The organism is Streptomyces sp. AF1A (assembly GCF_047340315.1).
In the GTDB taxonomy this organism is placed as follows: domain Bacteria; phylum Actinomycetota; class Actinomycetes; order Streptomycetales; family Streptomycetaceae; genus Streptomyces.
Window position 1 is genome coordinate 1 of the sequence record NZ_JBLEBI010000044.1, and the last position, 43,285, is coordinate 43,285.

37 protein-coding genes and 2 pseudogenes are annotated in these 43,285 nt (G+C 68.8%); 25 read left to right on the forward strand and 14 right to left on the reverse strand.

Annotated elements, in window-relative coordinates; genetic code table 11:
- Positions 1-201 precede the first annotated feature (201 nt).
- From ACLU3S_RS15425 to ACLU3S_RS15440, 4 genes are all read left to right on the forward strand, one after another.
- Positions 202-849, forward strand: coding sequence for an HD domain-containing protein (locus ACLU3S_RS15425; protein ID WP_413952407.1), 648 nt, complete (start codon positions 202-204; stop codon positions 847-849).
- Between the two features lie 152 nt (positions 850-1,001).
- The gene (locus tag ACLU3S_RS15430; protein WP_413952408.1) at positions 1,002-1,982 is read left to right on the forward strand and encodes a GlxA family transcriptional regulator; all 981 of its coding nucleotides are present in this window, start codon (positions 1,002-1,004) and stop codon (positions 1,980-1,982) included.
- A gap of 284 nt (positions 1,983-2,266) precedes the next feature.
- Positions 2,267-2,656: a hypothetical protein gene (locus tag ACLU3S_RS15435; RefSeq protein ID WP_413952409.1), complete on the forward strand. Its 390-nt coding sequence runs from the start codon at positions 2,267-2,269 to the stop codon at positions 2,654-2,656.
- A 281-nt stretch (positions 2,657-2,937) separates the two neighbouring features.
- Positions 2,938-3,705 carry a hypothetical protein gene (locus tag ACLU3S_RS15440; RefSeq protein ID WP_413952410.1) on the forward strand — a complete coding sequence of 256 codons (768 nt, stop codon included), beginning with the start codon at positions 2,938-2,940 and terminating at the stop codon, positions 3,703-3,705.
- Between the two features lie 84 nt (positions 3,706-3,789).
- Here the strand turns inward: ACLU3S_RS15440 and ACLU3S_RS15445 are convergent, their stop codons facing one another.
- Positions 3,790-3,951 (reverse strand): hypothetical protein, encoded by a 162-nt coding sequence (locus ACLU3S_RS15445; RefSeq protein WP_413952411.1) that lies wholly within the window; start codon positions 3,949-3,951, stop codon positions 3,790-3,792.
- A 225-nt stretch (positions 3,952-4,176) separates the two neighbouring features.
- Between ACLU3S_RS15445 and ACLU3S_RS15450 the strand changes: the two genes are divergently transcribed.
- The 5 genes from ACLU3S_RS15450 to ACLU3S_RS15470 all read left to right on the forward strand — a co-directional run bounded on the left by ACLU3S_RS15450 (position 4,177) and on the right by ACLU3S_RS15470 (position 11,197).
- Positions 4,177-4,692 (forward strand): N-acetyltransferase family protein, encoded by a 516-nt coding sequence (locus ACLU3S_RS15450; RefSeq protein ID WP_413952412.1) that lies wholly within the window; start codon positions 4,177-4,179, stop codon positions 4,690-4,692.
- Positions 4,693-4,921: 229 nt separating this feature from the next.
- Positions 4,922-5,497, forward strand: a complete 576-nt coding sequence (locus ACLU3S_RS15455) for a hypothetical protein (protein WP_413952413.1) — start codon at positions 4,922-4,924, stop codon at positions 5,495-5,497.
- Positions 5,498-5,769: 272 nt separating this feature from the next.
- Positions 5,770-6,420 (forward strand): DUF7019 family protein, encoded by a 651-nt coding sequence (locus tag ACLU3S_RS15460; protein WP_413952414.1) that lies wholly within the window; start codon positions 5,770-5,772, stop codon positions 6,418-6,420.
- Positions 6,421-6,429: 9 nt separating this feature from the next.
- Positions 6,430-9,927, forward strand: coding sequence for a protein kinase domain-containing protein (locus ACLU3S_RS15465; protein WP_413952440.1), 3,498 nt, complete (start codon positions 6,430-6,432; stop codon positions 9,925-9,927).
- 1 nt (position 9,928) lies between these two features.
- The gene (locus tag ACLU3S_RS15470) at positions 9,929-11,197 is read left to right on the forward strand and encodes a protein kinase domain-containing protein (protein WP_413952415.1); all 1,269 of its coding nucleotides are present in this window, start codon (positions 9,929-9,931) and stop codon (positions 11,195-11,197) included.
- 147 nt (positions 11,198-11,344) lie between these two features.
- Here ACLU3S_RS15470 and ACLU3S_RS15475 read toward each other — a convergent pair whose 3' ends face one another.
- From ACLU3S_RS15475 to ACLU3S_RS15495, 5 genes are all read right to left on the reverse strand, one after another.
- Entirely contained in the window at positions 11,345-11,539 is a 195-nt protein-coding gene (locus tag ACLU3S_RS15475; protein ID WP_413952441.1) for a DUF3761 domain-containing protein, read from the reverse strand.
- A gap of 948 nt (positions 11,540-12,487) precedes the next feature.
- Positions 12,488-14,824, reverse strand: a complete 2,337-nt coding sequence (locus ACLU3S_RS15480; protein ID WP_413952416.1) for a SpoIIE family protein phosphatase — start codon at positions 14,822-14,824, stop codon at positions 12,488-12,490.
- Positions 14,825-15,041: 217 nt separating this feature from the next.
- Positions 15,042-15,527 (reverse strand): MarR family winged helix-turn-helix transcriptional regulator, encoded by a 486-nt coding sequence (locus ACLU3S_RS15485; protein WP_413952417.1) that lies wholly within the window; start codon positions 15,525-15,527, stop codon positions 15,042-15,044.
- A 468-nt stretch (positions 15,528-15,995) separates the two neighbouring features.
- Positions 15,996-17,432, reverse strand: a complete 1,437-nt coding sequence (locus ACLU3S_RS15490) for a dihydrolipoyl dehydrogenase family protein (RefSeq protein WP_413952418.1) — start codon at positions 17,430-17,432, stop codon at positions 15,996-15,998.
- Between the two features lie 464 nt (positions 17,433-17,896).
- Positions 17,897-18,370 carry a VOC family protein gene (locus ACLU3S_RS15495; RefSeq protein WP_413952419.1) on the reverse strand — a complete coding sequence of 158 codons (474 nt, stop codon included), beginning with the start codon at positions 18,368-18,370 and terminating at the stop codon, positions 17,897-17,899.
- Between the two features lie 561 nt (positions 18,371-18,931).
- Here ACLU3S_RS15495 and ACLU3S_RS15500 point away from each other — a divergent pair.
- The gene (locus ACLU3S_RS15500; protein WP_413952420.1) at positions 18,932-19,201 is read left to right on the forward strand and encodes a hypothetical protein; all 270 of its coding nucleotides are present in this window, start codon (positions 18,932-18,934) and stop codon (positions 19,199-19,201) included.
- Between the two features lie 178 nt (positions 19,202-19,379).
- On the opposite strand, the gene ACLU3S_RS15505 is transcribed toward ACLU3S_RS15500, so the two are convergent.
- Entirely contained in the window at positions 19,380-20,735 is a 1,356-nt protein-coding gene (locus tag ACLU3S_RS15505; RefSeq protein ID WP_413952421.1) for a mycothione reductase, read from the reverse strand.
- Positions 20,736-21,118: 383 nt separating this feature from the next.
- Here ACLU3S_RS15505 and ACLU3S_RS15510 point away from each other — a divergent pair, with 383 nt between their 5' ends.
- Positions 21,119-21,499, forward strand: a complete 381-nt coding sequence (locus ACLU3S_RS15510) for an epoxide hydrolase N-terminal domain-containing protein (RefSeq protein ID WP_413952422.1) — start codon at positions 21,119-21,121, stop codon at positions 21,497-21,499.
- 60 nt (positions 21,500-21,559) lie between these two features.
- Here the strand turns inward: ACLU3S_RS15510 and ACLU3S_RS15515 are convergent.
- The 3 genes and pseudogenes from ACLU3S_RS15515 to ACLU3S_RS15525 form a co-directional block, all read right to left on the reverse strand.
- Positions 21,560-21,748: pseudogene (locus ACLU3S_RS15515) on the reverse strand (transposase); the annotation flags it as partial.
- A 194-nt stretch (positions 21,749-21,942) separates the two neighbouring features.
- The gene (locus tag ACLU3S_RS15520; protein ID WP_413952423.1) at positions 21,943-22,305 is read right to left on the reverse strand and encodes a DUF5335 family protein; all 363 of its coding nucleotides are present in this window, start codon (positions 22,303-22,305) and stop codon (positions 21,943-21,945) included.
- 217 nt (positions 22,306-22,522) lie between these two features.
- Positions 22,523-23,317, reverse strand: a complete 795-nt coding sequence (locus ACLU3S_RS15525; protein WP_413952442.1) for a VOC family protein — start codon at positions 23,315-23,317, stop codon at positions 22,523-22,525.
- 357 nt (positions 23,318-23,674) lie between these two features.
- Between ACLU3S_RS15525 and ACLU3S_RS15530 the strand changes: the two are divergent.
- From ACLU3S_RS15530 to ACLU3S_RS15555, 6 genes and pseudogenes are all read left to right on the forward strand, one after another.
- A pseudogene (locus ACLU3S_RS15530) lies at positions 23,675-24,042 on the forward strand (IS701 family transposase); the annotation flags it as partial.
- A gap of 655 nt (positions 24,043-24,697) precedes the next feature.
- The gene (gene msrA, locus ACLU3S_RS15535; protein WP_413952424.1) at positions 24,698-25,198 is read left to right on the forward strand and encodes a peptide-methionine (S)-S-oxide reductase MsrA; all 501 of its coding nucleotides are present in this window, start codon (positions 24,698-24,700) and stop codon (positions 25,196-25,198) included.
- 718 nt (positions 25,199-25,916) lie between these two features.
- Entirely contained in the window at positions 25,917-27,917 is a 2,001-nt protein-coding gene (locus ACLU3S_RS15540) for a BTAD domain-containing putative transcriptional regulator (protein WP_413952425.1), read from the forward strand.
- A 412-nt stretch (positions 27,918-28,329) separates the two neighbouring features.
- Entirely contained in the window at positions 28,330-29,103 is a 774-nt protein-coding gene (locus tag ACLU3S_RS15545; RefSeq protein WP_413952426.1) for an SDR family NAD(P)-dependent oxidoreductase, read from the forward strand.
- Between the two features lie 422 nt (positions 29,104-29,525).
- Entirely contained in the window at positions 29,526-29,987 is a 462-nt protein-coding gene (locus ACLU3S_RS15550) for a DUF5709 domain-containing protein (RefSeq protein ID WP_413952427.1), read from the forward strand.
- Between the two features lie 376 nt (positions 29,988-30,363).
- Positions 30,364-30,963, forward strand: a complete 600-nt coding sequence (locus ACLU3S_RS15555) for a molybdopterin-dependent oxidoreductase (RefSeq protein WP_413952428.1) — start codon at positions 30,364-30,366, stop codon at positions 30,961-30,963.
- 119 nt (positions 30,964-31,082) lie between these two features.
- Here the strand turns inward: ACLU3S_RS15555 and ACLU3S_RS15560 are convergent, their stop codons facing one another.
- On the reverse strand, positions 31,083-31,547 hold the full coding sequence (locus ACLU3S_RS15560; RefSeq protein WP_413952429.1) for a YkgB family protein: 465 nt from the start codon (positions 31,545-31,547) through the stop codon (positions 31,083-31,085).
- Positions 31,548-32,108: 561 nt separating this feature from the next.
- Here ACLU3S_RS15560 and ACLU3S_RS15565 point away from each other — a divergent pair.
- The 3 genes from ACLU3S_RS15565 (at position 32,109) to ACLU3S_RS15575 (ending at position 33,748) form a co-directional block, all read left to right on the forward strand.
- On the forward strand, positions 32,109-32,753 hold the full coding sequence (locus tag ACLU3S_RS15565; protein WP_413952430.1) for an RraA family protein: 645 nt from the start codon (positions 32,109-32,111) through the stop codon (positions 32,751-32,753).
- A 180-nt stretch (positions 32,754-32,933) separates the two neighbouring features.
- Positions 32,934-33,422, forward strand: coding sequence for a peptide-methionine (R)-S-oxide reductase MsrB (gene msrB / locus ACLU3S_RS15570; RefSeq protein ID WP_413952431.1), 489 nt, complete (start codon positions 32,934-32,936; stop codon positions 33,420-33,422).
- On the forward strand, positions 33,419-33,748 hold the full coding sequence (locus tag ACLU3S_RS15575; RefSeq protein ID WP_413952432.1) for a hypothetical protein: 330 nt from the start codon (positions 33,419-33,421) through the stop codon (positions 33,746-33,748). The genes msrB (ACLU3S_RS15570) and ACLU3S_RS15575 overlap by 4 nt, the downstream gene beginning before the upstream one ends.
- 127 nt (positions 33,749-33,875) lie before the next feature.
- Here the strand turns inward: ACLU3S_RS15575 and ACLU3S_RS15580 are convergent, their stop codons facing one another.
- Genes ACLU3S_RS15580 through ACLU3S_RS15590 form a run of 3 tightly spaced genes read right to left on the reverse strand, consistent with a single transcriptional unit; the run spans position 33,876 to position 35,513 of the window.
- Positions 33,876-34,187 (reverse strand): DUF6510 family protein, encoded by a 312-nt coding sequence (locus tag ACLU3S_RS15580; protein ID WP_413952433.1) that lies wholly within the window; start codon positions 34,185-34,187, stop codon positions 33,876-33,878.
- Positions 34,188-34,200: 13 nt separating this feature from the next.
- Positions 34,201-34,944: a ferredoxin reductase gene (locus ACLU3S_RS15585; protein ID WP_413952434.1), complete on the reverse strand. Its 744-nt coding sequence runs from the start codon at positions 34,942-34,944 to the stop codon at positions 34,201-34,203.
- On the reverse strand, positions 34,914-35,513 hold the full coding sequence (locus tag ACLU3S_RS15590; RefSeq protein ID WP_413952435.1) for a sulfite oxidase-like oxidoreductase: 600 nt from the start codon (positions 35,511-35,513) through the stop codon (positions 34,914-34,916). Before ACLU3S_RS15590 ends, ACLU3S_RS15585 begins: the two co-directional genes overlap by 31 nt.
- Before the next feature lie 273 nt (positions 35,514-35,786).
- On the opposite strand from ACLU3S_RS15590, the gene ACLU3S_RS15595 reads away from it, so the two are divergent.
- The 5 genes from ACLU3S_RS15595 (at position 35,787) to ACLU3S_RS15615 (ending at position 42,555) form a co-directional block, all read left to right on the forward strand.
- The gene (locus tag ACLU3S_RS15595; protein WP_413952443.1) at positions 35,787-38,234 is read left to right on the forward strand and encodes a SpoIIE family protein phosphatase; all 2,448 of its coding nucleotides are present in this window, start codon (positions 35,787-35,789) and stop codon (positions 38,232-38,234) included.
- Positions 38,235-38,495: 261 nt separating this feature from the next.
- Positions 38,496-38,897, forward strand: a complete 402-nt coding sequence (msrB, locus tag ACLU3S_RS15600; RefSeq protein WP_413952436.1) for a peptide-methionine (R)-S-oxide reductase MsrB — start codon at positions 38,496-38,498, stop codon at positions 38,895-38,897.
- A gap of 99 nt (positions 38,898-38,996) precedes the next feature.
- On the forward strand, positions 38,997-39,545 hold the full coding sequence (locus ACLU3S_RS15605) for a pyridoxamine 5'-phosphate oxidase family protein (protein ID WP_413952437.1): 549 nt from the start codon (positions 38,997-38,999) through the stop codon (positions 39,543-39,545).
- Positions 39,546-39,919: 374 nt separating this feature from the next.
- Entirely contained in the window at positions 39,920-41,383 is a 1,464-nt protein-coding gene (locus ACLU3S_RS15610) for a dihydrolipoyl dehydrogenase family protein (RefSeq protein WP_413952438.1), read from the forward strand.
- Between the two features lie 593 nt (positions 41,384-41,976).
- Positions 41,977-42,555 carry a GNAT family N-acetyltransferase gene (locus ACLU3S_RS15615; protein ID WP_413952439.1) on the forward strand — a complete coding sequence of 193 codons (579 nt, stop codon included), beginning with the start codon at positions 41,977-41,979 and terminating at the stop codon, positions 42,553-42,555.
- Positions 42,556-43,285: the final 730 nt, after the last annotated feature.

The following is a 43,285-nucleotide window of genomic DNA, read 5'->3' on the forward strand; positions in this document are numbered from 1 at the left end:
CGCCCTGTCCGCCCTGGCCGCACTCGCCCAGCGTGAACGTCCTGCCACCGTGGCGGTCGCCGCGCCCGAGGCCGTCCAGCCGGCCGTGCACAAGTGACGGCCGCATCGATGTCGGTGTGGTTCTGACCGACCCTGTCCTACCCGTGGCCTGGGTGCCGCCGGATCACCGGCGGCACCCAGGCCCACCTTTCCGGAGTCCTGATGACCACCGAAACGTCCACCGCTGCCGGCGTCACCGTGCCCGGCAGCAGGCTGGTGCGCGAGGCAACCGAACTGGTACGGGACACAGCTTCCGACACCGTCTACCACCACTGCCGCCGCGTCTTCTTCCTCGGCACCCTGCGCGGCCTCTCCCACGGCCTGTACGCCGACCCCGAACTCCTCTACGTCGGGGCGATGTTCCACGACCTGGGACTGACCCACCGACACCGCCACAGCCAACAGCGCTTCGAACTCGACGGCGCCGATGACGCCCGCAGCTTCCTCCAGCGCCACGGCGTCGCCGCTCAGGACGCCCAGCTGGTGTGGGAGGGTATCGCCCTGCACACCACCCCGCACATTCCCTGGCGTATGGCACCCGAGGTCGCCTTGGTCACGGCCGGTGTGGAGGCGGACGTTCTCGGCATGGGCCTGGACGAAGTCCCCCCCGACGCCCTCGCCGAGATCGTGGCACTGCATCCCCGTTGCGGGTTCAAGCAGGGCATGCTGAAGGAGTTCGCGGACGGGACAGCGCATCGCCCGCACACCGCCTTCGGCAACGTCACCGCAGACGTCCTGGAGCGTTACGCGCCAGGCTGGGTGCGCCCGAACTTCGTCGACACCGTCCTGAATTCCCACTGGTCCGAGTAACCCTGCCCGTCAGTGTCCGAGGTAGCCCCATGTCACCCTCTCCCACTCCCGCCACACCCGGCAGTCTTCCGCGTACGGCCGCACACCTTGGCGTCCCAGGCGCCGGCACCCCCGCGCACGGACGCTGCGCACAGCCGCGCACAGGCCATCCGGTGGTGGTCCTGCTCTACGACGGAGTGCAACTGCTCGATGTCGCCGGCCCGGTGGACGCCTTCACCACCGCCAACGAGCATGCAGGGCGCTATGTTCTGAGGACGGCCTCGCTCACGGGCGGCCCCGTCCACACCTGCGCGGGCGTCGTACTGGAGCCCGACTGCGCCGTCGCCGAACTGCCCGCGGACATCGGCACCCTGATCGTGCCCGGGGCGCCTGACTGGCGGCCGGCGGTCTTGGACCGTGACCTGCAGCAGGCTCTCACCGGACTCGCCGCCGGCGCCCGGCGCACCGCGGCCGTCTGCGCGGGGGCGTTCCCGCTCGCGGCGACCGGCCTGCTCGACGGCCGCAGGGCCGCAACCCATTGGGAACTGGCCCCGTACCTGGCCCGTCGCTTCCCGAAAGTCGACGTCGACGCGGAATCGATCTTTGTGCGCGATGGTGCCTTCTACACCTCCGCCGGTGTCACCTCCGGCATCGATCTGGCCCTGGCGCTGATCGAGGAGGACCTCGGCGCCGACGCGGCCCGTGCGGTGGCCCGGCAACTGGTGGTCTTCCTCGCCCGGCCGGGGGGACAGTCCCAGTTCAGTGTCCGCGCCCAGGTCCGCCAGCCGCGCACCCCGGCCCTGCGGGCCCTGCTCGACCATGTGACCGCCAACCCGGCAGCCGATCACACCCTGGACTGCCTGGCCCGGTATGCTGGGATCAGCCCGCGGCACCTCACCCGCATCTTCCGTGCGGAGACCGGCACTTCACCGGCCCGGTTCGTGGAACAGGTACGGCTGGAGGCCGCCTGCACCCTGCTCGTTTCGGGTACGGACTCGCTCGACACCGTCGCGCGGCACGCCGGATTCGGCAGCCCGGAGACCATGCGCCGGCTCTTCCAGCGCGAGCTGGGTGTCACGCCCGGCGTCTACCGGGCCCGCTTCAGCACCACGGCGCCCGCACCCCACCGGCGTTCGGCAGGCACCACACCATGACCGCCTGCTCGCTCAGGCAGCAACGCCCCCGGACCACCCGCCTTGCCCCACGCGATACGGCCGCCGCCATCGCTTGCGACCAACGGGTCTTGCTCAGCCGGCAGCAGTCTGCTCGGTGCGGGCTCGGGTGGTGGCGAGACGGTAGGAGTCGGTTCAGCATGCCGTCGTTCGCCGCCTGGAGTGCTGTCGCGAGGGCGACCATGTCGTACGCCGTCATACGATCGTGGACACCCTCGCTCTCGTCTGCGCAGGCTGTCCTCGGACCACGCCACCAGGAGGAACCGGTGTCATACCCGCAACCGCGCACCCCCGAGGAGCAACTCGCTGGCGCGAAGAGGCTGTTGAGCCTCCCGCGTATCGTCGTGATCTGCGGCTCCACCCGCTTCATGACCGAGATGAACGAGGCCGATGTGCGGGAGACCAAAGCCGGAAAGATTGTCGTCAAACCGGGCTGTGACATGAAGTCGCCGCACGAACTGTGGTCCGATCCTGTAGAGGCCGAGGCACTGAAGGTTCGACTCGACGATCTGCACCGGGCGAAGATCCGGCTCGCTGATGAGGTGCTCGTGGTCGGCGACTACATCGGAGACAGCACCCGAGCCGAAATCGCCTACGCCCGGTCGCTCGGCAAGCCCGTGCGGTTCACGCACCCCGAAGTCGCCCGCGACGCCTGACCGCCCACCCCCCCCGCAGGCATACCTTGGATTGATCATCTCTAGGCCCTGGGGAGGCCGTGCGCGGGCTGCCCGTGTCGGGCCACGCGTGGGACATGGTCCGGCCGGTGGTCGGCGAGCCGGTGGCCAGCGACCGCAAGGACGACTCCGGGCCCCTGCCCACTGACGCCGGAGGTCGGTGAGGGTGCCCTCGCTGTGGGGAGACCCGCATCTCGAGGAGGGCTCGATGCAGGGCGTGCGCCGAGCGTTCCGGCTGCAGGCGTCGGGTGTCGGGTGGCCCGGTGGCGCGCGGCATGATGATGGGCATGACTTCGATAGCGCAGACTCCGATCACCGGCCTGGACCTCACCGGGTTCACCGAGCGCGAGCCCGGTGTGTGGACCGACGTGGTGGGGATGGTCCTGTCCGTTCACTTCTTCCCCCTCGTCCCGGATCTGCCGGCGCCCCTGCATGAGGTGGAGCGGCTGCGGTTCGAACGGGCTCATGGCGTGGCGAGGGCGGGGGGTGGTCTCATCGAGGCGGTGGTGGGAACGGTGGACGGGGTCACAGCGCTGCGCCAACTGGTCAAGATGCCGCTGGGAAGCAGACCGGGGCAGGCCTTCCTCGGCAGTTGGACGCTGCCGAAGGACCGTTGCAGCGTCGTGATCAAGGTGCAGGCCGCGGAGGGCGGGATGACCGGTGTGCGGGAGGCTGTGGTGGCGGATCGCGTTGGCTTGGCCGACTACTTCCAGCCACACCCGTACGCCGGTGGCGGGCAGTTGGGCGGACTGCCGTACCACGTGGCAGACCTGGAGCAGTGGGATGCACACTTCCCCGACCACCCTCTCACCCTGGTACGGGCCGCGCTGCACCGGATCACATCGACCGTCACATTGCATGAGCAGTTCAAGGTGCTGCCGCCGTTCCCCGGCGCTGTGGCGGCGTACCAGCCCCAGCCCGGTGGAGCGCCGTCGCCCTACGGTGGCCAGGTCCCGCCTTCACCGCCGCACTCCGGGCCGGCCGCTCCGGCCGCGCCCCGGCGCGGTTGGTTCCGTCGCAAGGGCATCTGATGCGACGTCAGTAGGTCTGACTGTCTTGGTGTGACTCTGGTGGGCGAGGTTGCCGGCAGCTCGTTCAGCTGCCGGTCCAGTTGTTCAGCAGGTGTGGGCATCGCCCTCGAAGTGTTGCGGCTGCCTGAGCGCCGTCAACGGCTCAACGTAGCCGGTGATGCGGTCGGCAGCCGACTTCGAGATGCCGAACAGCTTGGCAAGCCGGCGCAGAGTCAACGGTTCCGACCCCGTGGTCACACCGCCCAAGCGAAGAGATCGTTCTGCACGTGTGGACGGTTGGCTTTCCGGGGCTCAGCGAACGCACCTCCCCAGTGGCGGGTGACCGTCGGTCGTGGCGCGCGCCCACGGACGTTTCCGATCCCTCCGGTGGCCGACCGGCACCGCAGGCGTCCCTGACAAAACGTCTTGCCGACCTGGGTGTGGCGACCTATCGTCGGTCGGCCCGCACCGCTTCCGACCCGAAGGACGTTGATGTCTGTCCGCCCCGCCGTCGCCGGCGACGCCGACTTCCTCTGGCGCATCCTGCTCGAGGCATACAACTGGAACGGCGATCAGCGGTTCACCGCCGAGCAGCTCGCCGCTGAGCCGCACGCCGCGCGCTACGTCGTCGGATGGCCGCGCAGGGACGACTTCGGGGTCGTCGCAGAGACCGACGCCGGCGAATCGATCGGTGCGGCCTGGGCGCGACACCTTCCCGAGAGTGAGCCCGGATACGGCTTCGTCGCTCCGGACGTTCCCGAGCTGACCATTGGCCTGTTGCCCGAACACCGCCATCGCGGGCACGGCCGAGCCCTGATGGAGGCGCTGATCCGGGCCGCCGGCGAGAGACCGGTCCCGGTCGCTCGACTCAGCCTGAGCGTCGAGGACGGCAACCCGGCCGTGCACCTCTACACCGCCCTCGGCTTCACCCGGGTCGGGCGCAGCGGCAATTCGGACACGATGGTTCTCGACGTCCGGATGTGCCGTACGCCACCGAGGGATCGTTGATTTCCGCCCCCTGACCAGGCTCGCGCGTCCGTGACGCGTTCCGGAACGCGGACGTTCACCTCACCGGACCCATGGGAGCGCCGACAGCACCCGCAGGTGACAACGTGCGGCCAGACGGTCAGCGGACTCTCGTCGCGCGTCACACGCGGCGGCGCCCGCGATCAGTGACCGAAAAAGCGGAGACCTGAAACAGACACGTACGGCGTCCAGGTACGGGACAATGACGGCCGTGAACGACACGGTCGCGGTCGCCCTGGTCACTTCCTTCTCAACGCTGACTGCCGCAGCTCTCGCGGGCTCGGTCGCGGCTTGGACGACCAGCAGGCAGCTGCGGCATCAGGCTCTACTGGCAGCGCAGGAACGCGCCGAGCAACGCGAGAACGCCTACAGGGAGATGCGTCGCGAGTCCTACGAGCGATTCCTGTCCCAGGCCGATGCTGCCTACCGGGTGCTGGACAGCGGGTGGATGGCAAGGCCGTTCACCGAGTCACCGCAGTGGGAGGCCGGATTCGCCGCACGCAGGGCACTGGACGAGACGTTCATCCGAGTTCGCCTCGTGGGGCCGGAGAACGTCGCAGAGGCGGGAGCCGCCGTAGTGCGTGCCATAGGCGAGGAATTCCAACTGCATGCACGTGTCGTGGGCTCTCATCCCGATACGACGGACTGTGCCGCCGAACTGGACCCGTCCGCCCGCGCGCACGTGCTCCAGGTTCGGTATGCGACGAGCGGAGAGTTCGTCGCCGCAGCGCGCGGTGCACTCGGTGCCGGGCTCGCGCGGATGCCCGCGGCGGTCAGCACCGGGTAGAGCAAGTCCGGGAGTCGGACGGCCTGTTGCCACGCCCGAAGATCGATCCGCCCGTTCTGCGGGTGGGACCCTGCGCGCAGGTGCAGGCGGCCGAACGAGGTGAGGCGCATCGGATGCCCGGAGGATGCCCCTGGCGACGGAACGGCAAAGCGCCGCGTCCCGCCGGAGTCGAGATCATCTGATGCAGCACCAGAACTCATCGACGAAGGAACTGCTTCCGAGCCTCATGGGCGAGTAACGGGACCGGGAAGGCGACAGCGCGATAACCTTTGATGGTGACGGTGCGGTACTACCTGTACATCAGCGACGCCAAGGTCGACATGCTGCTCTCCCAGATCGACCCCGATTTCGGCCGCAGGAGTACCACCGAAGCCGGCCTGAGCATGAAGCTGTTCAGCGTCAGACGCAGCGTAGAAGCACCCGCGCCGGCCCGGACGGACAAGCTGGAGCGCGTCCTGCGCCATCTGGAGGAGACTGGGCAGACGGGATCGGTGGACGCCCCGGGGCCGTACTTCCGCGGCAGTCTGCCCCTGCAGTGGGGTCCCCTTCAGGGTGAGAACGGCGGGTCGCTCGTGTACTTCGGCGGCCGGACCGAGCGGACGATCCTTGGCCTCGGCGGTGCCGGCAGCCATGTTCTCGGCGCGAGCGCGCCGCAAGCCCCGGAGTTCGCGGCCTCCTCGGTACCGACGCTTCTGGCCGGTCTGGCTGCGGCGTTCGCCGCCGACAGCGGCGAGGTGCCCGCCGAGGAGTCGTCCCTGGCCTGGGTGCACACGGCCGGACGGCTCCTGCGTGGCCCCCGGCAGCACGTGGAGTTCGTGGCCAGGCGCCTGTTGACGGGCCCCAGCCCCTACCCGGAAATCGACGGCCGTCCCGGCATGCGGGTGCTGCTCGGCAGTCCCCTGTACGTGGCCCTGTCCGACTGAGACGTGACGATGGCCCCGGGACCCTGGCAGCCCGGCGAGGTGGTCCTCGATCTGTACGAGGTGCTCGACGACGTGCGCAGTGGCGGCATGGGGGTGGTTCAGAGGGTCCGGCACCGCGGCTGGAACGTGGATCTCGCGGTCAAGACGCCTCGCCCGGAACTGGTCGCCTCCGAGGCGGGCAAACGCCGGTTCGAAGCCGAGGCGGGCACCTGGGTGGGCTTGGGCCTGCACCCGCACACCGTGAACTGCGCCTACGTCCGAACGGTCGACGGCCTGCCCCGTGTGTTCGCCGAGTGGGTCGACGGCGGCAGCCTCGCCGAAGCGATCACCAGCGGCCGCCTCTACGAGGGCGGCCCGACTGCCGCGCTGGCTCGCTTGCTCGACGTCTCCGTCCAGACCGCGTGGGGCCTTCAGCACGCACACGACACCGGCCTGGTCCACCAGGACGTCAAGCCCGCCAACGTCATGCTCGAACCCGACGGGACTGCCAAGGTCACCGACTTCGGGCTGGCAGGGGCGCGTTCGGCGAACACCGACGGGGCGCCCGCCGCCGCATCCGCAGTCACCTTTGGCGGGATGACGCCGGCGTACTGTTCCCCGGAGCAGGCGCTCGCCGCCGCCGGACGCCGCGATGTCCGGCTGACGCCCGCAACCGACGTGTGGTCGTGGGCGTTGTCCGTCCTGGAGATGTTCACCGGCCACCGTCCGACCCGGCACGGCCAAGCCGCCGCGGAAGTACTCGAGGCGCTGCTCGCCACCGGCCCGCCCGACCCCCGTGTGCCCCCGATGCCTCCGGTGGTCGTGGAGGTGCTGCGCCAGTGCTTCATGACGGACGTGGCAACGCGGCCGGCGCGGCTGGAAGAAGTCGCCGGCGTCCTGAGCGATGTGTACCACGACCTCCTGGGCACGCCGTTGCCTCGGTCGGCTCCCAAGGCGGCCGCCCTGCTGGCGGACGGGCTCTCCAATCAGGCGCTGTCCCTCCTCGACCTCGGGCGCACCGAGGAGGCCGAGCAGCGGTGGCGGGAGGCGATGAGGACCGAACCCCACAACCTGATCGCGACCTTCAACTTCGGCCTGCACCGGTGGCGCGCTGCCCAGAAGACCGACTGGGACCTCATCGCCGAGTTGGAGTCCGCCCGGCAGATCGGTGGGGACGAGATGCTGGGCGCGCGGCTGATCGGTTTGGTGCACCTTGAGCGCGACGACCGCGAGCGCGCCGCCGGACTGTTGCGCCCGACGACCCCGGGGGAACCGGAATCCGCCGAGGTCGCGGACGCATCGGCGGAGTTGACACGCGATCCGGGGACGCGCCCGGTGGTCCTCACCGGCCACGAGGCCGGCGTGAGCGCTCTGGCGGTGTCGGCCGACGGGGGCCTGGTCCTGTCCGGCGACCGTCAAGGTGGCCTGCGGTTGTGGGACACGGCAAGCGGCCGCTGTCTGCGGGAGTTGACGTCCGAGGGCCCGGGCGTCGCGGCGGCCGCCATGGACGCCGAGGGGCGGATCGGCCTGGTCGGCCGCGAGCAGGGTCCACCCGAGGCATGGGACCTCGCCGACGGCACACGGCTCACCGTTGCGGCGGGCCCGGTTTCCGGAGGTGTCACGGCCGTCGCACTCGGCGCCGACGGCTCGATCGGCGCCACCGGAGATCCGGACGGCGTCATCTGGTTCCAGCACGTCGGCACAGAAACGCTCTCCGGAGCGGTCCACAGCCAGGTGACGCGGCTGACCGTGCTCGAACTCAGCGACGACGGCACCATCGCCCTGACCGCAGGCGACCTGAGCGACGACAAGATCCGGGTGTGGGACGTCGCCACAGGAGCGTGCCGGTCAGTCCTCACCGAGCCCCGCACCAATCCCCTGCACTCGGCCTGGGGCGCCTTCGTGACAAGAGCCGCCGTGGCCCCGGGCGCGCACTACGCCCTGCAGGTCTGGGGCGGGCCCATGGTGCTGTGGGACGTGCGGACGGGCGAGATCGCCGCCCAAGTGCCGCACAACCTGACCGATGTCACGGCGCTCGGTCTCACCCCCGACGGTTCCCTGGCCGTTGTCGGCGGCGGCAACCATCTCCAGGTGGTGCAGACGGTGACCGGCCGCTGCCTGCGCACGTTCGATGACGGGGACGCACGGTACGTGGGCCACCTGGTGGTGAGCGCCGACGGCCGCTACGCCGTGCTGGCGATGAGCGACGGGCGGATCCGGGTGCAACCTCTTCCGCTCCCGGGCTACCGGGCGCCCTGGGCCTACGCCCGGCCCCGGCCCGCCGGGGAACTGTCCGATCACGCCGGGAAGTTCCGGGTGGCAATGCGCGAGGGCGAACGGCATTTCGAGGAAGGCCGCTACGTGCAGGCCGCGGCCTGCCTGCGCACCGCACGCGCGGTGTCCGGCCACGCACAGCATCCCGACCTCCTGCACGCCTGGAGCGTGCTGGGCCGGCACGGACGCCGCACGGGCCTGCTGGGTGCCTGGCAGACGTTCGAATACACCGGGCGTGTGGCCCACCCCTCGGCGATGGCGTTCGTCGGAGACACGAGCCTGTTCCTCGCCGCACTGCCTGGAGACAACTTCCTGCTCTGCGACGCCGCCGACGCACGGCAGCACCGCCTCGTCCCCTCAACCGTCACAGCCCAAAGGGCCCTTCTGGTGAGCAGCGACGGCACCAGAGCCGTCGCCGAGGGCGGGGGAGAGGCTGCCCTGCTCGATCTGCGAAACGACACGTCCGTCACCGTGGTGCACGACGGGTGCCGGGCGGCCGCATTGGCCGATGACAGCGCCCTTGTGCTGACCGGCGACGACGACGGAACGCTGTGCTGCTGGGACATCCAGGACGTGACGAGCTACGAGCGGCACCCGCAACCCTCCCTCGCATGGCACGCCCACCGGGGGCCAGTGGGTTCGGCCGCCATCAGCCCGGATGGCCGGTACGCGGCGTCGAACGCCGCCGTCGGCCCCGAAGAGGACCGGCGGCGACGCGTCGACCAGGACGAACTCTGCGGATGGGACCTGGTGACGGGAGAGCGGCTGTGGCGGCACACCGGCCGTCCGGGCGGGGCCGGCCTCCGCTTCGCCCCCGACGGCCGGACGCTGCTGGAGTACGGCTTGAAGCTGCACGCCTACGATGCGGCGAGCGGTCGGCGGATCTATACGGTGGACGGCCCGTACAGCCTCAACGCGCTGGCGGTCTCCGCAGACGGCAGGCGAGTGGTGATCGCTGGATTCGATACCCTGGTCGTCCTGGACCTGGTCACAGGCCGCGTGCTGCAGAATCTGCCCGACCCCGGACTGATCTTTTCCCTCACGCTCACCGCCGACGGCCGCTTCGCCCTCACCGGCCTGGCGCACCAAGAGGTCCACGTGTGGGACCTGGACGAGGGGCGGCGACTGCGCGTCCTGGCAGGACACCACGGCCAAGTGCACGGCCTGGCCCTCAGCGCCGACGCACACCTCCTGCTGGCAGCCGGGGTCGACTCCGTGCGCTGCTGGGAACTCGACTGGGACTACAGCTGGTGACATGCCGTCCTCCATCACCGTGACCCCTCGCGGCGCGGCCGCGGACCACGTCTTCGCCGGCCGCACCACCTGCCTGATCGGCCGGGCAAACGAGTGCGGCATCCGCCTGGCCCCCACCGAAACGAAAGCCTCCCGCCACCACTGTCTGCTCGACATCAATCCCCCGCATCTGCGAGTGCAGGACATCGGCAGTCGCAACGGCACCTACGTCAACGGTGAGAGGCTGACGCCAGGGCCGCCCGGGCTCGAACTGGCCGACGGCGACGAGATCCGCGTCGGCGACGCGGTACTGCGCGTCGCCGTCCAGACGGAGGAGCCCTCAACCACACCCGCCGACGCCCGAGACCCCATCGACGCGCTGCACACGCTGCTCGCCGCGGCCGAGGCCGGAGACCCGGAACTCACCGGCATCCGCGGCTACCGACTGCTCCAGGAACTCGGCCGCGGCGGACAAGGCGTCGTCTACCTGGCCCGGAAAGAGGAGACCGGAGAACTCCTGGCACTGAAAACCCTGTTGGCCCACCGCACCGTCGACCCCTCCGCCCGCGACGGCTTCCTGCGCGAGTTTTCCTGTACGCGCGCCCTCCGCCATCCCAACATCGTCGCCTTCCACAGCGGTGGCGCGCACGGCAGCACCTTCTACTTCGCCGGCGAGTTCTGCCGTCTGGGCAGCGTCGCGGACCACGTGGCGCGGGTCGGCAGACTGAGCGTCGAACAAGCGGTGGGCGTCACGCTCCAGGCACTCCGCGGACTGCGGTACGCGCATGCGGCTGAGGTACCGGTCCGGCTTGCCGACGGGACCTCGGTGACGCACCGCGGACTGGTGCACCGCGACATCAAACCGCAGAACCTCCTGCTCACCGGGGCCAAAGACCACACGACCGTGAAAATCGCCGACTTCGGCCTGTCGAAGGCCTTCGACAGCGCCGGCCTCTCCGGCCACACCCTCACGGGCGCGATGGGCGGCAGCCTGGCCTTCATGCCACGCGGCCAGGTAATCGACTTCAAATACGCCCTGCCGGAAGTCGACCTATGGGCTACGACGGCCTGCTTGTACTGGATGCTCACCGGTTCGCCCCCGCGGGACTTCCCCACGGACGCGGACCCGGTCGCCGTCGTCCTGCGCGAACCAGCCGTGCCCATCCGCGACCGGCTACCTACGGTGCCCCGCCAGTTCGCCGCGGTCATCGACGCCGCCCTCGTCGACACACCGGGAATCGCCCTGACAACCGCCGCCGACTTGGCCAACGCCATTCGTCGGGCCGTCTGAGCGAGGCCGCCCCGCGAACGTCGCTGCCGTGGCGCTGTCGACGGCACGCCTTGAGGAGGCGGGGCCAGATCTCGCTGACCATGGGAACGACCCCCGGCACCGACGGGCGAGACGGCGGCCTGGTCCGGAATGTGACCGCGCACGTGTCTACCGGTAGAAGACGGCCGCTCCGCCATGATGCGAACAGGCGCCCTGGTGGTGGGCGGCGTAGGAGTAGGTGCCGTCGTTGCACCGCGCGGTGGCACCGTTCCCTGCGCCGGTGGAGCCCCCCGACGAACTGGAACCGCCGCTCGCGGACGACCCGCCCGACGTACCGCTGCCGCCGCTCCCCGAGCCCGGCAGCCGCCGCGTGCAAGGTGACGGTCACCTTCACCTTGACCGTCTTCGTCGTGGTCACCGTAGGAGCCGGTCGACCGGTCAGGCGCGAGCTGCCGGGGCCGGAGCCGCTCGCGCCGGCCGTCCTCCCGATCCGGCGGGTCAGCGCGGGGCATGTAGGTGCTGGGTCATCCCCGGCCGATCAACGACGAAGCGGCAAGGGCGCGTTACGACTCGGGGAAGGCCAGAGACCCGCTCGACGCGATGCCGGCGGGCCTCTGGCGGGGTGTGGATCAGTGGTGTTCGATCCACCAGGCGATGACACTCATCCCGCTCGCTCCGACGCCGTAGCAGACACCGCGGAGGACGTGGAAGGTGATCGTCTTGCGCCGCCGCCTGAACCAGTGAAGGACGCACTGGGTCCGGGAGGGCCGACTGGAGGTTGGCGTGGTTCCAGTCTTGGTGAGGTCAGGCTTATCCTGCATGACATGCTCCGTGTTCGTGACGGGGCTTGGAAGGGAGCCCTTCCGACGGAGGCCTCGGAACCGGCGTCGGAGTTGCAAGGGCTCCCTTCCCACGAGCGCAGGGTGTTGGTGGCAGAGGCTGGATGCCGCGGCTCTCTCTGCTCCTCGCTCATCCATATTCCCTAGATGCTCGTTTGATGCCGCCTGGCACTAGGTTCCTCGGTTCGTGCCACTTCTTTGTAAGGAAGCCACAGTTGTGCAGGTGCCTGATGCAACCGGAAGGGCAACTTCCTGCGATGGGCCCAGATTTTTTGAACTTCTGCCGCCGCCAGCCTTGTTGAGGAGGGGTGCTGCTTGCCGGCGAGTCGAGGATGGCTGCCCGCCCGGTCCCGGATGTCGCCCGGGGTTGCCGACGACCCCCCCTGCACGGTGACCTCCCCCCGGACAACAGTTGCGGCGAGGCCGGAGGCGACCACGCGGCACAGCCGGTGGTGCCTGTGGTGCAGGCCCATCACTCCGGCGACGGTGTTGTCGACCCTTCCTGGAGGCGCGGGCCGGTCATCGCCTGCTCTGCCCAGACGGTCTTGCCCTGTGCCTGGAAGCGGGCGCCCCACTGAGCCGCGAGTGCTGAGATGATGAACAGCCCGCGGCCGGTCTCGTCGACGGTGCGGGCGTGTTTGACGTGCGGGACGCTCGTCGCGGCGTCGCTGATCTCGCAGGTCAGTTTCTGCTCCAGGATCAGGCGCAGTCGTAGAGGAGCAGTGCCGTAGCGGATCGCGTTGCCGACGAACTCGCTGACGATGAGCTCGGTGGTGGACGCTGTTTCCTCGTCCACACCCCACAGTTCCAGTTGCCGGCGGGTCGCTGAACGGGCCATCGATGCTGCTTGCGGGTGGTCCGGCAGTGAGCGGGTCAGTACACGGTCCACGGGCAGTGCCTTGGTACGGGCGAGCAGCAGCAGGGTCTCGTCGCTCGGGGAACGGTGGAATGCGGAGGCGATGGTGTCGCGCAGCTCGGGCAGGGCTGTGGTGCCGGCACAGTCCAGGAGCGGATGCAAAGGGCCGGATGGCGCCAGTACCTCGTGCGCGAGTGCGGCCGTCCCCATTGCCAGAGTGCTCCCTTCGGGGAGGTCGACGGTGGTGGCGGGGAATGGGGCGTTGTCCGTTTCGGTGAGCAGGGGGCCTGGTGGGGCGGGCAGGATGGCCCAGGTGCCGTCGGGGAAGGCTGCCACTGGCTCCGGCAGTCCGGCCCGGGCGATGGTGCAGGTGAGCTCGACCGGGTCATAGACGGCGATGGCGCATCTGGCGGTGAGCGGCTCGCGGTCGAGGGGGTCCATGGCAGGCATCGCGGCCCGCGCGGTCAGCAGACGGGCCGCGGTGTCGCTGAGACGGGCCAGGAGCTCGTCGGGCGGCAGGTCCATGGCCGCAAGGGTGTGCACGGCGGTCCGGAGCAGGCCCACGGTGATGGCCGCGGCGATGCCTTGTCCTGCGACGTCGCCGACGATCAGCGCGGTCCGCGCGCCGGGCAGCGGGATGGCGTCGTACCACGCACCGCCGCCCTGGGGGCCGGGAAGGTGCAGTGGGGAGATTTCCACGGTGGTCCGTGTCGCCGGCGGCCTGGGGAGAAGCCTGCGCTGGGCCGTGGATGCGATGATCCATTCACGCATGTACTGATGGGCGTTGTTGAGGCACAGTGCGGCATGAGCGCACATCGCGGACGCCAGCGTGAGGTCGTCCTCCTCGAAGGGGGCTTCGTGCTGGTGGCGGTAGAAGCTGACGACGCCCAGGGCCTGGCCGTGCAAGGTCAGCGGCGCCACGATCATGCAGTGGGCTCCTGATCGTTTGATCACTGCGGCTCGGACCGGGTCGGCGGCCAGCCAGAAGCAGTCCTCCTCGATCGGGACGAGCCGCGGCCTGAGGTCGGACAGGACGCCCGAGTAGGGGGTATGAGGGGGCAGAGGGCGAACGGCTGCGACCGGGGCCGCGCAGATCAGGCTCCGGAACGCTGCACGGCGCAGGGGGAGGTCCTGGGGGGCCGGGACCGGGGGAGGGTCCTCTCCGCGGACGACGTCCTCGACCACCTCGACGTCGGCGCTGCCCGCGAAGCCGGGCACCACCGCCTCCACCAGCTCCCGGCACACGTCCATCACGTGCATCCGGTGCCCCACCTGGGCGTGGACCGCGTCCAGCAGCGCCAGGCGGTTGCGGGCGTTTTCCCGTTCGGTGACGTCGACCACGGGCACCACCAGTCCGAGTACGTCGCCGTGGGAATCCTCCAGACGGAAGTAGGAGACGGTGCAGACGCGGCGTCCGGGCCGGCCCGGCATCTCGACGTCTCGCAGGAGTCGATCGAGGACCGGCTCCCCGCTTTCGAGGACGCCGTGCGCCACAGCGGCTTCGTCCTCGGGGCGTTCGGGGGCGTACACCTCGGTGAAGGACCTGCCCAGCAGGTGCTGTGGCGGGCTGTCCTGCGGCCCGTGGGCGGCGCGGCTCATGCGGACCACGCGCAGTTGGTCGTCGAGCACGTACAGGTGCACCGCGGACTGGGAGAACACGGCCTGCAGGACCGCCTTGTCCTGCCGTGAGACGGCATCGGCATCCTTCGGTGCGGTCACCCGCCACACCACGCAGTCGTCCCGCAGTACTGGCTCGACCAGCACAGTGCCCGTCTCGGAGCACCGCTCCCGCCGCCGGTCGCCGGAAGAGGCGGTTGGCCCACGCATGAGCGTGCTCAGGGACTGGCCGACGGCCTCCTTGGCGGAGCACCCGAACAGCCCCTCCGCCGCAGGTCCCCACTGGAGGACTCGCCCGCCCTCATCAACGAGTGCCAGCACGTCATTGTCGGGCATCCAAAAGCACCTCCGCCTGGATCCCTGGCCGCCCTGTACCGGTGGCAGGCTCGCCCCTCCGGCAGACACACCGGGCGGCTCATCTCCAGAAAGCCCCCGCTCGGCTCATGCGGCAACCGGGCTCGCTGGGATGCCCCCGTCGGGTGCCGGTGCGGGCCGCGGCCGCGCTTGGGCCGGGGCGTCACTCACGGCGGATCGGCAGCGGGCGCCGGCCGGGTCAGTCGCGCGCGGTGACGTTGGCGGTCAGACGCTCCAGGAGGGACTTGGCAGCGCCGACCTCCCAGTCGGCGAGGCCCACGGCCTTGCCTATGGCGGCCGGGATGGGGCGAGCGCGTTCGCGGAGCTCGGCCCCCTGCGGGGTGAGGCTGATCTGCACCGAGCGCTCGTCGTCCGTCTGCCGTTCGCGCCGGATCAGCCCCCGCGCTTGCAGACGCTTGAGGAGCGGCGTCAGGGTGCCGTAATCGAGCTGCAAGAGGGTGCCCAGGGACTTGATGGGCAGGGCGCGGTGCTCCCACAGGACCAGCATCACCAGGTACTGGGGATAGGTCAGGTCGAGCTCCTCCAGCAGCGGACGGTAGCGGTTCGTCAGCGCCCGCTGCGCCGCGTACAGGGCGAAGCACATCTGGTCCTCCAGGAGCAGACTGGCCTCGGGTGTCTGGACCTGGTCGGCGGCGGTTTCCTTGCCCCCCTCGGTCTCACTCATCACGGCTCCTTTCTCCCGCTGGGCATTCCACGCACCAGGCTACTTCCCATCGAGCGCAACGGTTCAACGCCTCATTTTATATTGTGCACAAGGTAACTGTGGGTGGGGTCGCGTCGATGCCATCGCAGCGCGGCAGGAGGACCGGGCTCTCGTCCGCCCGCCGGGTGCCGTCGGCCCTGTAACGATCCTCCCACCGGTGGCAGCGCAGTGATCCTCGGCCGCTGCCGGCGCCGTCAGGAGAAGGGCGCCGGTCGCCATCGCCGCCTCCCCCCGCGGGTACGGCGAGCGTGCGCCGGTGGGTCACGATCTGCGGCGCACCGGCTCGGTCGTTCGGCACCGCCGCGCAGGCGGCCGGCGCCACCACGTCGCTCAGCCCTGTCCCCGCGCGACGGGGATGCGGTCGCGGCGGCCGTGCGGGTTTTCCCCGGTTGCCCGGTGGCGTGTCCTATCGGCGCGGGCCTGCGGTGGTCAGCCTCGGTGGGTCTCGAGAAGCCTGAGCCAGACTTCACCGAGGGTGGGGAAGGCGGGGACGGCGTGCCAGAGCCTTTCCAGCGGGACTTCGCCCGCGACGGCGATGGTGGCGGAGTGCACGAGTTCGCCGACGCCGGGGCCGGCGAAGGTGACTCCGGCCACGGTGCCGCGGTCGAGGTCGACGAGCATGCGGGCCATGCCGCGGTAGTCCTCGCCGTACTGGTGGGCGCCGGCGACGTGCGCGAGGTCGTAGTCCACGACCTTGATCCGGCGTCCGCTCCGCTCGGCCTCGCGGGTGGTCAGGCCGATGGCGGCGACTTCCGGGTGGGTGAAGACGACCTGCGGCACAGCGGTGTGATCGGCGGTGGCGGCGTGGGCGCCCCACGCGGTGTCGTCGACGCTCTCGCCGTTGGCCCGGGCACCGATGACGGCGCCGGCGATCCGCGCCTGATACTTGCCCTGGTGGGTCATCAGGGCACGGCGGTTGACGTCACCGACCGCGTAAAGCCAGCCGTCGGAGATGGCCGTCACGCGGAAGGTGTCGTCCACGGTGAGCCAGCCGCCGGGGGTGAGGCCGACGGTCTCCAGGCCGAGGTCGGCGGTGCGCGGGGTCCGGCCGGTGGCGAACAGGATCTCGTCCGCGGCCAGTTCGCTGCCGTCCGACAGTGTGATCCGCACCTCGCGTCCGCTGCCGTCCTGACGTGCAAGGGAGGTCACGGAGGTCCCGAAGCGGATGTCGACGCCGGCGTCGCGCAGTCCGTCGGCGACCATCTCGCCGGCGAACGGCTCCATCCGCTCCAGCAGCGTGTGCTCCAGGACCAGCATGGTGACCTGGGAGCCCAGGGCCTGCCAGGCGGTGGCCATCTCGACGGCCACCACGCCCCCGCCGACCACGGCGAGGCGTCCGGGCACCCGGGCGGCGCTGGTGGCCTCACGGCTGGTCCAGGGGCGGACGGTGTCGCTTCCGGGAATGTCGGGCAGGGCGGCGCTGGTGCCGGTGGAGAGGGCAACGGCGTGCCGGGCGGTCAGCTCGATGGTGTCGCCTTCGGCAGTCTGCACGGCGACCCGGCGGGCGCCGGCGAGCCGGCCGTGGCCGCGGATCAGGTCGACGTCGACCGAGTTCAGCCAGGCGACCTGATCGTCGTCCTTCCAGTGCGAGGCCATGGCATCGCGGTGGGCGAGGACGGCGGCGACGTCCAGGGGCCCGGTGACCGTCTCGCGCAGGCCGGGTATCCGGCGTGCATCGGCGTGCGCCACCACCGGCCGGAGCAGGGCCTTGCTGGGGTCACAGGCCCAGTACGAGCACTCGCCGCCGAGGAGTTCTCGTTCGACGATCACGGTGCTGAGTCCGGCCGCGCGAGCCCGTTCGGCCACGTTCTCACCGACCGGACCTGCGCCGATGACGATCACATCGTAGGTGCGGGTTTCGTTCATCACTGTTCCGTTCATGGGTGTCACTGGGGCAGCTGTTCCGGCGTGCGTGCCCGTGGCGGTGTCTGCTGCGCGACGGTTGGCTACGGGAGGGCTTGTTGCTTGGCTGGTGACGGTGGTTCGAGGGCACCCGAGATCGAACTCCGGGTGGCCGGGGGGAAGGGCGTGCGGTCGCGTAGTGACGTTCGGCCGCTGCCGCGCGGTTGGGACGTCTGCCGTATTGCGGACGGACGTGGCTGGTCAGGATGGATTCGTCCGGGTGGCTGGCGCGTTCCGGTGGGAGCCGGACCGCTGGGCGGGGATGCATGCCTGCACGCCCAGCGGTCCGGCGTCAGCACCCGAGACCGGGCTGCCCGGTGTACGGCCCGTGCGCTTGCCGCCGGATCCGGTTCGGGATGGCTGGTGATGCACTCGGGTTGGGACGGGCCGTGCTCCAGGGGCGCTCACGACTGGTCGCGCCGGTGCTGTCAGCGGCTGGCGAGCCGCTGCTTCACCTCCTGGAGCACCCAGCCGTTGCCGTCCGGGTCGCTGAAGGTGAGGTAGGAGCCGTAGGAGGCGCGCTCGCGGTGCAGGCCGGCCAGCCGCTCCTGGCCGGGACCGTTGTGCACGGTGTCTCCGCCGTCGTGGCCGTGGTGGAGCAGGCCCCCGGCGTCGTGGAAGATCTCGCTGACCTGGACACCGCGCGCGACGAGCTCCGCGTGAGCCTGCTCGATGTCCGAGACGATGAGGTAAAGGCCCTGGGTCGAGCCAGGTGCCGCCGTGGTCATGCCGTCACCGAAGATGATCGAGCACTCGGAGCCCGGGGGCGTGAAGTGCACCACCCGGAATTCCTCGTTGGCCGTGTAGTCCACGTCCAGACGGAACCCCACCATCTCGTAGAAGGCCTTGGCCCGGTCGACGTCGGAGACGGGCAGCACGAGGAGTTCAATGTTCAGGTTCATCAGGGGTGTCCTTTTCGGTGTCGGTGAAGTGGTGCACCTTGTGGGTGCGGGCGGCTGAGACGGGTGCAGCGCTCGCATGGTGTGTCCGTCGTCGTTGCCGTCACGGTGGCCGGCGCAATGACCGAAGGCCGACCGTGCGCAGGCTCGGCTCCCGCCGCCTGCGGGCGATGCCCCGGTCGGGGCCCCGAGGCCGGCCACTCGACGACGGCGTCGTTGCCGTGTTGGCGGAGCCCCGGTGGCGGAGAGCGCTGCGGACAGCTGTCGTCTCCGGCCTGGATTCGAATATAGCGAGTGCACAAGTAAAGTTCGCGCTTGATATATGTGACAAAGGAGACAGCGGTAGCCACAAGATCCCCGGAATGCCCTGCGCGTCGGCCGTAAGTCGGCCTATGAAATAGGTAGTTCGTCTGCGATGTGGCGTGGCCGACTGCCACAGGGGCCATCAGCGAGCAGGCGCATCCCAGGCAGTCTACATTGTGCGCGAGTTACTTTTGTGCCTCATGTGCTGTTCGATGCAGCCCCGGGTCTCGCTCCTCGCGCGTCGGCGACCATCAGGTCGCCGTGCATCCGCTCAAGATCTTGATCGCCGCGCTGCTTGCGGGGGGTGCCACCATCAGATGGCTGCCACCACCGCAGCCACGGCGGCTCCGGTCGGCCGTGCAATCCTGGCGGCGATCGGCGCCGGTCCTGGGCGCGGCGATGGGCATCGTTGTGAATGCCGTGGTCCTGCCGCCGTTCCACCCCGCGATGCGGGCGTACGACACCATGACCGGCTTGGTCGGGCACGGCACCCTGGCCCGCCCGCGTGCCTGGATGGCTACGGGTCGCTGACGACCGACCGCGAGCGGCTGCTGCTCGACCTCGATCGCTCCGGCACCCACGCCGTGTGCGGCCGTCGGCCGGGCCGCCCGAGCGGGTGCTCTCGATACCGACAGGACGGACCAGCAGCCCGAAGGCCGAGGGCCACCCCCGAACCGCTGATCCGCCCCCCTTCGTCGGCCGGCCGGCGCTACAGAGCCAGCAGGGCCTGTTCGACCGCCTCGGTCAAGGCCGGATGGATGTACAGCACGTCACGGGCCACCTGGTCTGTCGTCAGCCCCATGGTCATGGCCTGGATCAGCGGCTGTATGAGCGTCGCGGCCTGGGGGCCGATGATGTGAGCGCCGAGAATCGTGCGCTCGGCCGGGTCGGCCAGGACTTTGACGAAGCTGGTGGTGTCCTCCAGGGCCCATCCGTAGGCGGTGTCCGCATAATCGCGGACACTTGCGCGGTAGTCGACCTTGTGCCGGCGTGCGTCCTGCTCTGTAAGGCCGACACCCGCGATCTGCGGGTGGGTGAACACCGCATGCGGTGCCACCCTGTTCGTGAGCGTCCGCACGTCTTCCGGATGGAGGATGTTGTGCCGCACGAGCCGCGTCTCGGCATTCGCCATGTGCTTGAGCTGGAAGTGGTTCACCGCGTCACCGAGCGCCCAGACGCCCGGCACGGACGTGCGGTAGGCATCGTCGGCGGCGATGTGGCCGTGCTCGTCGAGTTCGAGCCCGCCGACGGCCGCGCGCAGGCGGTCGGTGTTGGGCCTGCGGCCGGCGCAGACCAGCAGCATGGCTGCTTCGACGACCTGCTCCCCCCGCGGAGACACCACGGTGGCGGCCACACCGTCCCCACACGGCTCGACAGAGGTGACCTCCGCATCGAGAAGCACACGATGCCGTCGTGAGGCGAGTTCGGTGAAGCGCGCCGACACCTGCTCGTCTTCCGTCATCAACAGGCGCGGCCCGCGCTGCACGACGGTCATGTGTGTGCCGAAGGCGCTGAACACATGGCCGAACTCCGCCGCGATGAAGCCGCCTCCGATGACGATCATGGAGGGGGGCAGGTCATCGATCCGCATGATGGTGTCCGAGGTGTGGTACGCGACGGTGTCGAGGCCGGGGATGTCCGGTACCACCGGCCGCGACCCGACCGCGACGGCGAACGTGTCGGCCGTTATCCGCTCGTCCGCGACCTGGATCACCTTCGGTGCGACGAAGTGCGCCTCCTCGGTGTACACATCGACACCGTTCTTCCTGCGGTAGTCGACCGCGCTCGCGTGCAGCGGATCGATGCGGCTGAAGACCCGGTCACGGATGGCTTTCCAGTCCACCGGCGCGACGCTCATGTGCACGCCGAGTCGCTCTGCCTCCCGCGCGTCCTCGGCCGCGTCCGCCGCGATGACGAACATCTTGCTCGGGATGCATCCGCGGTTGAGGCATGTGCCGCCGAAACGGTCCGGTTCGACGACGGCCGTCCGAAGGTGACCGAATTCCTCGGTGAGCAGCATGTTGCCGCTGCCTGCCCCGAGGACGACGAGATCGTAGTGGCGCATGCCCGTCCACCTTCCCAAGGCCAGATGCCTACCGTGCGGTGCCCGGTCGAGAGAGCCGAGTCCACTCACCGCAATTGTGTCCAAGACGTCCTCCCGCCACCAACAGCGCGCAGGCCGGGCCGGCGGCCCCGCCTGCGCAGGACCCGGCGTGCCGAGCGCACATGCAGCCGCTGCACGCGGTGACGCCCCCGGGCAGGTGACCGGTCGGCTGAGCTACGCGGGCCCACGGTGCGTCTGGAGACGCCCGCCGCATGCAACAGTCCACGTGACCTTCGCCACCTTTAAGAGTCCAAACTTAACTTGCGTGCGAGGTTAGCGCGCGATAGGTTACTTATGGGTTGGTGACGGAGGGCGACGCGCCCGTCCGACCCCGACTGTCTGTGGTGAGCCAGAAGCGAGGACCTCGCCGTGGTTCGACGCTCGGACTCATCGTGCTGCCTGGCGCAGGCGTTGACCGGGCGAAGCAGATCGCCGGCTACTGGGCGTCGAAGTACGACTGGCGCAAGGCCGAGGCGAAGCTGAACTCCCACCCACAGTTCCTCACCGAGATCGACGGGCTGGACATCCACTTCATCCATGTCCGTTCCCAGCACAAGGATGCTCTGCCGCTGATCGTCGCGCACGGCTGGCCGGGTTCGGTCATCGAGCAGTTGAAGATCATCGATCCACTGGTCGACCCCACCGCGCACGGCGGCAAGGCCTCGGACGCCTTCCATGTGGTGATTGGGGTCCGGACCGGATCGGCCGCGCCTGGGCCGAGCTGATGAAGCGTCTGGGCTACACCAAGTACGTGGCGCAGGGCGGTGACTGGGGTGCGGTGCTGGTCAGCCCGGGGGCGGGAGGGCGCGGAGCCGGTCCAGAGCTTCGGTGATCACGTTGGTCCAGGGCCAGTGCTTCGCGAGGCGGAGGTAGCGGCGACGGCCGGTGGTGACGCACTGGCCGCGGTGGAGAACAGGCGGAGCCTCAGGCGGCGGGGCTCCCAGAAGCCGGGCCTTGCCGGTCAGGGCGAGCAGGGCTGGCAGCCTGGCTACATGGAGCAGGCGGGCCATCCCCCAGCGCGCACGCCGCTACCCGGTGCCGCCGCGATCGGACGAGGACGGATATCACGGTGGTCCACGGCGTCGGCGGTGTGTCGCGGCCGGCGGTATGGCGCCCGCGGCTCCGCGAAGGGAAGCCCCGGGTGCCGGACCGTTCGGTCAGGGCTGGTTCACGAGGCAGTCCTGGACTCCGCAGGGAAGAAAGTGATCAAGGTCGCGGTGTCCTCCGGGTCCACCACTCGGACTGCTGCCTCAGCGACGTCCGGCGTCGAGACGTCGACCGCCTTGGGGTGCGGGACCATATGGCGGAGGACGACCGGGTAACGCGGTGACTGACCGCCGACGGCGACGACCACCACGTCGTCCTTCGGATCATAGGTGAGGTAGGAGAACGGCAGCCGCTCCGCTTCGTGCTGGTCTCCGAGTGAGGGATCCACCACTTCAATGGTGACCAGTTCACCGCTGTGTGCAGCGGTGACGTCGTCGAGCATGGACTGCCATCCCGCGCGGTCGGACGTCGAGGTATCGGCCATTGTGTGTTCCTCCCTTTGTGTACCTTGGATAGCTCCTGTCATCAATCGTCCCCGATGCTGTCCCACGCGGCCACCGTCCGTTCCGAGTGCTCTGCCGGTGCGGCGGCGTCTGCTTCCCTCGGGGCGAGGAGCCGTTCGACGGACAAAGTCCGTCCTGCTTTCCGATCATCGAGGGGACACTGGTACAACTCGGCTCCGGGCCGATCGGCCAGAGGCGTCAGTGGTCCCGGCTTGAGCTCACCATGAAGAGTGCTCCGTCAGGATCGCGCAGTGCCGCCTCGTGTTCGCACTCCGCAAGGACGTCGCCGCCGTGCTCTCGTGCGGCTCGGGCACACCCCGACACGTCTGCCACCACGAAGTGGACCTGCCAGTGAGGCCGGACCGAGCGGTCGGGCGCTGTATCCACCGCACCGGATTCGATGCGCGCCACGACGGAACCCTGGGTGCGCAGCACCACCTCTTCCCCTTCGTACTCCACTTCGCAGCAGCCAGAGCGATCCCAGCCGAGGACCTCGCCGTAGAAGATCGCCGCATCGAGAGCGTCGCGGGTGTGGAGGGTGACGAACACCGGTGCAGCCTGCCGCCACGCCTCCCAGGCGACGAGCCTGCCCTGCCATATCCCGAAGATGGCCCCGTCGCGGTCGGCGAGCAGCGCCGCCCTGCCGGGCGCAAAGGAGAGCGGCCCCACAGCCACGGTCCCACCACGCTCCCGGACGCGAGCGACCGTCTCGTCCGCGTCTTCGACAGCGAAGTACGGCGTCCAGGCCACCGGCATATGCCAGACAGTGGCCATCCCCGCGACCCCCGCGACGGGTATCCCGTTCGCCAGCGCGGTCAGAAAACGGTCACCCAGTCTGGCAGGGCGCCATCGCCAGCCCAGTACGGCACTGTAGAAACGCTGCGTCGCGTCGAGATCGCGGCTGGTCAAGCTCACCCAGCACGGTGCGCCGAACACGGAACCCGTGTACACGACGTCCGTTCCCGTGGAAGAGCGTGTCGTGCCATGTTCCATGGCCATCGCACCCCGGTTTCCATGCAGGCAGCGAGCGATCGCACTCAAGTGTCCGGCCAGAGTTCTGGTCCCGCACATCCTCTGTCCTCCCGCTCGGCCAGGCCCGGTGCACGGTCGAGGGCATCAGCCGCAGCAGGTTCGCGATGCGGGCCGGTCCCCAGCGGCGCAGGAGCAGCCGCCCGCTCGTCCGCGGCGTCTCAGCCCGCCGGGTCGATTCCGACCGGGCGATTTGGCCACCGTGCACCGATGCGGATCGCATACCGCCCGCGCAGCATGACATTCGTCAAGCGCCGAGTTGACGCTGCGTACCCACCGGATGCCGGCTCCGGTGAGTAGGTCCGCAACCGCGGACGGGTGAAACGGGCCTGGCAGAAACTCCCGTCCGGACATAGCGCGAAGGGGAACCGCTACTACGACTGGGCGGGCATCGACCCTTCCGGCCCCGGCCCGGACCACCACGAGTTGCTGATCCGCCGCAACCGCGCCGCCGGCGAACTCGCCTACACCGCTGCTTCTCACCCTGGCTGGTGCCGCTGACCGAGCTGGTACGGGTCGCCGGATCCAGATGACGGGTGGAGGAAACCTTCCAGAGTGAGAAGGGGCTGGCCAGGCTGGATGAGCACCAAGTCCGCCGCTACCCCTCCTGGACCCGCTGGGTCACCCTCGCCATGCTCGCCCACGCCTTCATCGCCGTTGTCCGTGCCAACGAAGCGCCATCCGTCCCGGACCTGCCGGCTGCAGACCGAGCGTCTGGGGTCGATTCAACAAGTCAGGAGCACGGCGAAGGCCCTGATTGAGGTGTGACCACCGGCTGTCCCGACACCAATCGACGGCGCCGGCGAGAGGACCCGGCCGATGGTGGTCTTCGGATTCGATGCACACAAGCGCAATCACACTGCGGCTGCCGTGGATGACCGCGGCCGCAAGCCAGGCGAACGCACCACGCGGACCACCAGCGGTGATCACCTGCGCCTGCTGACCTGGGCGAGGCAATGGGGCGGCGACCGGCTTTGGGTCATCGAGGACTGCAGGCAATATGGATGGCACGGTTGCGCGACTGGACCGGTACTTGTTGGAGCGATGCCGCCACCTCACCCTCGAGATCCGCTCCCTGGAAGAAGAGGGTGCCCACCGTCTCGTCCCACCCCCGACGCCTTCCGGTCTGAGCCTGCTCTGCTGGATTTCGGCCAGAGCCGGAAAGGGCGTAAGGAGTCCGCGGGCCGTGCAGCTAACCACCGTGGGCGCTGAACGGCCGCCGTCGCGGCGCCCCGAGCCGCAGCACGCGGTGCCGGCGGGACACGGCAAGGTCGATGGAGCGCCAGTCCATGCGTTTCGGCCCCATGTATTCGGACGGCGGAATCAGCAGGAGGGCAACACGGCATGGCACACCAGAGAGTAATACTGGCAGGCGGGTGCTTCTGGGGCATGCAGGAGCTGTTTCGGGCCCTGGACGGCGTGGTCTCGACCCGTGTCGGCTATACGGGGGGCGAGACGGCGAACCCCACCTACCGCAACCACGGCAGCCATGCGGAGGCCATCGAGATCACCTACGATCCGGCGCGGACGGACTACCGGGCCCTGCTCGAGTTCTTCTTCCAGATACATGACCCCACGACGCTGAACCGGCAGGGCAACGACGTCGGCTCGAGTTACCGGTCGGCCATCTTCTATCTCGATGATGAGCAGCGGCGCGACGCGGAGGCCACCATCGCCGAGGTGGACGCATCCGGGCTGTGGCCGCGGAAGGTCGTCACGGAGGTGACGCCCGCCGGTGCCTTCTGGGAGGCCGAGCCAGAGCATCAGGACTACCTGCAGCGCTATCCGTACGGGTACACCTGCCACCGCATCCGCCCGGAATGGCGGCTGCCCAAGGTCTCCTGAAGCCATGGCATGACGTGGATGCCTGGGCCTTGCATCGCCTCGAGCGCCGGCAGGGCTTCGCCGCGGCCCAGTTGCCCACCCGTGAGGAACAATGCCGGCAGGCAGCGGAGGTGCCGGGTTCGCGCAGAAGCTCGGGCGCGTCCCGGGAGGTGGTGCAGCGGCTCCCACCTGATCCGCCTGGACTTCGACCACCCGCCCAGTGGAGCACCCCGAGCCGGTCTGAGCGCGAGTGCTGATCGTCCGTACCTCAGTGATGTCTCCATGCCCGCACGGCTCTGATCGAGCCGGTCTGCACGGCTTGGAGAGCCGGACGAACCGGACCGGGAACGGTGACCCGGGTTCACGAGCTGTGGGAAGTCGACAACGCGATCTTCTGTGTCAACTGGCGAGGCGGCGCCGAGGAACCCTTGTGTGCGTCACAGGCGAGTGCGTCGCGGTCTTCGTGTCGTACTGGACTTATCCGTCCACCCCGGTCGGCAGAGGCGGCCCGGCTGTGACGCCCCGGAGGACGCCTTCGATTGCATATTCTGTGCCCACATGCGGCCCGAGCCAACGGCCGAGAACGGCGGCCCCCTCCACAAAAAGCAGGTTTACTCCACGCAAGATAGGACCTTTTGGTCCTTTAAATTGGTCGATCTGCTGTACGTTCGGGGAGAGCGATCCCCTCCCGGCAGCCAAGCAGTCAAGTCTCAAAAGGATCTCCAGGGCGGTAGGCACTATGCATGCAGGTGTCCAGTTCTCAGTGCTCGGGCCGGTCCGGCTCCACCGGCAGGGAAGTGAGGCCGGAGCCGGCCAGCCGAGGCAGTGCGCGGTGCTCGCTTCGCTGTTGCTCAGGGCGGGCAGGCCCGTAAGTCTCTCGAAACTGGTGGATGACGTGTGGGGCGACGAGGCCCCACCGTCGGCCGTGGGCTCCGTGCGCACGTACGTTTACAGGCTCAGGCAGGCACTGCGGGAGCAGAGTGACAGCTCCGTGAGCCTGGTCGACGGGGGCTACCTGCTGCGCATTCAACCGGACGCTCTGGACCTGAACAGGTTCAAGGAGACGACGGCAAGGGCGAAGGAGGCGCGTAGCACCGGCGACCTGGAGTCTGCGGCCGGCCTGCTGACCCAGGGCCTCGAAATGTGGAGGGGGACGGCCCTCGCTGGGGTCCCTGGGCCGTTCGCGGACCAGCAGCGCAGCGTCCTCGGCGAGATGCGCCTCGCGTGTGTGGAGGAGCAGCTCGCCTGCGAAGTGGAGAGAGGGCACTACGCCGAGGCCGCCGCGGAGCTGTCGGCGCTGCTTGTCGAGCACCCGCTTCGAGAGCGCGTATGCGGTCTCCTCATGACCGCGCTCTACGGCGCCGGCCGGCAGTCCGAGGCCCTGACGATCTACCACACGACCAGTCACCTGCTGCGTCAACGCCTCGGCGTCAGCCCGTCGCCGGAACTGCAGCAAGTCCACGAGCGCATCCTCTCCGGGCGATTCCAGCTCCCGCAAAGCGCCGATCGCCCGAAGGGCGCGCCCGCGACACACCCGCCGCACGTACCGGCCCAGCTCCCGGCCGCCCTGCCGAGCCTCGTCGGCCGTGAGAGAGAGCAGGAGCAGGTCGAGCGCTTGGCCGCCGATGCAGAGGCGTCGTCCTCCGTGGCCATCTGCACAGTCGGTGGACTGGCCGGAGTGGGCAAGACGGCTTTCGCCATCACTGTCGCGCACCGTCTGGCCGACCGCTTCCCGGACGGCCAGCTCTTTGCAGACCTGCAGGGAGCAGGACCGGAGGCCGAGCCGCGGGACCCCGCGCAGGTGCTCGAGGACTTCCTGCGGTCATTGGGGGTCCGTGTCGAGGACATGCCGCAGACCGCGCAGGCACGGGGGCTCATGTTCCGCGGCTTGCTCGCCGGCCGCCGAGTGCTCGTCCTGCTCGACAACGCGTGGAACACGGACCAGATAAAGCACCTCCTCCCCGGAGGCCCCGGCTCCATGGTCCTTGTCACCAGCCGCATGCAGATGCACGCACTCGTCGCTGCCTACCAGGCACTTCCCCTGACACTCATGCCCCTGAGCCAGACGGACGCACGCAGCCTCCTCGCGCGCCGACTCGGCGCAGCCAGGACAGCAGCTGAACCAGAGGCCGTTGATCGCATCATCCGGCTGGCCGGGCAGCTCCCCTTGGCCCTGGCCAATGTCGCCGCCCGCGCCGCGTATCGACCCCAGTTGCGTCTGGCGAGCCTCGCGGACGAGTACGAGGCACCGGGGCACGGCACCCTGGACGCCTTCGGGAGCGACGAGGACCAGACGCTCGACGTCCGCGAGTCCATTACCCGCTCGTACCGCCTGCTGGACACCGAAGCAGCCGCGCTCTTCCGCGACCTGAGCGCCCTCCCAGAGCCCATGTTCGCGGCATCGCAGGTCGCGGACCTGGCCGGACGGCCCGAACGCCGGGTCCGCCAGGCCTTGTCGCGCCTCACCCGAGCGAACCTCGTCGCGGAGATCGGCCCGGGTCGGTACAGCTGGAACCGGCTTGTGGCCGCCTACGCAGTGGAGCAGGCGGGGCAGAGGTTCCTCGACCAGGGCGAGCGGGCCCATTCCTGGGTCGAGCAGGGGCCAGGATCCATGTCGTTGTCACAAGCATCCTGCGGAGACGCCGCCACGGCCGGGAGTCGGGACCGTGCAACTCCGGAAGGAGGGCATGCCCAACCGGGCGGCACGGTACTCCGACAGAGAATTGACCGAAGAGTATGAGCGCTGCCACCTTTCGGCGGTTCGACTGCGGGGGGACTGGGGCGGGCCTGTGCGCCGCGGGCGCGCAAGCTGCCGGCCGATCTGCGGGTGGAGGCGGTCGAGCGGCGGACAGAGTTGGCCGGCCGCCCGGCAGGCAGCGTACGGAGAGCAGGGTCTCGCGCTCAGCGGGGCACTGCCGCGATGAAATCAGGCCGTGCCGCTCCTTGTCACGCGGCTCCTGCACGGGCCGTTTTTTCGTGCAGTAATGCGCAGTGGGTGGAAGCGGTAGGCAGGGCAAATGCATGGAGTTTCGTCGGATCACATGGCCACTGCGATTCACTCCGTAGAGACCTTATAGAGCTGTTGTAGACACTGCTATGGCAGGGTCAAATGGAACACAGAAAAAGTGTTCACCGTTCAATGGAGAAGGATCGTGGCCATGGACTTCGAAGGCAAGAAGCTCGTAGTGATCGGCGGAACCAGCGGCATGGGCCTCAAGGCCGCCGAAGATGTGATCGCGCAGGGAGGCAGCGCGGTGATCGTCGGCCGCCCGGGTCGGAAACTCGACGAGGCCGTGGCGAGCCTGTCGCGCTCGGGCAGCGCGTGGTCGGTCGCGGCCGACCTGGCGAACTGGAACCAGGTCATCGAGGCGCAGAAGCAGCTGGCGGAGGACCACCCCGACGCCACTCTCCTCGTCAACTCGGCAGGGTTCTTCAAGCCGAAGCCCTTCCTCGACTACGACGTCGCGGACTACGACGCATATCACGACCTCAACAGGGCGACTTTCTTCCTGACTCAGACCATCGTCCGGGGCATGGTCGCCGGGGGGCAGGGCGGCGCCATTGTGAACGTCGGCAGCATGTGGGCGCACCAGGCCCTCGCCGTGACACCGTCGTCGGCCTACTCGATGGCCAAGGCGGGACTGCACGCCCTCACGCACAACCTGGCCATCGAGCTCGCCGGCGAGGGCATCCGTGTGAACGCCGTGGCTCCGGCCGTCACCAGGACGCCCCTGTTCGAGAAGGTCTTCCCGGCAGACCAGCTGGATGCCGCGATGGAGCAGCTGAGCGGGCTGCATCCCCTCGGTCGGGTCGGCACCCCGCAGGACGTGGCCTCCGCGATCGTCTTCCTCCTCTCGCCGGCCTCGAGCTGGACGACGGGCGCCATCCTCAACGTCGACGGCGGGGTCATGGCGGGCCGCAACTAGACGCAGCTCGCGACGGGTACTGACGCATACGACTGTCCGGAGGAATACCGGGCCGGGGCTGGTCCAAGCTCCCGATTCGTGACGCCTACGACGACCTGGCTGCCGAGGCAGCGACGATCACCCATTACTGCCCGGTGGTGGGCCGGTTCGTTCAGGAGATTCCCGGATCGGAGCAGCTGATCGATCTCGGCCACTGCGGCAACGTGGGCCGTCCGGGATTGAGGAGAGTGCGGCGAGGCGGCCTCGCGCCCCAGAGGCCTCTTCGCTCCTGCTCATCCGGGGTCGACGGCCGGCCGCCCGGGTGACTATGCCGAATAGACGCCTGGTCGACATCGGGCCGCTTTACTGGAATCGTCCCGCCGAGCCTTCGCCAAGGCGACAGTACCGAGAGGTCGCGGGAATCCGATGGCATGGAGGCCGTAATGACTTCACCCGACGATGTCCCGCCCTACGAGGACCTGGCCGACTCGAACCCCCTGCGTTCGCAGGAGGAGTACGACGAGGACGAACTGGGAGAGGACGTCCTGGACCGGGGTTACTCACCCGCCGATACACCCCTCGCCGTGAATGACTGGGGCGTCACCGGGAGGGAGGGCGCCTCCCACGAGGACCTCGCGCATCGGCTCAGGCGCGAGGTGCCGGAAGTCGCTCCACCGGACGAGGGCGACGGGCTGGGTGACACGATCGGCACGGACGGAGAGCTCATCGACGACCAGGTCGGCGACGAGCGCGCCGGACGCCTCCTCAGCTGGGACACGGACGTTCTCGCCGCGGGCTACGACGGCGACGACTACTGGGCACGGGACGTGGGCATCGACAACGGTGCCGCTTCCGCCGAGGAGGCGGCTGTCCATGTGGTGCCTGACAGTGGAGAGGACTCCTGAGCGCGCCGCCCCCCGGCCGGGCCAGGGCGCACGGGTGATCCCAAGCTGCCTGACCCCACGGGGCGATGATCTTGTGACGACTGTTCCTCCGTAGCGGGTCCGACAGGCTGTCTGCCGGACCGCCCGGGACAGGCGCCTCCACGGAAGACCTGCCGGCGCCGGGACGAACAGCGCCGCGGGCTGATGCGGGGGCGACTACGTCGGCTCGGGCAGCGCTGACCAAAGCGCCTGGCAGTCGCCCGACGTGACGGACGAGAAGGACCGCGCTCCCAGGACTCACGTTTCGGAGGCGCCGGAGGTAAGAAATGGCTCATCCCGGGCGCCCACCTTCGAACGGGCCCGCTGGGGCCACCCAGGACTCACAGGGACGGTGACCATGGCGTTCATCTCGCGCGGCTTCCACGGTCGAAGGCCATCGGCGGGCACGAAGCTGCCGCCTGGGCAGTACGAGACGACCGGGTTCCCGGTACTGTCCGCCGGGCCCACCCCTCGCATCCGGCAGGAGGACTGGAAGCTGTCCGTGACCACGGAAGCCGGGAATCGGCACGTGTGGGACTGGGCAGGCCTGATGGCACTCCCGGCGGAGTCTTTGACGGTCGACCTGCACTGTGTGACGAAGTGGTCGAAGTTCAGCACCGAATGGCAAGGCGTGTCCCTGGACGTTCTACTCGCGGACGTGGAGACGGCCGCGGAGCACGTTCTTGTCACCTCGTACGGGGGCTACACCACGAACATCCCTCTCGCCGACCTGCTCGACGGCAAAGCGTGGATCGTCTACGGCTACGGCGGCAGCGACCTGGCACCCGAACACGGTGGCCCCGCACGGCTGCTGGTCCCGCATCTGTACCTGTGGAAGTCCGCGAAGTGGGTGCGCGAGATCGAGTTGAGGCAGAGCGACGTGCCCGGCTTCTGGGAGAGCGCCGGCTACCACAACTACGGAGACCCGTGGCGAGAACAGCGGTACCAGGGAGACTAGGGTCCCGGTCGATGGGCCATACGGTGGCGACGCGGACCGGTGCTGCCCGGCCTGCCGTGCCCCGGTCGAGTTCCTGCGCGTCACCACCACCGCCTGTCTGACCGCGGAGAGCCGACGGGCTATTGCCGTCGGTTTCTGCTCAGCGATTCCGCGGCAGTGACCAGGGAGGCACCCAGCAGCACCACGTCCTTGATCAGAAATTGGCCGGCCGGCGAGAGCTTCGGCTCTCGGCCCCGCTGGTGCCACGCCTCCGGAGTGCTGATCAGGAAACTGAGCGTGACGGTGAACATGCCGGCAGCGAGCAGGCTACCGGCTGCCGAGACCCTGGGCGCCCACCGTCCGGTGGAGATCATCCCGGCGATCGTGATCTCTGTGATCCCGATGGCTCTGGCCAGTCTCGTCTCTCCGAGCCCTCTCAGCGGCCGTCGCAGCAGCGGGCTCGAGACGACCACAGGACGGATGTTCTCCACCTCGTAATCCTCGAACTTGAGCCGTCCGATGCTGGCCAGGTTGAGCACGAGTCCGAATCGGCTCGCCGTGATCCCTCCCGAGTGCAACCTGTCGATAACGGTGTGCGCGGCCATGGCATTCTCCTGTCGTCGCACAGGGGCTGCCGCGACGGCCGGTGCGTGGGGGCAGGTACGCTTCCCGGCGCAACCGCAGGCCAGAGGCGGACTCTGCCCGAGTGACTCGGCCGAGCGGGAGGGACGTTTGTCTCGGCGCTCCTCCCATCATGTCAAGCGCCTGCGCCGCAGGCATCCCAGGGGCCGGCCGGTGCAGATACCGCACGTCACCGGCTCCGCCCGACAGGAACAAGAGGACGCAACGCGGTCCCGGCACGGCGCCGGGGCGAGAACGGTGGCCAAGATGCCCTGCAAGCGTGTGAACGCGACACTGAAAGAGTGAGTGACAGCGGGAATTCCTCTCACGCTGGGCGCAGTTCACTCGCATGCCTGTTCGTCACCGGCCACCGCGGAGGAGTGCCGGCGGTTCGGGTCTCGGCCCGGCGGACGAAGGCTCTGGCACACGACCTGCAGAGGGTCGGGCACGCGCAGCCCTCACGCGGCTCCGGCCCAGCCGAGGTCCATGACGGCGCCACGGTGGCGCGCCGGACAGAGCCCATGGCCCTCTGAGAGAGGATGCTCATGGAGGACGAGACACCGGCTCAGAAGGCAGCCCGCCTGGGGTGCGCCACGCTCGTCGACGCCATGAACCGGGTCCATGGCCACCGAGCGCACATACCCGCCATGGCGAGCCCGGACCCTCTCCGCTATCTCTTCGGGCCTGCAGCCACCATCTGCTTTCTCCCTTACCGCGACGACCTGGTCGTGGAGAGCCAGGACTTCCGGTACTACTTCTACAAAGCACTGGGGAACCCGCCCGAGGCGGGCCAGGTGCTCGTGATCTCCAGCGGAGGCCACCCCGACGCGTCCCACGGCGGGGGCACAAAGCTTGCCAGGGCGGACGGCACCGGGCTGGCCGGCGTCCTCGCAGACGGCCGGCTGCGTGATTTCGGCCAGCTGCGTGGCTACAGTTTCGCAACCTGGTGCAGGGGGGAGGCGGTCCGATGGGGCGGCGACACGGTGATGCCGTACGCCTGCGCTGTGGCTGTTGAGGTTGCCGGTGTGTGCGTGAAGCCCGGTGACTACATCTACATGGACAGCGCCGGCGGCGTCGTGATTCCCCCCGCCAGCCTGCGGCGGGTGCTTGCCATCGCCGAGGACATCTCAGCCGAGGAAGCAGAGGCCGCGCAGGGCATGAGGGGTGAACAGGCGCAGCCAGGTGAGTAGCGGCGCCGGTCCGCGGGAGTCGCGGCTGCTGAGGCTCGTTCCTGCCGCGGTTCGCCGTACATCGCGCCCCAGACAGGCTCGCACCCCCGGCCCCGCACCTCTGCAACACGGTAAGAGTTGGGGCGATGCACGACGCAAAGAAGACAGAACGGACACTCCAGCACCGTGTGGGAGGTAGGCATGCCGGAGTACAGCAAGAGCCCACAGCGCATCTCAGAGCTCACCGACCAGCAGTACCGTGTGACCCAGCGAGACGAAACGGAGCCCTCGTTCTCCAACGCCTACTGGGACAACAAGGCACCCGGCATTTATGTGGACATCGTGTCCGGGGAGCCTCTCTTCGCCTCGGTCGACAAGTACGACAGCAGGACCGGCTGGCCCAGCTTCACGAAGCCCCTGGAGTCCGGCCACGTCGTCGAGAGGCCGGATAGCAGCCACGGCATGCTCCGTGTCGAAGTACGGTCGGCTCAAGGGGACAGTCACCTCGGGCACCTGTTCCCGGACGGGCCCAGCGACCGTGGAGGACTGCGGTACTGCATCAACTCCGCCTCGCTGCGCTTCGTCCCCCTGGAGGATCTGGAGCAGGAAGGCTACGGCCAGTACCTGAGCGTCTTCGAGACGACCGAAGCAACGGAACCGTCGGGCCAGAGGGAAGGACCCGCACAGTGACCAGGGACATCGACAACCTGCACCCTGAAGACGGCGCCATCGTGCCGCCTGAGCAGATCCCCACCGCCGTCACCGCAGGCCGCCTGGCCTACGGCGATGGCACGACCCAGACGTTCAAGCCCGACGGGAGCACCTCCTACTTCGAGGCCGGACGCCAGACGGAGGGCACCTGGTCCGTCGACGAGGATGGACGCTTCTGCTCCTTCTGGCCGCCGTCCTACCAAGCGTCCTACGACCTGCGCTGGGTGGTGGAAGGGGGAGCAGTCGTCGGCCTTCGGTTCTCCGACCTGAGGAGCGACACCTGCTTCGACGGCCGTTTCCAGTAGCCCCAGGTTCCGATCGACGCGCCGAACCCGAGCAGTGGTGGCCCACCAGCTCTCAGCGGCCCCGCCCGCCGGTCGTGGCGGGCACCACCGTGCGAGGACGTGTCATCCGCAGGGAGGCCGTGGGGGCTCAGTCGGAGCCGACGCGGACCGACAGTACGGTGATGCCGCTCATGTCCAGCCAGACCGTCTCCGGTGCGCGCACCAGACGTAGCATGACGTGGCCACACTGCTGGCAGCGGGCTACCAGTCCCGGTGACTGGCGGTACACGTGCAGGAGTGCGACGGGCCCGGTGTTGCTGCAGTGCGCGCACTGGCTGGTCGCTGCTGTCAGGTCGACCGCGAAGAGTTCGGCCAGAGGGCCGGCCAGCGCATTGCCGTCGATGTAGCCGCCCTCCGCCTCGCGTGGGGTACCGGCGTCTGCCGGTGTGCCTGCCGTCATCTCAGTCCTCTCCTCAGCCGAAGCGCTCCGTGCGGACTCGCTGGGGGTCGTGTCCGAGGAGCACCAGGTAGGCAGCAGCCTTCTCGACGAATGCCGTGGGGCCGCAGACGTAGCAGGTGGGCGCGAAATCCGGTGGCCATCCGTGGCGTACCAGGTCGTCGGGTGTGATGCGGCCCGGGGGACGCGCGGACTGCTCTGGCGCTTCCCGGGTGTAGATGTGTGTGACGTCGACCCCGGGTGTTCCTTGGCGGATTTCTTGTCCGTACAAGAGATCGGCCGGTGATCGCAGAGAATACAGCGCCCGGAAGGGAACCCGGCTGCCGGCCGCACGCCGCGAGCGGATCATGCACATCAGCGGCACCAGCCCGGACCCTCCGGCCACGAGCAGGACCGGTTCCTGCTGCTCCGGCTGCCAGACGAACCAGCCTCCGACCGGTCCCCGCAGTTCCAGCTGGTCGCCGGGCATGAGCTCGTCGACCAGGTAGGGCGAGACCTCGCCATCGAGGACGCGCTGCACTGTCAGTTCCAGGCGTGTTCCGTCCGGGGCCGAAGCGATCGAGTAACTGCGCTGTGTGCTGTAGCCGTCTTCCGCGGTCAGCCGGACGTCCACATGCTGGCCTGCCAGATGGCCGGGCCATTCCGGCACCTCCAGCACCAGAGTGACGGCCGTCGCGGACTCGGCGCGGCGTTCTGTCACCTCGGCGACCCTCCATCGGAGCCGGTCGCCTAGTCTCCCCGATACCGCTGTTCTTGCCACGGGTCTCCGTAATCGTGGTAGCCGGCGCTCTCCCAGAACCCCGGGGTGTCGTTCTCCCGCAACTCCAGTGCGTGCACCCACTTCGCGGACTTCCAGAGGTAGAGGTGCGGGACGAGGAGTCGGGCGGGACCGCCGTGCTCGGCGGAGAGCGGCCGGCCGTCGTAGCCGTACGCGATCCAGGCCTTGCCGTCCAGAAGATCCTCCAGCGGGAGGTTCGTGGTGTAGCCCCCGTAGGAGGAGGCGAGGACGTACTCGGCAGCCGTCTCGACATCGGCGAGCAGGACGTCCAAAGACACCCCCTGCCACTGGGTGCCGAACTTCGACCACTTGGTCACGCAGTGGAGGTCTACCGTCGGGGTTTCCGACGGCAGCTCCATGAGGGCGGCCCAGTCCCAGCTGTGCCGCTTGCCGGTCTCCGTGGTGACGGACAGCTCCCACTTCTCTGAGCTGATCCACGGTGTGGGCCCGGCCGAGAGGACCGGAAAGTCCGTGGTCTCGTACTGCCCGGGTGGCAGCTTCCTGCCTGGGGGTGGTCGTCGGCCGTGGAAACCGCCCGAGATGATCGCCATGCGGGCCGTCCAATCGGATCGTCGTAAGCAGGGCTAGCGCCCTTAAAAAATATCAGCGACGGGGACCATCCGCCTCTTGTCTTCCTTCTCTCCCAAAGCCCTCACCGGCGCCTTCGGCCTTCGACACGACATCGGTCCGACAGGCGGCGCTCAGGGGCCCGTCTGGCCGTTCGGCGCGAAGTGGTCGGGTTTTTTGCTCAGAAAATGGTAAGCACGTGTGGGCAGATGCGCGCTTACGGTCGAGTCGTGACATATCTGATGGAGACCGCGAAGATGAGCACTGACCAGCTTGCGCTACTGGAGCCGCTGGGGCTCCCCGAGATATCCGACGCAGCGATAGCGGTGATCGACGAGCAGGGGACGGTGGTCGCGTGGACCCGAGCCGCTCAGCACCTTGTCGGGTACCGCGCTCAGGACGTGGTCGGACGATCCGCCACACTCGTGCTGCCGTCGTCCCAGGAGGCGCTGGGGGTATCAGCGTTCGCCGGGCAGTGCCGTGCCCAGGGTGGCTGGTCCGGCACCGCGGCGGTCCGCCACCGCGACGGCCACACGCTCAACCTGAGCGTGCGCCTCTCGCTGCTGTGGGGACAGGACGCGGCGCACCGGTGGCTGGTATCCCTGACCGCCGCAGGCGCGCTCTCCCCTGGAACGGTGAACGGATCGGTGCGGGAGTCGCTGTTTGCCCGCGCGCCGGTCGGCATCGCCATTCGTGACCGGCAGCTGCGCTGCACGTGGATGAACGACCCGATGGAGCAGCACGGCGTTTCCCGTGACCGGAGGTTCGGACGCCGCCTGAAGGATGAACTGCCCGGCTTCGAGGCCGAGGCGCTCGAAGCGGTGATGCGGCAGGTGCTGGCGAGCGGCACTTCCGCGGTCCACGAGTACCGGGCATGGCCGCCGGAAGATCCGCGCCGGGAGCACGCATTCTCGGCCTCGTTCTTCTGCCTCCAGGATGCGGACGGCCAGGCCCTGGGAGTCTGCTCCTTGACCGTGGATGTGACCAGCAACCAGCGGGTGCGCGAGCGCCTCGCGATCCTCAGCCAGGCCAGCACAAGCATCGGGAGCACCCTGGATGTCATGCAGACCGCACAGGAACTGGCCACTCTCGCCGTGCCCCTGTTGGCCGACTACGCCACCGTCGACCTGGCGGAGCCGGTTTCACTCGGCAGAGAAACCTCCGGTCGAATCGACACGATGTACGACCACTCCCGCGTGTTTCGACGTGCGGGTTTGGCCTCGGTCCACCCAGGGGTCCCGGAGTCGGCGTTTGCGCGAGGGGAGGCAGTTTCCGTGCCCCCGAACTCGCCACTCGCCAACGCACTGCGCACGGGAAAGTCCCACCTGGAACCGGTACTGGACGCCACCCCTGGGACATGGGTCGACCATGACCCGGCACGGGCGCCGAAGATCCGTGAGAACGGGATTCACAGCGTGATGATCGTGCCCATCCGTGCCCGGCACTCCGTGTTGGGCGTGGCCGTGTTCGCACGCAGCGAGGACCCGACGCCATTCCAGCAGGACGACCTGCTCCTGGCCGAGGAACTGGTCACCCGGGCCGCGCTGTCCTTGGACAACGCCCGCCAGTACACGCGCGAACGCAGCGTGGCCCTCGCCCTCCAGCGCAACCTGCTCCCGCACCGTTTGAGGGGCGGCGTGGCCGTCGAGGCGGCCGGGTGCTACCTGCCGGCCGACACGGACGCCGGTGTCGGAGGCGACTGGTTCGACGTGATCCCTCTGCCTTGTGCCCGGGTGGCCTTCGTCGTCGGTGATGTGGTCGGACACGGCATCAACGCCGCGGTCACCATGGGCAGGCTGCGCACCGCCGTCCGCACGCTCGCGGACCTGGACCTGCCTCCCGACGAACTGCTGAGCCACCTCGATGACAGCGTCCGGCGGCTGACCTGCGAAGATGACGACGCTCCGGATCAGAACCCCGCGATCATGGGCGCGACCTGTGTATACGCCGTCTACGACCCGGTCACCCAGCAGTGCACCATGGCACGGGCAGGCCATCCCCCGCCCGCGATAGTCGACGCACAGGGCCAGGTCACCTTCCCCGACCTGCCCACCGGGGCCCCACTCGGCCTGGGTCTCGGGCTGGTCCCCTTCGAGGCGGTGGAGGTGGAACTGCCCGAAGGAAGCCTGCTCGCCTTCTACACCGACGGTCTGGTCGAATCCCGTGACGACGACATCGAGGTCGGCATGCACCGCCTCGGCTCCGCCCTGGCACAGCCCGAACAGCCCTTGGAAGAGCTGTGCTCCTCAGTGGTGGAAACCGTGTCGACTCAGGCGGGATCCGACGACGTCGCTTTGCTCCTTGCCCGGATCCACACGCTCAAGCCGGACCACACTACCTCCTGGGACCTGCCGGCCGAGCCGGCCGTCGTCGGCGCCGCCCGGCACCTGGCCGCCCGCCAACTCAGCGAATGGGGACTGGAGCATCAAGTGCCCACCACGGAGCTGATCGTCAGCGAACTGGTCACCAACGCCATCCACCACGGCGCCGGCCCCATCCGACTACGGCTCATCAAGCACCAAGTCCTGACCTGCGAAGTCTTTGACAGCGGAGACTGCTACCCGCGCCTGCGTCACGCCCGCATCATCGACGAAGACGGCAGGGGACTGTTCCTGATCGCCCAGTTGTCCAATAGGTGGGGCTTCCGCTCCGCAACGGGCGGCAAGCTCGTCTGGGCCGACCAAGAGCTCCCGTCCACGCTGTAAAGCGGGGATCGGGTCCGAGCCGGGGCACGCCGATGCCTTCCACTACGGTCACACCAGAGGCCGCGGCGCCACCGAGATCGTATGGCGGATCGCCCGGACGGCAGCCCTGGTTCTACGCTCAATTTGTTTACGAAGAACGCTCACGAAGAGGTGTTCCGGTCCGCTTCGGAGGCATTCTTTTGACCGGTATCATCGAGATATGCGACCCGTCGAGCGCTGCTCACATCAGAGGTGGCGCTCCCATCCTTGAAGGATGAAATCATGGCGTACGATATCGAGAAGTCAAACGCCGAGTGGCGCGCCGAGCTCAGTCCGGAGGAATACAGGGTGCTGCGCTGCGCCGAGGACGAAGCGGCGTTCACGGGAGAGTACACCGACGCCAAAGAGGAGGGCGTTTACTCTTGCAGGGCCTGCGGCGCCGATCTGTTCACCTCTGAGGAAAAATTCGACTCCCGCTGTGGCTGGCCCGCGTTCTACGACGCCAAGGACCTCGACTCGGTAGAAGTGCAGCAGGGCGAGTCCCCCTATCCCGTGGTCCGGTGCGCTCGTTGCGGGTCGTACCTTGGGGAATTGTTCGAGGGTGAGGGATTTGCGACACCGACGGACAAGCGATACTGCATCAACAGCCTATCCCTGCGGCTGAAGCCCGGTGATTCCGAATAATCCGAGCTGCGGGATGAGGAACGCCTGGACGAGGCCCGGCAGGGCGGGGGGCCCGGGCAACAGCCCAGAGCGAGCGCTGGGGCATTGGCGGACCAGGCCATGGCCCGTTTGACGCTTGAAAAAGGCTGCGTGACGGCCCAGGAGGGCGGAGCACGCAGGCGTGGCAAGGAAGGTTCACGACCGATGGGAATAATCACCGAGGACATGAGGCAGATTGTCACCAGCGCCAAGCTGGCGTTTGTCGCGACGGTCTGTGAGGACGGCTCACCGAACCTCTCCCCGAAGGGATCGGTGCGCGTCTACGACGACGATCACCTGGTATTCATGAATATGGCCTCGCCCAATACGGTGGAGAACCTGCGGAACAATCCGCGGGTTGAGGTCAACGTGATCGACTTCCTGCTCCGGCGGGGGTATCGCTTCAAGGGAACAGCCGAGATCCGCGGAAAGGGCGACCCGGTGTACGACTGGTCCCGCCAGTGGGTGCTGGACACCCACGGCGATCCTGTCTACCCGTGCCACGAGGCCGTACTGATCAGGGTGGACCGTGCGCTGCGGGTGGACTCTCCCGCGTACACGTTCGGGCACGCGAACGAGGATGACCTGAAACATGAGTGGGCCGCCAACTACGGTGTGGCATACCTTTGATGCGACATCGGACCACTGGTCCCGCAGGGCCGGTTGCAGACCGTGATCTGCGCCGGCCGGCCGCTGCAGTACGAGCGGACCGGAGTGCTTGCCGGTGAACCCGGTGTCCCGGACGACGTATCCGCCGGGCGAGCCGGCCCGGTGTGACCCGTGGTTCTCCGAGGCGGACATCACGCAGGGATCTGGCGTCGAACACACCCCCCAACTACTTCAACGTTTTCGCCGGCACCGACATCGAATGGCCGGTCGCCCCCCGCACACCGACGCCTGACGGGCGCGCCCTGGCCTGGTGGGGGAGCCCACGCCAGGCCCGACGGGCAGCATCACGACCGCCTCGGCGGTCGTCAGGCACTCCCAGGAATGCGAGGAAGAACATGAGCCAATCGCACGAAACCCCGACGGGAGTGTCTTACGACGTGGTCGTGCTGGGCGCGGGCCCGGCCGGTGCGAACGTCGCCGGCCGGGCCCGCGCCGCCGGCCTCTCCGTAGCGGTCGTGGAACGGGAACTGGTGGGTGGTGACTGCGCGTACTGGGCGTGCGTGCCCAGTAAGGCGCTGCTGCGGCCGGTCATCGCGCTGGCCGACGCGCGGCGTGTGGACGGTGCCCGGCAGGCTGTCACCGGCCGGGCCGACGCCGATGGCGTCTTCGCCCGTCGCAACCGCTCTGTTCACGACTGGGACGACACCAGACAAGCCCTGTTCCTCAAGTCCATCGGTGCCGACCTCTTCCGTGGCCACGGCCGTCTCGACGGGCCTCGACGCGTCAGCGTCACCCGTGACGACGGCGCCCGGCACACCCTCACGGCCCGGCACGCGGTGGCCATCGCCACCGGCAGTCGACCGGCGTTGCCCGACATCCCGGGCATCGCCGAGGCCCGTCCCTGGACGAACCGGCAGAGCACCGAATCCAGCACCGTGCCCCTTCGCCTCGCCATCATCGGCGGTGGCGGAGTCGGCATTGAGATGGCCACCCTTTGGCAGGGTCTCGGCTCCCAGGTCACGCTGCTCGCCCGGCGTCGCCTGATCCCCCGCATGGAGCCCTTCGCCGGCGAACTGGTGGCTCAGGGACTGAGAGAGTCGGGCGCGGATGTCCGGGTGGGCGTGCAGGTGACCGCCCTGCGCCGCCCGGACCCGCAGGGGCCGGTCACTCTCACCCTCGACGACGGCAGCGAGCTGGAGGCCGACGAGGTCTTGTGCGCCACCGGCCGCACCCCCGTCACCGACGACATCGGCCTGGACACGGTCGGTCTCGCCCCCGGCTCCTGGCTGGATGTGGACACCACCTGCCTGGTACAGGGGGTCGACGGCGACTGGCTGTACGCCCTCGGCGACGTCAACCATCGTGCCTTGCTCACCCATCAGGGCAAATACCAAGGACGGACCGCAGGCGACGCCATCGGCGCCCGCGCCGCCGGCCGTCCGCTCGACGACACGCCCTGGGGCGACCACGCCACCACCGCCGACCAGTTGGCCGTACCCCAGGTGTTCTTCAGTGATCCGGAGGCGGCCGCGGTGGGTCTGAGCGCCGAGCAGGCGGAACGCTCCGGGTACCGCATCAAGACCGTCGACCTCGACTTCAACGTTGTCCAGGGCGCCAAGCTCTACGCCGACGGCTACCAGGGCCACGCCAGGCTGGTCGTCGACCTCGACCGCGAAGTCCTCCTCGGAGCGACCTTCGTCGGCCCAGGCATCAGCGAGCTCCTGCACTCGGCAACCATCGCGGTCGCCGGCGAGGTCCCGCTCAAACGGCTCAGGCACGCGATCGCCTCCTTCCCCACCGTCAGCGAGATCTGGCTCTTCCTCCTCGCCGCCTACCAGCACGATCAGGAGGCGTCGTAGGGTGCACCAGCGTCATGAGCCGGACCGTCACCCCTCTGAGAGCCATCCCGGCCGTAGGGGGATCCACGCGCTACGACGAATTGACACTGCTACTCGCCCCGCACCGCCCGACACCGTCCGATCTCTCGGGCCGCAAGCATGGACCGGCCGTTGACATCATGGGCTTGGTGATCGCGGTGGTACTCGCCGCCTCCGTTGTACTGGGCGATAAGCGACCGGATGTCGAAGATGCTGACCGGCACCTCCACGCCCCCGGTGGCGCGGAGCACTACCGGCGGGGAGCTGACGTTGGGGGCGTTGCAGGCGCGGCTGGAGGAGGGGGCTGGAGGAGGGGGAGCGGCGGGGGATCCTGGCCGAGACCGCGCAGGGGCTGTTCATACCGCCACGGCCGTAGCCCCCTCCGGCGGGCCGCAACCAGCCTGCTCAGCCCGACCGAAAGGCTGAACCGGGCATCACCTCTCAGGTGCCTCCCTCCGGGGCGCTCGATCGCACCGAGGAGCGCTCACGTCGTTCCGCCGGCCCGCCGAAAAAACCTGTTGCGAGTGACCCGCATCGGATGTCTGATTGATCGTCCACCGATCAGGGGAGGGAATATGAGGACGTCGCTGCCCACCCCCTTGTTGCACACCGCTCGTCTTCGACTGCGTGCCTTCGAAGACGCGGATGCGAACGACCTCTTCGCACTGCACAGCAGCGCCTACGTGTTGCGCTACTGGGACGCGCCACCGTGGAGCGAACGTGCGCGCGCCGGGAAGTTCATCACGGCTTGCCGGCAGATGGCACAGGAGGGCACCGGGGCGCGGCTGGCCGTAGATCGTGTCTCCGACGGGGCGTTCATCGGCTGGTGCTGCCTGAACAGGTGGAATCCGGACTACCGCAGTGCCTCGCTCGGCTACTGCTTCGATGATGCGGCGTGGGGCCACGGCTACGCGACCGAGGCCGCGCGCGCTCTGCTGCGGTGGGCATTCGACACGCTGGACCTAAATCGCGTCCAAGCTGAGACCGATACGCGCAACGTGGCATCTGCCCGCGTGCTCGAGAAGCTCGGTTTCGTGCGTGAAGGGACGTTGCGGGAAGACTGCGTCGTCAACGGCGAGGTCTCCGACTCGTGGGTCTACGGGCTGATCAGGCGGGATTGGCAGCCGTCGTCCGAATCGGTTCCCGCCCACTGAATCCCGTCGCTCGGCACCCGGGCATCGGCTACCCCCAGCAACTGATCACTGCACCTCATCCACGCACAACAGCGAACCATAAAGGGTTGGATACCGCCCTCTGAGGGTGGGGAGAAGTTCTTCGACGCACGTTGAATTCACCGGGCGGAGCACTCCAGGCAGCGGCGTCTCGTGTGAAGGGCTTCGTCGAGGTCACCGCCTTGCAGGCGGGCGGTGCCGACGACGGCCAGCCGCATGCCGTGGCATCGGGTGTACTGGTGGGCGGGCAGGACTGCCAGGCCGTTCCAGCGCGCGGCCACTGTGGCTTGTTCAGACCGCGGACACTTGCACGGCGTCCGCGACGATCCGGGCATGACCGAGACCGAGGAAATCGACCCAGTGCGGCATGTCGTCGCCCCGGTGGCCGGTGCGGAGAGGTTCGCTGGCCGCGCCAGGCGGCCTGCTCGTCACCCAGGCCCTCGACATGGCCCAGGGGGCGCATGTCCGTACAGGCCGTGCGAGTCCGCCTCGGCACGGGGCTTTGCCAAGCTGATCGAAGCCCGCGCCCCATGCCCGCCTGCCGCCAACTACCGATCTCTCGGTGGGTGCTGAGCAGGGGGACGATGGCGTCCCAGCTTTGGTTGTGCACCTCGCGGATCGTGCGGGCTGAGTGTCGTCATCGGGCCGGCACCGTCCCCGCAGTGCCGCACCTGCACAGCACACGGGTGTCGTCTCCAGGCGTGCCGGGGTG

Bases quoted from the DNA above. Each gene is read 5' to 3' on its own strand.
- ACLU3S_RS15425 (WP_413952407.1), top strand. From the start codon at position 202: ATGACCACCGAAACGTCCACCGCTGCCGGCGTCACCGTGCCCGGCAGC.
- ACLU3S_RS15450 (WP_413952412.1), top strand. From the start codon at position 4,177: ATGTCTGTCCGCCCCGCCGTCGCCGGCGACGCCGACTTCCTCTGGCGC.
- ACLU3S_RS15460 (WP_413952414.1), top strand. From the start codon at position 5,770: ATGGTGACGGTGCGGTACTACCTGTACATCAGCGACGCCAAGGTCGAC.
- ACLU3S_RS15465 (WP_413952440.1), top strand. From the start codon at position 6,430: ATGGCCCCGGGACCCTGGCAGCCCGGCGAGGTGGTCCTCGATCTGTAC.
- ACLU3S_RS15470 (WP_413952415.1), top strand. From the start codon at position 9,929: ATGCCGTCCTCCATCACCGTGACCCCTCGCGGCGCGGCCGCGGACCAC.
- ACLU3S_RS15480 (WP_413952416.1), bottom strand. From the start codon at position 14,824: ATGCCCGACAATGACGTGCTGGCACTCGTTGATGAGGGCGGGCGAGTC.
- ACLU3S_RS15485 (WP_413952417.1), bottom strand. From the start codon at position 15,527: ATGAGTGAGACCGAGGGGGGCAAGGAAACCGCCGCCGACCAGGTCCAG.
- ACLU3S_RS15490 (WP_413952418.1), bottom strand. From the start codon at position 17,432: ATGAACGAAACCCGCACCTACGATGTGATCGTCATCGGCGCAGGTCCG.
- ACLU3S_RS15495 (WP_413952419.1), bottom strand. From the start codon at position 18,370: ATGAACCTGAACATTGAACTCCTCGTGCTGCCCGTCTCCGACGTCGAC.
- ACLU3S_RS15505 (WP_413952421.1), bottom strand. From the start codon at position 20,735: ATGCGCCACTACGATCTCGTCGTCCTCGGGGCAGGCAGCGGCAACATG.
- ACLU3S_RS15520 (WP_413952423.1), bottom strand. From the start codon at position 22,305: ATGGCCGATACCTCGACGTCCGACCGCGCGGGATGGCAGTCCATGCTC.
- ACLU3S_RS15525 (WP_413952442.1), bottom strand. From the start codon at position 23,317: ATGGAACATGGCACGACACGCTCTTCCACGGGAACGGACGTCGTGTAC.
- msrA (WP_413952424.1), top strand. From the start codon at position 24,698: ATGGCACACCAGAGAGTAATACTGGCAGGCGGGTGCTTCTGGGGCATG.
- ACLU3S_RS15540 (WP_413952425.1), top strand. From the start codon at position 25,917: ATGCATGCAGGTGTCCAGTTCTCAGTGCTCGGGCCGGTCCGGCTCCAC.
- ACLU3S_RS15550 (WP_413952427.1), top strand. From the start codon at position 29,526: ATGACTTCACCCGACGATGTCCCGCCCTACGAGGACCTGGCCGACTCG.
- ACLU3S_RS15555 (WP_413952428.1), top strand. From the start codon at position 30,364: ATGGCGTTCATCTCGCGCGGCTTCCACGGTCGAAGGCCATCGGCGGGC.
- ACLU3S_RS15560 (WP_413952429.1), bottom strand. From the start codon at position 31,547: ATGGCCGCGCACACCGTTATCGACAGGTTGCACTCGGGAGGGATCACG.
- ACLU3S_RS15565 (WP_413952430.1), top strand. From the start codon at position 32,109: ATGGAGGACGAGACACCGGCTCAGAAGGCAGCCCGCCTGGGGTGCGCC.
- msrB (WP_413952431.1), top strand. From the start codon at position 32,934: ATGCCGGAGTACAGCAAGAGCCCACAGCGCATCTCAGAGCTCACCGAC.
- ACLU3S_RS15580 (WP_413952433.1), bottom strand. From the start codon at position 34,187: ATGACGGCAGGCACACCGGCAGACGCCGGTACCCCACGCGAGGCGGAG.
- ACLU3S_RS15590 (WP_413952435.1), bottom strand. From the start codon at position 35,513: ATGGCGATCATCTCGGGCGGTTTCCACGGCCGACGACCACCCCCAGGC.
- ACLU3S_RS15595 (WP_413952443.1), top strand. From the start codon at position 35,787: ATGAGCACTGACCAGCTTGCGCTACTGGAGCCGCTGGGGCTCCCCGAG.
- msrB (WP_413952436.1), top strand. From the start codon at position 38,496: ATGGCGTACGATATCGAGAAGTCAAACGCCGAGTGGCGCGCCGAGCTC.
- ACLU3S_RS15605 (WP_413952437.1), top strand. From the start codon at position 38,997: ATGGCCCGTTTGACGCTTGAAAAAGGCTGCGTGACGGCCCAGGAGGGC.
- ACLU3S_RS15610 (WP_413952438.1), top strand. From the start codon at position 39,920: ATGAGCCAATCGCACGAAACCCCGACGGGAGTGTCTTACGACGTGGTC.
- ACLU3S_RS15615 (WP_413952439.1), top strand. From the start codon at position 41,977: ATGAGGACGTCGCTGCCCACCCCCTTGTTGCACACCGCTCGTCTTCGA.